The 56,081-nt window shown below is 67.3% G+C and carries 55 protein-coding genes and 3 tRNA genes (2 of these 58 running past the window's edge); 31 read left to right on the plus strand and 27 right to left on the minus strand.

Going from position 1 to position 56,081, the window contains the following annotated elements; all coding sequences use genetic code 11:
- Together rnpA and rpmH are read right to left on the minus strand one after the other, a co-directional pair.
- On the minus strand, positions 1–279 hold the 5' portion of the coding sequence (gene rnpA / locus ACFVWL_RS06875; protein WP_387180215.1) for a ribonuclease P protein component. Its footprint begins 78 nt before the window's first position; the window shows 279 of its 357 coding nt (coding positions 1–279); it begins with the start codon at positions 277–279; its stop codon lies beyond the left edge, outside the window.
- A 6-nt stretch (positions 280–285) separates the two neighbouring features.
- Positions 286–423 (minus strand): 50S ribosomal protein L34, encoded by a 138-nt coding sequence (gene rpmH, locus ACFVWL_RS06880; protein ID WP_013584598.1) that lies wholly within the window; start codon positions 421–423, stop codon positions 286–288.
- 439 nt (positions 424–862) lie between these two features.
- On the opposite strand from rpmH, the gene dnaA reads away from it, so the two are divergent.
- The 7 genes from dnaA to ACFVWL_RS06915 all read left to right on the plus strand — a co-directional run bounded on the left by dnaA (position 863) and on the right by ACFVWL_RS06915 (position 10,897).
- Positions 863–2,131 carry a chromosomal replication initiator protein DnaA gene (gene dnaA, locus ACFVWL_RS06885; RefSeq protein ID WP_372446043.1) on the plus strand — a complete coding sequence of 423 codons (1,269 nt, stop codon included), beginning with the start codon at positions 863–865 and terminating at the stop codon, positions 2,129–2,131.
- A gap of 497 nt (positions 2,132–2,628) precedes the next feature.
- Positions 2,629–3,771, plus strand: a complete 1,143-nt coding sequence (gene dnaN, locus ACFVWL_RS06890) for a DNA polymerase III subunit beta (protein ID WP_105668785.1) — start codon at positions 2,629–2,631, stop codon at positions 3,769–3,771.
- Positions 3,772–4,004: 233 nt separating this feature from the next.
- A complete protein-coding gene (recF, locus tag ACFVWL_RS06895; RefSeq protein ID WP_387180219.1) occupies positions 4,005–5,198 on the plus strand; it encodes a DNA replication/repair protein RecF in 1,194 nt (397 codons plus the stop codon).
- Entirely contained in the window at positions 5,191–5,709 is a 519-nt protein-coding gene (locus ACFVWL_RS06900; protein ID WP_387180222.1) for a DUF721 domain-containing protein, read from the plus strand. Before recF ends, ACFVWL_RS06900 begins: the two co-directional genes overlap by 8 nt.
- Positions 5,710–5,827: 118 nt before the next feature.
- Complete coding sequence (gyrB, locus tag ACFVWL_RS06905; RefSeq protein ID WP_387180225.1) at positions 5,828–7,897, plus strand: DNA topoisomerase (ATP-hydrolyzing) subunit B; 2,070 nt, start codon at positions 5,828–5,830, stop codon at positions 7,895–7,897.
- A 43-nt stretch (positions 7,898–7,940) separates the two neighbouring features.
- A complete protein-coding gene (gene gyrA / locus ACFVWL_RS06910; protein ID WP_387180227.1) occupies positions 7,941–10,496 on the plus strand; it encodes a DNA gyrase subunit A in 2,556 nt (851 codons plus the stop codon).
- Entirely contained in the window at positions 10,493–10,897 is a 405-nt protein-coding gene (locus ACFVWL_RS06915; RefSeq protein ID WP_017829919.1) for a DUF3566 domain-containing protein, read from the plus strand. Before gyrA ends, ACFVWL_RS06915 begins: the two co-directional genes overlap by 4 nt.
- A 70-nt stretch (positions 10,898–10,967) precedes the next feature.
- Here the strand turns inward: ACFVWL_RS06915 and ACFVWL_RS06920 are convergent, their stop codons facing one another.
- Entirely contained in the window at positions 10,968–11,678 is a 711-nt protein-coding gene (locus tag ACFVWL_RS06920; RefSeq protein WP_387180229.1) for a VIT family protein, read from the minus strand.
- Positions 11,679–11,805: 127 nt separating this feature from the next.
- Here ACFVWL_RS06920 and ACFVWL_RS06925 point away from each other — a divergent pair, with 127 nt between their 5' ends.
- From ACFVWL_RS06925 to ACFVWL_RS06945, 5 genes are all read left to right on the plus strand, one after another.
- The gene (locus ACFVWL_RS06925; protein WP_387180232.1) at positions 11,806–13,074 is read left to right on the plus strand and encodes a sensor histidine kinase; all 1,269 of its coding nucleotides are present in this window, start codon (positions 11,806–11,808) and stop codon (positions 13,072–13,074) included.
- Complete coding sequence (locus ACFVWL_RS06930) at positions 13,062–13,751, plus strand: LuxR C-terminal-related transcriptional regulator (protein WP_387180234.1); 690 nt, start codon at positions 13,062–13,064, stop codon at positions 13,749–13,751. The genes ACFVWL_RS06925 and ACFVWL_RS06930 overlap by 13 nt, the downstream gene beginning before the upstream one ends.
- The gene (locus ACFVWL_RS06935) at positions 13,748–14,710 is read left to right on the plus strand and encodes a hypothetical protein (protein WP_387180237.1); all 963 of its coding nucleotides are present in this window, start codon (positions 13,748–13,750) and stop codon (positions 14,708–14,710) included. Before ACFVWL_RS06930 ends, ACFVWL_RS06935 begins: the two co-directional genes overlap by 4 nt.
- Positions 14,711–14,795: 85 nt before the next feature.
- Positions 14,796–14,869: transfer RNA gene (locus tag ACFVWL_RS06940), tRNA-Ile, on the plus strand.
- A gap of 26 nt (positions 14,870–14,895) precedes the next feature.
- Positions 14,896–14,968: transfer RNA gene (locus ACFVWL_RS06945), tRNA-Ala, on the plus strand.
- A 74-nt stretch (positions 14,969–15,042) separates the two neighbouring features.
- On the opposite strand, the gene ACFVWL_RS06950 is transcribed toward ACFVWL_RS06945, so the two are convergent.
- The 4 genes from ACFVWL_RS06950 to ACFVWL_RS06965 form a co-directional block, all read right to left on the minus strand.
- Positions 15,043–15,489, minus strand: coding sequence for a GNAT family N-acetyltransferase (locus ACFVWL_RS06950; RefSeq protein ID WP_387180239.1), 447 nt, complete (start codon positions 15,487–15,489; stop codon positions 15,043–15,045).
- Positions 15,490–15,519: 30 nt separating this feature from the next.
- Entirely contained in the window at positions 15,520–15,894 is a 375-nt protein-coding gene (locus ACFVWL_RS06955) for an HNH endonuclease (RefSeq protein WP_387180241.1), read from the minus strand.
- Between the two features lie 35 nt (positions 15,895–15,929).
- Positions 15,930–17,054 (minus strand): M24 family metallopeptidase, encoded by a 1,125-nt coding sequence (locus ACFVWL_RS06960; protein WP_387180244.1) that lies wholly within the window; start codon positions 17,052–17,054, stop codon positions 15,930–15,932.
- Positions 17,055–17,164: 110 nt separating this feature from the next.
- The gene (locus ACFVWL_RS06965) at positions 17,165–17,611 is read right to left on the minus strand and encodes a hypothetical protein (protein WP_387180246.1); all 447 of its coding nucleotides are present in this window, start codon (positions 17,609–17,611) and stop codon (positions 17,165–17,167) included.
- Positions 17,612–17,730: 119 nt separating this feature from the next.
- Here ACFVWL_RS06965 and ACFVWL_RS06970 point away from each other — a divergent pair, with 119 nt between their 5' ends.
- Both ACFVWL_RS06970 and ACFVWL_RS06975 read left to right on the plus strand, forming a co-directional pair.
- Positions 17,731–19,326: an amidohydrolase gene (locus tag ACFVWL_RS06970; protein ID WP_387180248.1), complete on the plus strand. Its 1,596-nt coding sequence runs from the start codon at positions 17,731–17,733 to the stop codon at positions 19,324–19,326.
- A gap of 44 nt (positions 19,327–19,370) precedes the next feature.
- Positions 19,371–19,793 (plus strand): NUDIX hydrolase, encoded by a 423-nt coding sequence (locus ACFVWL_RS06975; RefSeq protein WP_387180251.1) that lies wholly within the window; start codon positions 19,371–19,373, stop codon positions 19,791–19,793.
- A gap of 28 nt (positions 19,794–19,821) precedes the next feature.
- Here ACFVWL_RS06975 and ACFVWL_RS06980 read toward each other — a convergent pair whose 3' ends face one another.
- Positions 19,822–20,277 (minus strand): aminoacyl-tRNA deacylase, encoded by a 456-nt coding sequence (locus ACFVWL_RS06980; protein WP_387180253.1) that lies wholly within the window; start codon positions 20,275–20,277, stop codon positions 19,822–19,824.
- A gap of 56 nt (positions 20,278–20,333) precedes the next feature.
- The gene (locus tag ACFVWL_RS06985; protein WP_387180256.1) at positions 20,334–20,834 is read right to left on the minus strand and encodes a DNA helicase; all 501 of its coding nucleotides are present in this window, start codon (positions 20,832–20,834) and stop codon (positions 20,334–20,336) included.
- Positions 20,835–20,981: 147 nt separating this feature from the next.
- Here ACFVWL_RS06985 and ACFVWL_RS06990 point away from each other — a divergent pair, with 147 nt between their 5' ends.
- Positions 20,982–21,539, plus strand: coding sequence for a peptidylprolyl isomerase (locus ACFVWL_RS06990; RefSeq protein WP_021201367.1), 558 nt, complete (start codon positions 20,982–20,984; stop codon positions 21,537–21,539).
- Between the two features lie 21 nt (positions 21,540–21,560).
- Positions 21,561–22,454 carry a rhomboid family intramembrane serine protease gene (locus ACFVWL_RS06995; protein ID WP_387180258.1) on the plus strand — a complete coding sequence of 298 codons (894 nt, stop codon included), beginning with the start codon at positions 21,561–21,563 and terminating at the stop codon, positions 22,452–22,454.
- A 284-nt stretch (positions 22,455–22,738) separates the two neighbouring features.
- Here ACFVWL_RS06995 and ACFVWL_RS07000 read toward each other — a convergent pair whose 3' ends face one another.
- Entirely contained in the window at positions 22,739–22,978 is a 240-nt protein-coding gene (locus ACFVWL_RS07000; protein WP_045263578.1) for a cell division protein CrgA, read from the minus strand.
- Positions 22,979–23,081: 103 nt separating this feature from the next.
- Between ACFVWL_RS07000 and ACFVWL_RS07005 the strand changes: the two genes are divergently transcribed.
- The 3 genes from ACFVWL_RS07005 to ACFVWL_RS07015 are packed head-to-tail and all read left to right on the plus strand — an operon-like array spanning position 23,082 to position 24,689.
- A complete protein-coding gene (locus ACFVWL_RS07005) occupies positions 23,082–23,876 on the plus strand; it encodes a class E sortase (protein WP_387180261.1) in 795 nt (264 codons plus the stop codon).
- A 28-nt stretch (positions 23,877–23,904) separates the two neighbouring features.
- A complete protein-coding gene (locus ACFVWL_RS07010; protein ID WP_021201363.1) occupies positions 23,905–24,060 on the plus strand; it encodes a hypothetical protein in 156 nt (51 codons plus the stop codon).
- The gene (locus ACFVWL_RS07015; RefSeq protein WP_387180265.1) at positions 24,057–24,689 is read left to right on the plus strand and encodes an anthranilate synthase component II; all 633 of its coding nucleotides are present in this window, start codon (positions 24,057–24,059) and stop codon (positions 24,687–24,689) included. The genes ACFVWL_RS07010 and ACFVWL_RS07015 overlap by 4 nt, the downstream gene beginning before the upstream one ends.
- A 34-nt stretch (positions 24,690–24,723) precedes the next feature.
- On the opposite strand, the gene pknB is transcribed toward ACFVWL_RS07015, so the two are convergent.
- From pknB to ACFVWL_RS07050, 7 genes are read right to left on the minus strand one after another with little or no spacing between them, the layout of a single operon-like run.
- Positions 24,724–26,412, minus strand: a complete 1,689-nt coding sequence (pknB, locus tag ACFVWL_RS07020; protein WP_387180267.1) for a Stk1 family PASTA domain-containing Ser/Thr kinase — start codon at positions 26,410–26,412, stop codon at positions 24,724–24,726.
- A 46-nt stretch (positions 26,413–26,458) separates the two neighbouring features.
- Positions 26,459–28,195: a protein kinase gene (locus ACFVWL_RS07025; RefSeq protein ID WP_387180269.1), complete on the minus strand. Its 1,737-nt coding sequence runs from the start codon at positions 28,193–28,195 to the stop codon at positions 26,459–26,461.
- Positions 28,192–29,646 (minus strand): peptidoglycan D,D-transpeptidase FtsI family protein, encoded by a 1,455-nt coding sequence (locus tag ACFVWL_RS07030; protein ID WP_387180272.1) that lies wholly within the window; start codon positions 29,644–29,646, stop codon positions 28,192–28,194. The genes ACFVWL_RS07025 and ACFVWL_RS07030 overlap by 4 nt, the downstream gene beginning before the upstream one ends.
- 1 nt (position 29,647) lies before the next feature.
- A complete protein-coding gene (locus tag ACFVWL_RS07035) occupies positions 29,648–31,033 on the minus strand; it encodes an FtsW/RodA/SpoVE family cell cycle protein (protein ID WP_387180275.1) in 1,386 nt (461 codons plus the stop codon).
- Positions 31,030–32,334 carry a PP2C family protein-serine/threonine phosphatase gene (locus tag ACFVWL_RS07040; protein ID WP_387180277.1) on the minus strand — a complete coding sequence of 435 codons (1,305 nt, stop codon included), beginning with the start codon at positions 32,332–32,334 and terminating at the stop codon, positions 31,030–31,032. The genes ACFVWL_RS07035 and ACFVWL_RS07040 overlap by 4 nt, the downstream gene beginning before the upstream one ends.
- A gap of 7 nt (positions 32,335–32,341) precedes the next feature.
- Positions 32,342–32,866 (minus strand): FHA domain-containing protein, encoded by a 525-nt coding sequence (locus ACFVWL_RS07045; protein WP_387180280.1) that lies wholly within the window; start codon positions 32,864–32,866, stop codon positions 32,342–32,344.
- Positions 32,863–33,588 carry an FhaA domain-containing protein gene (locus tag ACFVWL_RS07050; RefSeq protein WP_387180283.1) on the minus strand — a complete coding sequence of 242 codons (726 nt, stop codon included), beginning with the start codon at positions 33,586–33,588 and terminating at the stop codon, positions 32,863–32,865. Before ACFVWL_RS07050 ends, ACFVWL_RS07045 begins: the two co-directional genes overlap by 4 nt.
- 144 nt (positions 33,589–33,732) lie before the next feature.
- On the opposite strand from ACFVWL_RS07050, the gene ACFVWL_RS07055 reads away from it, so the two are divergent.
- A tRNA-Leu gene (locus tag ACFVWL_RS07055) sits at positions 33,733–33,815 on the plus strand.
- Between the two features lie 140 nt (positions 33,816–33,955).
- Positions 33,956–34,600 (plus strand): hypothetical protein, encoded by a 645-nt coding sequence (locus ACFVWL_RS07060; protein WP_387180284.1) that lies wholly within the window; start codon positions 33,956–33,958, stop codon positions 34,598–34,600.
- 21 nt (positions 34,601–34,621) lie between these two features.
- Here ACFVWL_RS07060 and ACFVWL_RS07065 read toward each other — a convergent pair whose 3' ends face one another.
- A complete protein-coding gene (locus ACFVWL_RS07065; RefSeq protein ID WP_387180287.1) occupies positions 34,622–35,470 on the minus strand; it encodes a ribokinase in 849 nt (282 codons plus the stop codon).
- A 112-nt stretch (positions 35,471–35,582) separates the two neighbouring features.
- Here ACFVWL_RS07065 and ACFVWL_RS07070 point away from each other — a divergent pair, with 112 nt between their 5' ends.
- Complete coding sequence (locus ACFVWL_RS07070; protein ID WP_387180290.1) at positions 35,583–36,515, plus strand: nucleoside hydrolase; 933 nt, start codon at positions 35,583–35,585, stop codon at positions 36,513–36,515.
- Positions 36,516–36,518: 3 nt separating this feature from the next.
- Here ACFVWL_RS07070 and ACFVWL_RS07075 read toward each other — a convergent pair whose 3' ends face one another.
- A complete protein-coding gene (locus ACFVWL_RS07075) occupies positions 36,519–37,535 on the minus strand; it encodes a LacI family DNA-binding transcriptional regulator (RefSeq protein ID WP_387180292.1) in 1,017 nt (338 codons plus the stop codon).
- Positions 37,536–37,648: 113 nt separating this feature from the next.
- Between ACFVWL_RS07075 and ACFVWL_RS07080 the strand changes: the two genes are divergently transcribed.
- From ACFVWL_RS07080 to ACFVWL_RS07095, 4 genes are all read left to right on the plus strand, one after another.
- Entirely contained in the window at positions 37,649–39,067 is a 1,419-nt protein-coding gene (locus ACFVWL_RS07080) for an MFS transporter (RefSeq protein WP_387180295.1), read from the plus strand.
- 165 nt (positions 39,068–39,232) lie between these two features.
- The gene (locus tag ACFVWL_RS07085) at positions 39,233–39,481 is read left to right on the plus strand and encodes a hypothetical protein (RefSeq protein WP_387180296.1); all 249 of its coding nucleotides are present in this window, start codon (positions 39,233–39,235) and stop codon (positions 39,479–39,481) included.
- Positions 39,482–39,542: 61 nt separating this feature from the next.
- Positions 39,543–40,247 (plus strand): GntR family transcriptional regulator, encoded by a 705-nt coding sequence (locus tag ACFVWL_RS07090; protein WP_387180299.1) that lies wholly within the window; start codon positions 39,543–39,545, stop codon positions 40,245–40,247.
- Positions 40,240–40,974 (plus strand): GntR family transcriptional regulator, encoded by a 735-nt coding sequence (locus tag ACFVWL_RS07095; RefSeq protein WP_387180300.1) that lies wholly within the window; start codon positions 40,240–40,242, stop codon positions 40,972–40,974. Before ACFVWL_RS07090 ends, ACFVWL_RS07095 begins: the two co-directional genes overlap by 8 nt.
- A 242-nt stretch (positions 40,975–41,216) precedes the next feature.
- Here ACFVWL_RS07095 and ACFVWL_RS07100 read toward each other — a convergent pair whose 3' ends face one another.
- Positions 41,217–42,410 carry an MFS transporter gene (locus ACFVWL_RS07100; protein ID WP_387180303.1) on the minus strand — a complete coding sequence of 398 codons (1,194 nt, stop codon included), beginning with the start codon at positions 42,408–42,410 and terminating at the stop codon, positions 41,217–41,219.
- A 77-nt stretch (positions 42,411–42,487) separates the two neighbouring features.
- Between ACFVWL_RS07100 and ACFVWL_RS07105 the strand changes: the two genes are divergently transcribed.
- The gene (locus tag ACFVWL_RS07105; protein WP_387180305.1) at positions 42,488–42,928 is read left to right on the plus strand and encodes a winged helix-turn-helix transcriptional regulator; all 441 of its coding nucleotides are present in this window, start codon (positions 42,488–42,490) and stop codon (positions 42,926–42,928) included.
- Positions 42,929–42,952: 24 nt separating this feature from the next.
- Here ACFVWL_RS07105 and ACFVWL_RS07110 read toward each other — a convergent pair whose 3' ends face one another.
- Both ACFVWL_RS07110 and ACFVWL_RS07115 read right to left on the minus strand, forming a co-directional pair.
- Positions 42,953–43,921, minus strand: coding sequence for a GNAT family N-acetyltransferase (locus tag ACFVWL_RS07110; protein ID WP_387180308.1), 969 nt, complete (start codon positions 43,919–43,921; stop codon positions 42,953–42,955).
- Positions 43,922–43,977: 56 nt separating this feature from the next.
- Complete coding sequence (locus ACFVWL_RS07115; RefSeq protein WP_387180310.1) at positions 43,978–44,205, minus strand: hypothetical protein; 228 nt, start codon at positions 44,203–44,205, stop codon at positions 43,978–43,980.
- 111 nt (positions 44,206–44,316) lie between these two features.
- On the opposite strand from ACFVWL_RS07115, the gene ACFVWL_RS07120 reads away from it, so the two are divergent.
- Together ACFVWL_RS07120 and secA2 are read left to right on the plus strand one after the other, a co-directional pair.
- On the plus strand, positions 44,317–44,955 hold the full coding sequence (locus tag ACFVWL_RS07120) for a hypothetical protein (protein ID WP_387180313.1): 639 nt from the start codon (positions 44,317–44,319) through the stop codon (positions 44,953–44,955).
- An 11-nt stretch (positions 44,956–44,966) separates the two neighbouring features.
- Complete coding sequence (gene secA2 / locus ACFVWL_RS07125) at positions 44,967–47,246, plus strand: accessory Sec system translocase SecA2 (RefSeq protein ID WP_387180316.1); 2,280 nt, start codon at positions 44,967–44,969, stop codon at positions 47,244–47,246.
- A 26-nt stretch (positions 47,247–47,272) separates the two neighbouring features.
- On the opposite strand, the gene ACFVWL_RS07130 is transcribed toward secA2, so the two are convergent.
- The 5 genes from ACFVWL_RS07130 to ACFVWL_RS07150 form a co-directional block, all read right to left on the minus strand.
- The gene (locus ACFVWL_RS07130) at positions 47,273–47,575 is read right to left on the minus strand and encodes a hypothetical protein (RefSeq protein WP_387180318.1); all 303 of its coding nucleotides are present in this window, start codon (positions 47,573–47,575) and stop codon (positions 47,273–47,275) included.
- Positions 47,572–47,838 (minus strand): hypothetical protein, encoded by a 267-nt coding sequence (locus ACFVWL_RS07135; RefSeq protein ID WP_387180319.1) that lies wholly within the window; start codon positions 47,836–47,838, stop codon positions 47,572–47,574. Before ACFVWL_RS07135 ends, ACFVWL_RS07130 begins: the two co-directional genes overlap by 4 nt.
- A gap of 299 nt (positions 47,839–48,137) precedes the next feature.
- On the minus strand, positions 48,138–48,941 hold the full coding sequence (locus tag ACFVWL_RS07140; RefSeq protein WP_387180321.1) for an SDR family oxidoreductase: 804 nt from the start codon (positions 48,939–48,941) through the stop codon (positions 48,138–48,140).
- The gene (locus tag ACFVWL_RS07145; RefSeq protein WP_387180324.1) at positions 48,938–49,438 is read right to left on the minus strand and encodes a MarR family winged helix-turn-helix transcriptional regulator; all 501 of its coding nucleotides are present in this window, start codon (positions 49,436–49,438) and stop codon (positions 48,938–48,940) included. Before ACFVWL_RS07145 ends, ACFVWL_RS07140 begins: the two co-directional genes overlap by 4 nt.
- 53 nt (positions 49,439–49,491) lie before the next feature.
- A complete protein-coding gene (locus tag ACFVWL_RS07150) occupies positions 49,492–50,085 on the minus strand; it encodes an isochorismatase family protein (RefSeq protein WP_387180327.1) in 594 nt (197 codons plus the stop codon).
- 120 nt (positions 50,086–50,205) lie between these two features.
- On the opposite strand from ACFVWL_RS07150, the gene ACFVWL_RS07155 reads away from it, so the two are divergent.
- Entirely contained in the window at positions 50,206–51,159 is a 954-nt protein-coding gene (locus ACFVWL_RS07155) for a GlxA family transcriptional regulator (RefSeq protein ID WP_387180329.1), read from the plus strand.
- 232 nt (positions 51,160–51,391) lie between these two features.
- Positions 51,392–56,081, plus strand: the 5' portion of a protein-coding gene (locus ACFVWL_RS07160) for an LPXTG cell wall anchor domain-containing protein (protein ID WP_387180332.1). It continues 1,292 nt past the right edge of the window; the window shows 4,690 of its 5,982 coding nt (coding positions 1–4,690); the start codon lies at positions 51,392–51,394; its stop codon lies beyond the right edge, outside the window.

Below are 56,081 nucleotides of genomic sequence, written 5' to 3' on the forward strand. Positions count from 1 at the left end.
TGCGGTGGCAGACGCAGGAAGGGCACGGATGACGACATCCGTGCCCTCGGGAACACGCGGGAGCGCCTCCGCGCACACGGCTTTGAGCCGACGACGCACGGTATTGCGCACCACAGCGGTGCCTACCTGCTTGCTGATGATGAATCCGAACCTTGCGGCTCTGCTCTCGCCCGTCATCAGCATCGAGGTGATGACGCGCGCCCCGCCACAACGGGAACCACGACGAACGACCAGACGATAGTCGCTGCCGCGGGTCAGCCGATACGGGCGGGCGAGCACAGCGGACTACGCAGAGAGCTCGGTGCGGCCCTTCGCGCGGCGGGCAGCGAGGATGCCACGGCCGGCACGCGTACGCATGCGGGCGCGGAAGCCGTGCTTCTTGGCGCGACGACGGTTGTTGGGCTGGAAGGTGCGCTTGCTCATGGAATCACTCCGGGAATGCTGCCACCGGGTTCACTTCGACCGGAGACATGGGGTACTGCCAAAAATGGCATAAGTCAACCAAGTAAGGGTACGTCTTACCGGCGCACAGAGCAAATCTGCGCGCTCACGTGGTTGTCTCCCCGTACGAACCGCACAGCCATTATCCACAACCCTGGCACGCACGGCAGGTGCAACACGCGCGCGTGTTTTCAAGGGCAGGTTGCCGTTCACAGCCGGGATGACTACCGTGGCATCCTAAGTTATCCACAGGGGACACGGCACGTCGACCCCGCCTCGATCACTCGTCCGGAGCGTCATGTCATCACCTGCCCAGCCCGATGTTCCCATCTGGACCACGGTGCAGGAGCTTCTGGTCGACGACGATCGAGTCACTCCTCAGCTGCAGGGCTTCCTGAGTCTGGCTGTCCCCGCCGGCGTCATGTCGGCGACCCTCTACCTCGAGGTGCCGAACGACCTCACCGCAGCACAGATCAACAAGAGGCTGCGCCTGCCGATCATGGAGGCGCTCTCCCACATCGGCGAAGAGGTCACGTCCTACCGCGTCGTGGTGAATCACGAACTGGCGGAGCAGCAGACGGCACCGATCGCCGTCGGCGACTTCGGCAGGCACGAGCAGGTCCGTGTCGAATCCCCCATGGAGCAGCCGACCCAGCTTCGCCACGAATCACGCCTGAACCCGAAGTACACCTTCGACAACTTCGTCATCGGGCAGTCGAACCGCTTCGCACACGCCGCAGCGGTCGCCGTCGCCGAAGCCCCGGCCAAGGCGTACAACCCCTTGTTCATCTACGGCGACTCCGGACTCGGGAAGACGCACCTCCTCCACGCGATCGGCGACTACGCGCAGTCCCTCTATGCAGGGGTGAAGGTCCGCTACGTCTCGAGTGAGGAGTTCACGAACGACTTCATCAACTCGATCGCGAACAACCGCGGCGCCGCGTTCCAGGCGCGGTACCGCGACGTCGACATCCTCCTGATCGATGACATCCAGTTCCTGCAGGGACGGGCCGAGACGCAGGAAGCCTTCTTCCACACCTTCAACACACTGCACGACCACAACAAGCAGGTCGTGATCACCAGCGACGTCGCACCGAAGCACCTCACCGGCTTCGAGGATCGGATGAGGAGCCGCTTCGAGTGGGGCCTGATCACCGATGTGCAGGCGCCCGACCTCGAGACGCGTATCGCGATCCTCCGTAAGAAGGCGCAGAGCGAGGCACTCCACATTCCCGACGAGGTGCTCGAGTACATCGCGACCGTGGTGTCGTCGAACATCCGCGAGCTGGAAGGCGCCCTCATCCGGGTGTCGGCGTTCGCCAGCCTGAACCGCTCCGCTCTCGACATCTCCTTGGCGCAGACCGTGCTCCGCGACATCATCGACACGGCCGAGGACAACATCATCTCGCCGACCGACATCATCACGGCCACCGCGCAGTACTTCAAACTCACGGTCGATGACCTCTACGGCTCCAGTCGTTCGCAGCAGATCGCCACGGCCCGCCAGATCGCCATGTACCTGTGTCGTGAGCGGACCAGCCTCTCACTTCCGAAGATCGGGCAGCTGTTCGGCAACCGCGACCACACGACGGTCATGTACGCGTACAAGAAGATCAGCGAGCTCATGAAGGAGCGTCGCTCCATCTACAACCAGGTCACCGAGATCACGACGCAGCTCGGCCGACGCTGACACGCCGCGTCTCCGAGAAAAGGGGAGGCCGGTACCTGATCGGGTGCCGGCCTCCCCTTTTTTGTCACCCGGACAGGGATTCTGATCGTCGGATAGATGCCTCTATGCACATGTGGATAACTTGTGGATGATCGTGGATTCGGTAGGGACGAATGTGGGCGGATCGACCAAACCTGTGGATAACTCTGGGAGGGCGCTCCTCGACCCACATGCCCGTAACCCGCGGATTCCTCAGGGTTTCCACAACTGACAACTGTGTAGTTCCCTACTCGCTCTTGCTATCCACCGACTTATCCACAGTATCCACAGCTGTTAACACCGTTAAGGAGTTAAGTCATTCAAGGCGCGATCCGATCACCAGACGGTGGGAAGAACCGATCGACCGAATGACAGGAACTCCGGCGTAGGGATACGCCGGAGTGTGGGGCTAGCATGGGAAGCCCTGCACCGGCAGGGCCGACGACAACGCGTCACAGTTCGACGACAAGGGAGCACCCGTGAGGTTTCAGGTCAACCGCGATGTCTTCAGCGAGGCTGTCTCGTTCGTCGTCAAGCTTCTGCCGCAGCGCAATCCACAGCCGATCCTGGCCGGAGTCCTGATCGAAGCCGACGGTTCCGGCCTGACGCTCTCGGCCTTCGACTATGAAGCCTCCGCGCGGACCACCATCGAGGCCACGGTCGACACACCCGGCACGATCCTGGTCCACGGCCGGCTTCTTTCCGACATCGCCAGCCGCCTCCCGAATGCGCCGATCGAGATCGCGGTCGAGGAAGACGGCGGCATCGCCGTCACGTGCGGCTCCGCCCGATTCACGCTCGCCGCCATGCCCGTCGAGGAATACCCGTCGATCCCCGAGGTCACCGGCTCGTCGGGCGTGGTCCCCGCCGACGACTTCGGCACCGCGATCGCACAGGTCGGATTCGCCGCGTCCCGCGATGATGTGACCCCTGTCCTCACCGGTGTGCAGCTCGAGGTCTCCGGCCACAACCTGAGCCTGGTCGCCACCGACCGCTACCGCGTCTCGCTCCGCGACGTTCCCTGGGATGGCGAAGCCGTCGAAGCCACCGCGCTGGTCCCCGCCCGCACCCTGCTCGAAGTCGGTAAGACCTTCGGGCACGCAGGCACGATCCAGGTGGCCTTCTCCGGAGCGGGTGACCGCGAGATCATCGCCTTCACCGCCGGCAACAAGACCGTCACTTCTCTCCTGATCAAGGGCAATTTCCCTCCTGTTCGCCGCCTGTTCCCCGAGCAGACGGACCACTACGCGGTGGTCAACACCGCCGACCTCGTCGAAGCAGTGCGTCGCGTATCCCTCGTTCTGGATCGTGCCGCTCCCCTGCGTTTCACGTTCTCGAACGACAGCGTCACGATGGACGCTTCCGGTGGAGACCACGCACGCGCATCCGAGTCGGTCGATGCCATCCTGTCCGGCGGCGACGAGGTCACGCTCGGTCTGAACCCGCAGTACCTGATCGAAGCTCTCGGCGCCGTCAAGAGCGAGTTCGTCCGCGTGACGTTCACCTCGAGCGACAACGCCAACAAGCTCAGCCCGGTTCTCATCACGAGCCAGACCTCGGTGGACCAGGCCGGCCTCGACTCGTTCAAGTACCTGCTCCAGCCGAACCTCCTCCTGCGCTGATCGGAAAGAGCGCACGCAGTCGTCGAGCGCAGCGAGACGCTGCGGCACCTGCGCGTAGCGGTCCCGGAGCTCAGCCGGGCCACATGCTGCGCAACTCTCGCTGGTGGCGATGCTCCCGGAGCGAGCATCGGGAGGGGCCCGCGAAGCGGGAGGGTCCCCGCTCTGCGAGCGAAGGGTGTGTCGCCACCAGGGACCCACAAGATGCTGTCCGACCCCGAAGGTAGGCTGACACCGTGATTGTGGAGCACCTGAGTCTGGTCGATTTCCGCAATTACGCGACCGCTGAACTCACCCTCCACCGCGGCCCGAACGTCCTTGTCGGGCGGAACGGGCAGGGTAAGACGAATCTGGCCGAGGCCGTCGTCTTCCTCGCCACGCTCGGATCGCACCGGGTGTCCTCGGATGCGCCGATGGTTCGTGACGGGCAGGAGTTCGCGGTGATCCGCGCGCGACTCTCGCATGGCGAACGTCGAGTGCTCGCCGAGGTCCAGGTCAACAGGCAGGGATCGAACAAGGCCCGCATCAACGGCTCACCGTCGAAGCCGAACGAGCTCCCCCGCTACGTGCACGTCGTCCTGTTCGCACCGGAAGACTTGCAGATCGTTCGGGGTGATCCCTCGGCTCGACGCCGCTTCACCGATCAGCTCCTCATCCAGCGCACACCGCGGCTGGCGTCTGTACTCGCCGACTACGATCGTGTTCTCAAGCAGCGCAATGCCCTGCTCAAGTCGGCGCGCGCTCGTGGCATCCGCGGCGAAGGTCTGAGCACGCTGGATGTGTGGGACGACAAGCTCGTCTCCCTCGGCTCGGAGATCATCACGGCTCGTCAGCGTCTGGCGGCAGATCTGCAGCAGCCGGTCGCCGATGCCTATGAGGCGATCGCCGGCGCCGATCATCGCCCGCAGCTGGAGTGGGCGCTCTCGGTCGGAGGCGGCGATCCCGAAGAGGGCGAAGACGGAGCAGAGGATGTCGAGGCGGGTCCCTCTGCCGACAGGTTCAGTGATCCGGCGCGTATCGCCGACCTGTTCCGTTCCTCTCTCGCGGCGAAGCGATCGAAGGAACTCGATCGCGGGCTGACCCTCACCGGTCCGCACCGTGACGACCTCGTGCTGCGGGTTCGCGACCTTCCGGTGAAGGGGTACGCCTCTCACGGAGAATCGTGGTCGGTGGCGCTGTCCCTCCGGTTGGCCTCGGCCGAACTGCTGCGCAGCGAATCTCCCGCGGGCGACCCCGTGCTGATCCTCGACGACGTGTTCGCCGAGCTCGACGCCGATCGCCGTCAGCGCCTCGCCGCTCTGACAGCGGGGTACGAGCAGGTGGTGGTCACCGCGGCGGTGGAGGAGGATATTCCCGAGGTGCTGCACGCCCACGTGGTGCGGATCAGTGCCGGAACCATCAGCGACGAGCGGGAGGCGGCGGATGACTGACGCGGCATCGACCCCCGCGGCCGCCACTGCGGCGGCCGAGGTTCCGGAGACCGTGGGCACCTACCTGCGGCTTCGGGGTCTGCAGCCGAGCTCCAAGAGTTGGAAGCGCAAGCGTCGCATCACCACCGACGACGACAACGCGCCGTTCACTCCGGGCCGGGATCCCGGTGCCCTCGGAGCCGTGCTCGACAAGCTGAGCCGCGACTCGGGCTGGCAGATCACCCTGGCACGGGAAGACCTCGTTCGCCAGTGGGCCGACCTCGCCGGCGCCGATACGGCCAAGCACTCCGAGCCGGTGTCTCTGGAGCGCGGGCTGCTCACCGTCAAGTGCGACTCGACGGCGTGGGCGAAGAACCTGCAGTTCATGCGGGCGACGATTCTCACCGAGATCGGCCGACGGTATCCGGATGCGGGTGTCGAGAACCTCCGCTTCATCGGACCGGACGTTCCCTCGTGGAAATGGGGTCCCAGAGCCGTTCCAGGACGGGGCCCGCGCGATACCTACGGGTAGGGCACCACGCGAGGGGGTCGAAAGGCTCAGAGGCCCACACACGGCCGTTGAGCGGCATTTCCCGATGAAACTCCGCTAGAATGGGAGTTCGTGATATCGATGTGGAGAATGCCCTCTGATGACGCCTGAATCCCCTGCTGACGAGACGGAATCGAACACCGGGGGAACCCCCGCAACCGAGGGCACCATTGCACCCAAGGCGAAGCAGCCCGGTGAGTACGGTGCGGATTCGATCCAGATCCTCGAAGGCCTCGAGGCTGTGCGCAAGCGCCCCGGTATGTACATCGGGTCCACCGGTCCTCGAGGTCTCCACCACCTGGTCTACGAGATCGTCGACAACTCGGTCGATGAGGCACTGGCCGGCTACGCCGACACGATCTTCGTCACGATGCTCGCCGATGGCGGCGTGCGCGTCGTCGACAACGGTCGAGGCATCCCGGTCGACCCGCACTCGTCCGACCCGAACAAGTCGACGGTCGAGGTCGTGCTCACGATCCTGCACGCCGGCGGAAAGTTCGGTGGCGGCGCCTACGCCGTCTCCGGTGGTCTGCACGGTGTCGGATCCTCGGTCGTGAACGCGCTGTCGACGCGCTTCGATGTCGAGGTGAAGCAGAAGGGGTTCGTCTGGCGGCACAGTTTCGCCGACGGCGGCATCCCGCAGCAGAAGCTCGAGAAGGGCGAGGCGACCGAAGACACCGGAACCAGCATCACGTTCTGGCCGGACGCGTCGATCTTCACCGAGACCATCGAGTTCGAGTACGACACGCTCCGCACGCGTTTCCAGCAGATGGCGTTCCTCAACAAGGGACTCCGTATCGAGCTGCGCGACGAGCGGGAGTCCTCCGCCTATGAGGTCGAGGAAGACGGGGCGACCGTCACCAAGCAGCCGGGTGACGTGTTCTTCTACGAGCGCGGACTCGTCGACTACGTCGAGTACCTCAACAAGGTGCGTCACGCCGAGGTCGTCAACGACGAGATCATCGCTTTCGAGTCGGAAGACACCGAGCGCAAGATCTCGCTCGAGGTCGCGATGCAGTGGACCACGTCGTACACCGAGAACGTGTTCACCTACGCCAACACGATCAACACCCACGAGGGTGGAACGCACGAAGAGGGGTTCCGCGCGGCGCTGACCACGCTGGTCAACAAGTACGCCCGTGCGAACAACCTCCTCAAGGAGAAGGATGACAACCTCTCCGGCGACGACGTGCGCGAGGGCCTGACGGCTGTCATCTCGATCAAGCTCGGAGAACCGCAGTTCGAAGGCCAGACCAAGACCAAGCTCGGCAACACCGAGGCGAAGGCGTTCGTGCAGAAGGTCGTCGGCGATCAGCTCGGCGACTGGTTCGAGCGCAATCCGAACCAGGCGAAGAACGTCATCCGCAAGGCGATCGATGCCGCGACCGCTCGTCTGGCCGCCCGCAAGGCCCGTGAGACCGCTCGTCGCAAGAGCGTCTTCGAGTCGGCGGCCATGCCCGACAAGCTCAAAGACTGCACCAGCAAGGACCCGTCGATCAGCGAGATCTTCCTGGTGGAGGGTGACTCGGCCGGTGGCTCCGCGGTGCAGGGTCGCGACCCGCACACGCAGGCGATCCTCGCGCTGCGCGGCAAGATCCTCAACGTCGAGCGCGCGCGTCTCGACAAGGCCCTGGGCAACAAGGAAGTCCAGGCGATGATCCAGGCCTTCGGCACGGGCATCGGCGAAGAATTCGACATCGAGAAGGCGCGATATCACAAGATCGTGTTGATGGCCGATGCCGACGTCGACGGCCAGCACATCACCACGCTGCTGTTGACGCTCCTCTTCCGCTACATGCGCGGGCTCATCGAGGCCGGCTTCGTCTACCTCGCGATGCCGCCGCTGTACCGGCTGAAGTGGTCGAACTCGGCTCACGAGTACGTGTTCAGCGACGCCGAGCGCGATGCCCTGCTCAAGCACGGCATCGAGAACGGCAAGCGCATCCCGAAGGACGCCGGTATCCAGCGCTACAAGGGTCTCGGTGAGATGAACCCCAAGGAGCTGTGGGAGACGACGATGGATCACACCACGCGTACTCTGCAGCAGATCACCATCGAGGACGCCGCCGCGGCCGACGAGATCTTCAGCGTCCTGATGGGCGAGGACGTCGAGTCCCGACGCAGCTTCATCCAGCGCAACGCCAAGGACGTCCGCTTCCTCGACATCTGACGCCCGCGGGCTCAGACCAGATGTGTGACAGAGAGATTGATTCATGACTGACGAAGAACGCACCGAGCCGGAACACGATCACGGCAAGATCGATCAGGTCGACCTGCAGTCGGAGATGCAGCGCAGCTACCTCGACTACGCGATGGCCGTCATCGTGGGGCGTGCCCTCCCCGATGTGCGCGATGGCCTCAAGCCCGTGCACCGCCGTGTCATCTACGGCATGTACGACGGCGGCTTCCGCCCCGACAAGTCGTTCTCCAAGTGCGCCCGTGTGGTGGGCGAGGTCATGGGCCAGTACCACCCGCACGGCGACTCGGCGATCTACGACGCCCTCGTGCGACTGGTGCAGCCGTGGTCGCTGCGGTATCCGTTGGCTCTCGGCCAGGGCAACTTCGGCTCTCCGGGCAACATGGGTGCCGCGGCCCCGCGATACACCGAGACGAAGATGGCCCCACTCGCGCTCGAGATGGTGCGCGACATCGAAGAAGACACCGTCGACTTCACGGACAACTACGACGGCCAGACGCAGGAGCCGACGGTCCTCCCGGCCCGTTTCCCGAACCTTCTCGTCAACGGTTCGGTCGGCATCGCGGTCGGCATGGCCACGAACATCCCGCCGCACAACCTGCGCGAGGTGTCCGACGCCGCTCTCTGGGCTCTCGACAACCCCGGCATCTCCCGCGAGGAGCTGCTCGAGGGTCTGATCCAGCGCGTTCCCGGCCCGGATTTCCCGACCGGCGCGCAGATCCTCGGCACCAAGGGCATCCACGAGGCGTACCGCACCGGCCGCGGCTCGATCACGATGCGCGCGGTCGTCAACGTCGAGGAGATCCAGGGTCGCACCTGCCTCGTCATCACCGAACTGCCGTACCAGGTGAACCCCGACAACGTGGCGGTGAAGATCGGCGACCTCGCCCGTGACGGCAAGATCACCGGAATCGCCGACATCCGCGACGAGTCATCGGACCGCACGGGCCAGCGTCTCGTCGTCGTGCTCAAGCGCGACGCGGTCGCGAAGGTCGTGCTGAACAACCTGTACAAGCACACCCAGCTGCAGGAGAACTTCGGCGCGAACATGCTCGCGATCGTCGACGGCGTGCCGCGCACCCTCGCGATCGACGGGTTCATCACGCACTGGATCTCGCACCAGATCGACGTCATCGTCCGGCGCACGGAATTCCGTCTGCGTGAAGCCGAGAAGCGCATGCACATCCTGCGCGGATACCTGAAGGCGCTCGACGCCCTCGACGAGGTCATCGCGCTCATCCGTCGGTCCCAGACCACGGCGGACGCGAACGAGGGACTCCAGAAGCTCCTCGATATCGACGACATCCAGGCCGACGCGATCCTGCAGATGCAGCTGCGCCGCCTCGCCGCACTCGAGCGTCAGCGCATCATCGACCAGGCCAACGAACTCGAAGCCCAGATCACCGACTACAAGTCGATCCTGGCCGACGAGGGTCGTCAGCGCACGATCATCCGCGAAGAGCTGACCGGCATCGTCGACCGCTTCGGAGACGAGCGTCGCACGCACATCCTGCACGGCTTCGACGGCGACGTCTCGATGGAAGACCTCATCGCCGAAGAGGAGATGGTCGTCACCGTCACGCGTGAGGGCTACATCAAGCGCACACGCAGCGACAACTACCGCTCCCAGCACCGCGGAGGCAAGGGCGTCAAGGGAGCGCAGCTGCGCGCGAACGACATCGTCGAGCACTTCTTCGTGACGACGACACACCACTGGCTGCTGTTCTTCACCGACAAGGGTCGCGTCTACCGCGCGAAGACCTACGAGGTGCCCGAGGCCGGTCGCGACGCGAAGGGCATGCACGTCGCGAACCTGCTCGCCCTGCAGCCGGACGAGAGCATCGCCCAGGTGCTCGACATCCGCGACTACCAGGTCGCCGACTACCTGGTGCTGGCGACGCGTGAGGGCTTGGTCAAGAAGACGCGACTCGAGGCATACGACACCAACCGTCAGGGCGGCGTCATCGCGATCCGGCTGAACGAGGAAGACGAGCTCGTCAGCGCGCTGCTCGTGAACGCCGAGGACGACATCCTCCTCATCAGCCGTCGCGGCATGTCGGTGCGCTTCGAGGCGACCGATGAGGCCCTGCGTCCGATGGGCCGTGCCACGGCCGGTGTTCGAGGCATGAAGTTCAAGATCGACGAGGACTGCCTGCTCTCGGCTTCCGTCGCGGCGCCCGGCAAATTCGTCTTCGTCGTCACCGACGGCGGGTACGCGAAGCGCACCGCGGTGGAGGAATACCGCGTGCAGGGACGCGGCGGAACAGGCATCAAGGTCGCCAAGCTCAACGACGATCGGGGCACTCTCGCGGGTGGTCTGATCGTCTCCGAGGACGACGAGGTCTTGGTGGTTCTCTCCAGCGGCAAGGTGGTACGCTCTGCCGTGGCCGAGGTCCCCGCCAAGGGTCGCGACACCATGGGAGTGGTGTTCGCCCGCACGACGGAGGCCGACCGCATCCTCGCGATCGCTCGTAACGGTGAGCGCGGCCTCACCGAAGACGAGGCGGATGCGGAGGATGCCGAGACCCAGGCCCCCGAGACGACACAGACCCCTGAGGATACAGACGCATGAGCACAGTGGCCGACAAGCTGGCGAAGAAGTCGACCCGCAAGACCAGCGGCAAGCAGGTACGCCTCCGACTGGTCTACGTGGACTTCTGGTCGGCCGTGAAGCTCTCGTTCCTCGGAGCGGTGGCGCTGGCGGTCGTCACCATGGTCTCGTTCTTCCTCATCTTCCTGGTGTTCCAGGCGACGGGGATCATGACCACGGCGGAGAGCTTCCTGCTCGGCATCACGGACAACACCTTCGTGCTCTCCGAGGTCGTCGGTCTTCCGCAGGTGATGGCGTTCGCGGCCGTGGTCGCGATCCTGAACCTCATCGTCTTCACGGTGCTCGGCGCCGTGGTCGCCGGAATCTACAACCTCGCGGTGAAGGTGACGGGCGGACTGCTCGTCGGCTTCATGTCGAACTGATCCTCGGAACGGATTCACGGAGGGCGGATGCTGCGGCATCCGCCCTCCGTCGTTCCTCGACGCGTGGTCGCTAGACGACGCCCGTGGTGCCGAGCAGTGTGCCGATGAGCCAGGTCGCAGCCAGAGCGAGTCCACCCCCGATGACCAGGCGGATGGATGCGCGCACCGGTGCCGAACCTCCGATCCTCGCCGACAGTGTCCCCGTCACAGCCAGCGCGAGAAGGACGGCGACGAAGGTCACGGGAACGCGCCATTCCGGCGGGGGGAGCAGGATGGCGAGCAACGGCAGCAGTGCGCCGAGGGTGAACGCGATCGCCGACGACATCGCCGCGTGCCAGGGATTCACGAGGTCGTTCTGATCGATGCCGAGCTCGACCTCCAGGTGCGCGGCGAGGGCGTCGTGCGCGGTGAGCTCTTCTGCGACCTGACGGGCGGTCTCGTCGGAGAGCCCGCGGTCGCGGTACAGCTGAGTGAGCTCGTCGAGCTCCACTGCCGGCATCGTGCGGAGCTCTTCGCTCTCCTTCGCGATCAGAGCACGCTCACTGTCGCGCTGGCTGCTCACCGAGACGTACTCGCCGAGCGCCATGGAGATCGCCCCGCCGACGAGGCCCGCGATTCCTGCGGTGAGGAGTGCGGCGTTGTCCGTCGTCGCGCCCGCGACCCCGACCACGAGAGAGGCGACCGAGACGATGCCGTCATTCGCTCCGAGCACTCCCGCTCGCAGCCAGTTCAGTCGCTGACCGAGGCCGGTGCCGTGCGGTTCACCTTCGTGGGCTCTCATGTCCCCAGTGAAGCAGAAGGGCACCCGCGACGCGGGAAGTGCGGGGCAGGCATATTACGGAAAACCCGAATCGGAGTGTCCGGTTGACTCGGTGTCGCCCTCTCCCGGCCCGCCGTACCTTGGAACCATGACCACTCAGACTGCGACCCCGGCTCCCGCAACGGCGGTGAAACCGCCGTTGCGCATCTTCCTCACGATCCTGCATCTGGCAGGCGTCGGTGCCCTCGGCGGCGCCATCCTCGGAATACTCGGCGGACTCCTCGGCACCGGCCTCGGACTCATCCTGGCCGCGGGCATCGGCGTCGTCCTGCTCGTGGGCCTGGTCTACGCGCTGTACGGGCTGGGGTGGTTCGAGGTGGCCCGCGTCGGCGCGCTCTACCGCACGCCGATCGCACCGCTGCGCGCACAACCACGCGACCGTCCCGGCTTCGTGGGCTGGTTGCGTTCGCTCGGGCGTCAGGCGATCGACGGGCGCATGTGGCGGGCGATCGCCAACTTCGCGATCGCCGCCGTTCTCGGCGCCATCGTGCTCCGTCTCTTCTGGGGCCTCGTGTGGTCGATCATCATCGCCTTCGCCCCGCTCACCGCTGCAGACGCCGTGATCGGACCCTTCGGCGGCACGGGCATCCCCGTCTCATGGGCGCCGCTCGTCGGCATCCTGGGCATCGGCGCTTGCGTCGTCGGGACGATCGGTCTGGCTCTGCTGCACCGGACCATCGCGCTCGCGATCGTGATCCGTCCGAAGGAGACCGAGCTCACCGAGCGCGTGCGCACCTCGACGGCGCAGCGGGAAGGTGCCGTGCGGGCCGCAGACGTGGAGCGCACACGCATCGAGCGGGACCTGCACGACGGGGTTCAGCCGCGACTCGTCTCGGTGGGCATGACCCTCGGACTCGCGCAGCAGAAGATCGACAACGATCCGGAGGCCGCGAAGGAGCTCATCAACGAGGCGCACACCTCGACGAAGGCGGCCATCACCGAACTGCGTCAGCTCGCACGCGGCATCCACGCCTCTGTGCTCGACGACCGCGGTCTCGACGCCGCTCTGTCGGCACTGGCCGGACGCTCGCACATCCCCGTGCACCTCGATGTGCGCATGGACGGCCGATGCAGTCGCGAGGCCGAGGCCGCCGTGTACTTCTCCATCGCCGAGTCTCTGACCAACGCGGCGAAGCACTCGAGGGCTAGTGAAGCTCGAGTGATCGTACGGCTCCGCGAGGGCAACACGCTCTGGGCGCGGGTCGAGGACAACGGCATCGGAGGAGCGCAGGTGCAGCCGGGCGGCGGTCTCGACGGGATCGCGAACCGCATCCTCGCCGCCGGGGGAACCTTCCGCCTCGACAGTCCGCAGGGCGGACCGACCAGCCTGGAGGTGAACGTACCGTGCGCATCCTGATCTGCGAGGACTCGGTCCTCCTGCGCGAGGGTCTGGTCCGTCTGCTCGAAGACGCGGGCCACGACGTGGTCGCCGCGCTCCCCGACATCGAAGGTCTCGATCAGGCCGTCGCCACCACGGCTCCCGACCTCTGCATCCTGGATGTCCGCCTCCCGCCGACGTTCACCGACGAAGGCATCCGTGCGGCGCTCGGTCTGCGCTCGACGCATCCGTCGCTCGCGATCCTCGTGCTCTCGCAGTACGTCGAGGAGCGATACGCGTCGGATCTGATCGCCGCGCAAGGTGGTCCTCTCGGCTACCTGCTCAAAGACCGTGTCGCCGATGTCTCGGAGTTCCTCGCCTCCGTGCAGCGGATCTCCGAGGGCGCTACCGTGCTCGACCCCGAGGTCGTCGCGCAGCTGCTGACGCGGCGCAACCGTGACGACCGGATGCTCCGGCTCACCGAGCGCGAGCGCACCGTGCTCGCCCTGATCGCCGAGGGCAAGTCGAACCAGGCGATCGCCGGCCTCCTGTTCCTCTCGGAGGCCAGTGTCGAGAAGCACATCACCTCCATCTTCCAGAAGCTGGGCTTCGAGCAGGACGAGTCGGGAAACCGCCGCGTGCTCGCCGCCCTCGCCCACATCGAGAACACCGGTGGCCCGACGCCGCCGACCGGCCAGACAGGAGTGGCACGATGACCACCGACAACAACGGCGTTCCGGGAGAGCACACCCCGCTCTCACCGCCGCCTGCTTCCCCTCCCGCTTCTTCGCCGCTGCAGCAGCCGATCGCTCAGGCGGTGCCCGTCGCGCAGGCCTCGACGAACCCTCCGTCCCCTGCTCCTCCCGGTGATCGCTCGTCCGGCGCGACGGCGGTGCTGATCGTGACTGCCGTGGTCGGCGGGATCGCGCTGCTCGGAACCGGTGGCGCGGCTGCAGCGGCTGCTGCGGGGAACATCATGTCGTCGAGCCGCCCCGACTCCGTGCAGACGATGGGTGTGGAGGGGGTCGAAGGACTCGACATCGACGCCGACGCGAGCAGCATGCGGGTCGAGTTCGGCGACGTCGACGAGGCCGAGCTCGCCATCACGAACGGCCGAGGCACCGCGTGGACGTTCGAGCGCGACGGTGATGAGCTGGTCGTGCGCAGTCCGCAGGGTGTGTTCGGGTGGTGGTTCGGCAACTGGTTCGGTGACGAGGAGATCGCCGTGCTCACCCTTCCGGAGAAGCTGCGTGGCGCCGAGCTCGATGCGGACATGACGCTCGATGCCGGCAGTCTCGATGTGGTCGGAGACTTCGGCGCCCTCGACATCACCGTCAATGCGGGTGCGCTCGATCTCGAAGGGGCGGCGAGAGAACTCGATGTGCAGATGAGTGCCGGCCGCGCCGACGTCCTGCTCGACGGTATCGCCACCGCCGACCTCGGTGTATCCGCAGGGAAGCTGACGGTCGAGCTGACCGGCACCCCTCCGACGCAGACCGCGATCAGCGTGAGTGCCGGATCGCTCGATCTGACCGTTCCCGATGTCGCGTACGCGATCACTCAGGACACCAGTGCAGGCACCCTGAACACCGTTGTCGACGAGGATTCGAATGCACGGAGGACAATCGACGTATCGCTCTCGGCAGGATCCGCGACCATCCGACCGAGCCGCTGAACACGGTCGAGGGGGAGGACACTCCCGAGTGCTCCCCCTCGATTCGGATTTTCCGTGTTTCTCCGGTAAAGTCTTGGAGGTTGACGGGGCTATAGCTCAGGCGGTTAGAGCGCTTCACTGATAATGAAGAGGTCCCAGGTTCAAGTCCTGGTAGCCCCACTCCTTAACTCAAGAAAATCCCTCACGGGGCCTTAGCTCAGTTGGTAGAGCGCCTGCTTTGCAAGCAGGATGTCAGGAGTTCGAATCTCCTAGGCTCCACAGGATCGAGAAGCCCCCGGCACCTGCCGGGGGCTTCTTCTTTTCTCGGCGGCGGACCGCCCACGAATCGGTGCTCAGGCGAGATCGATCTCGTAGTGGATCATGCCCGATCGGGAGGCGACGCGATCGTAGAGTCCGCGCGCGGTGGCGTTCGACTCCGCCGTGAGCCAATAGAGCTTCGACGACCCGTGCTGTTCCGCCCATGCGCGCACGTGGGCGATCAACGCGCGGCCGACTCCGCCGCCACGCACGTTCGGGGCGACGAACAGGTCTTCCAGGTAGCAGTAGTCGGTGATCGTCCACGTTCCCGGGTGTGTCAGCCAGTGGACGATGCCCACTGCGGCACCGCTCTTGTCGCGCGCGATCGCTCCACGGATGCCGGAACCGGGGTCGACGAGCCTTCTGAAGGTCGCCGCAGTGGTGGCGTCGTCGAGATCGGTCTCGTAGAAGGACAGGTATCCCCTCCACAGGGCGTCCCACTCGGCGCGGTCATCGGCAGTGATCGGTGCGATCGTCGTCATGACTCGAGGGTAGCGACCGGGGGCCGGACATCACTCGACGGGACGAAGGGTCCGCAGGATCGTGGCGTGCCGGACGAGGAAGGTGCGCTCGTCGAGCTTCTTGCGACGCAGCCAGCCCGTCACCTCGTCGTTGTGCTTGCTCGCATTGCAGGAGGCGCACGCCGGGACGACGTTCTCGAGCGTGTAGCGGCCACCACGCGACACGGGTTGGATGCAATCGCGCTGCAGAGCGGCACCGTCGCCGCCGCAGTATGCGCAGCCACCCCAGGCATCCATGAGGTCGTACCACTGCTCGTCGGTGAGGTCGTTGTCGACGCGGGCGAGCCGGTTCTGTCGGCGCTTGGCGTAGCGCGCACGGGTCGCCGGCGACGCGTTGGCGGAGGAGACCTTGCGGCGGCGGCGCATGGGCCGATGGTATCGCGGGGAATCCTCGGCGGCTGTCAGTCCTGGCCGACCGAGGCCAGCTCATGCGGTGCGACGTTCACCCGCTCGCCACCGTCGGCCGTCACGACCACGATGTCTTCGATGCGGGCACCCCATTCGCCGGCGAAGTAGATCCCGGGCTCGATGCTGAACGCCATGCCCTCGCGCAGCACCAGGTCGTTGCCCGGAGCGATGTAGGGCTCCTCGTGCACCGAGACGCCGATGCCATGACCCGTCCGGTGCAGGAAGGCCTCCCCGAGCCCTGCATCAGCGAGCACGGTTCGCGCCGCGGCATCCACCTCGGCCGCGGTTGCGCCCGGTCGCACGGCATCGACCGCCGCCTGCTGCGCTCGCACCAGCACGGCGATGCGCTCGGCCGCTGCGGGGTCGGGGGTGCCGATGACGTAGGTCCTGGTGCTGTCCGAGTTGTAACCGCTCGGCACCGCGCCGCCGATGTCGACCACGACCACATCGCCCTCTTCGATCACGCGGTCCGAGACCTCGTGGTGGGGGTCGGCGCCGTTGGGGCCCGAACCGACGATCACGAACTCGACCGTGCGGTGGCCTTCGGTGACGATGGCCTCGGCGATGTCGGCAGCCACCTCACGCTCGGTACGCCCGGCCCGAAGCCACTCGTGCACACGGTGGTGCACGGCGTCGATCGCGTCTCCGGCGCGACGCAGTTCGGCGATCTCCTCGGCGTCCTTGATCATGCGTCCTTCCCGCAGCACCGGTGTCGCGAGCTCCAGGCGCACGCCCAGTCGCTCGCCGATCGGGATGACATGCAAGGCGGGGAGGGCATCGGAGACGCCGACGCGCGACACGGTGCCGACGGCGGTGGTGACCAGCGCGTACGGGTCTTCCCCGTCCACCCAGTCGGCGACCGCGAGCCCGAGTCCGCCGACGGCGGTGGTGCGCACCTTCGCGAGTTCCATCCGCGGCACCACGACGGTAGCGGTGATATCGGGACCGATCACCAGGGCGGTGAGGCGCTCGATGGTGTCGCCCTCGACGCCCACCAGGTACTGCAGGTCGGGACCCGGGCCGACGATGATGGCGTCGAGCCCGGCCTCGGCGGCGAGAGATGCGGCGCGATCGAGACGGGCGGCGTACACGGAGGCGGGGAAGGGCAGTGTGCTCACGCGCTCAACGCTACTGCGCGCGCGCCCAGGGGGCATCCGTGTTCTGCGGATGCCCCGGCGACGGCGGTGCGGTCCGGTCGATACGGCCCCACCGTCCTTCTGCGCAGCGCTCAGCTGATCGCGACGCGGATGCGCGCGGCGAGGAACTCCAGGTCGGCCTTCGTGAGGTCGGTCACCGCGTACGCGGTCGGCCAGACCGTGCCATCGTCGAGGTTCGAGATGGGCTCGAAGCCGAACGTGCCGTAGCGCACCTTGAACTTGCTCGCCGGCTGGAAGAAGCAGAGCACCTTTCCGTCGCGACCCCACGCCGGCATCCCGTAGTAGGTGCGCGGCACGAGCTCCGGGGCGACCTCGGAGACCAGGGCGTGCAGCTTGTTCGACAGGGCCTGGTCCTCGGGGGTGAGCTTCTCGATGGCCTCCTTGATGTCGGCCTCCCCCGCGGCCCGAAGCTCCTCCGGCGACTTCTTCGCACGGGAGCGCCGTGTGCGCGCTTCCTTCGCTGCGGCCTGCATGGCCTCGCGTTCCTCGGCGCTGAAGTTCTTCTCTTTCTCGGCCATGATCGGTCCTCTCGACGTGCTTCCGGTGTGGAGATCACACTACGGATGCCGGACGCCGATGTGCTTCTCGATTCGTGATCGATCTGCGTAGCGGCGCTCCCGGCTGACAGACTGACGCCATGACGACTGTCTTCACCGGCCGTATCCGTCCGCTCGTGCCGAGTATCGACATCGAAGTCGAAGCCATGGTTGTGGACGACGGCGTGATCGTGGACATCGGGTCAGCGGACGACGTCCGCAGCAGCCACCCCGATGCCGACGTGGTCTCGCTCGACGGGTGGGTGATGCCCGGACTGATCGAGCCGCACGGACACCCCGGCTTCGCGGCGATCCTGCTGTCCGATCTGGTCGTCGACCTTCGTCCTGTGGTCGTCCCCCGGGCTGAGGGAGTACTCGCCGTCCTGCGCACGGCGATCGCGGACGCTGGAGGGGAAGCCGTCTTCGCGAACGGATGGGACTCGCTGCTGCAACGCGGACTTCCCGATCCCGACATCCATTTCCTCGATGGACTCGCCGGCGCCGTTCCTCTGGTCGTGCTCCACAACTCCGGGCACTCCGTCTACTTCAACACCGCGGCCGCGCGTGCCGCAGGCATCGACCGCAGCACACCCGATCCGACCGGGGCTTCGTTCGGTCGGGATGCGGAGGGGGAACTGACCGGTGTCGCACTCGAGGCGGCCGCCGTCGAGATGGTCGTCGCCCCGATGCTCGCGAAGGCGCAGCAGCATCTCCCCCGAATCCTTCCTGCACACCTGCGCGATCTGGCTTCTCGCGGCATCACCACCGTGTCCGACCTGTCGTGGAATCCCGGACTCAACCCGCTCATCGAGGCCCTTCGCGCCCAGGGTTCGATGCCCGTGCGGCTGCGGTGGTACGAGATGTCACGTCCGGGCGGTAGACCGGCGGCGCGAGGCGACCAGGATCCGTTGTTCCGCCAGACGGGTGTGAAGACGTGGTCGGACGGTTCGCCCTGGGTAGGAAACATCGCGACGTCGTTCCCCTATCTCGACACACCGGCGACCCGTGGGCTTGGGCTCGAGCCGAACCACATCGGGCACGCGAACTACACGCCGGACGAGCTGTCGGCCATCGCCGAGCCCTATGCCGCTGCGGGCTGGCAGTTGGCCTGCCATGCGCACGGCGACTCCGCGATCGACGCGACCCTCGACGTCTACGCGCAGATCATCGCGCGACACGGTCTCACCGATCACCGGTTCCGGGTGGAGCACTGCGGTGCGATGACGCCGGCGCAGTTCGAACGCGCGGCGTCGCTGGGGGTCACCGTGAGCCTGTTCGTCGACCACATCACATACTGGGGTGAGGTTCTCGTCGATGACCTCTTCGGCCCGGAGCACGGCGGCGCCTGGGCGGATGCCGGGGCCGCGTTCGCGGCCGGACACCGCGCGACGTTCCACAACGACGGGTGGGTCACTCCGAACGAACCCTTCCGCAACATGGCCGTGGCCGAGACGCGCATCACTCGCAACGGATACCGGATGCCGGGCGGCGCGGCGGTCGGGAGGGAGCAGGCGCTCCTGGCGCACACGGCCAACGCGGCCTGGCAGCTCTTCAGTGATCACGAGGTGGGTGCCCTCGCACCCGGACTCCTCGCCGACTTCATCGTCATGGACCGCGACCCCGTCACGGTCTCGTCCGAGGAGCTCGCGGAGACGCTCGTGAAGGCCACTTACGTGGGTGGTATCCGAGTGCTCTGACGCGCGGTCATCGACTGCCATCGCCGACGGATAGTGTGTGATCCATGGACCTGCGGGTAGCGGCGTACGCGGTCGTCACCGATGACGACGGGCGGCTGCTGTTGGCGCGCTGGACCGAAGGTCGCCGCGTGGCCTGGACGATGCCGGGAGGCGGACTCGAGGCGGGCGAGTCACCGGAGGATGCCGTGCGGCGTGAGCTTCGCGAAGAGACCGGCTACACCGTCAAGGTGGGTGAGCTCCTCGGCATCCACTCCCGCGTCATCCCTGCGGGCCGTCGCGTGCAGAAGGCTGCTGAGCCTCTGCACACGCTGCGCATCCTCTATCGCGCCGAGGTCACGGGCGGCAAGCTGCGCTTCGAGACCGGCGGTTCGACGGACATGGCCGAGTGGTTCCCGCTGAAGTCGGTCGCGGAGCTGCAGCGCGTGAAACTGGTCGATATCGCGCTGAGGATGGCCGGTATCCTCTGAAGCGGACGACCCGGCTCGCTCCCGCGGATCAGTGTTCTTCGGGAACCGAGATGTCGGCGACCGTGGCGCCGTAGGCCGCGATCAGATCGTCGGCTTCGACGAACAGGCTGTATCCGTGAGCCCCCGCACCCATGGCGATGCGCTGACCGACGATCGACTCGTCGGCGTAGATCGGCCAATCGGTGCTGCTGCCGATCGGCACGATGGTGCCTCGTTCGTACCCGGTCGCCGCGAGCGCGAGCGCGGGCTCCGGCAGTCGCAGCTTGTTGACGCCGACCAGAGCGCGCAGCTTCGGCCAGGAGATCGAGCGGCCGCCGGGCACGAGCGCGAACAGGAAGGTGTCGTCCGACCGCTTCACGACGAGGGTCTTCACGATGCCTGAGGCGGGGATGCCGAGCAGCTCGGCCGCCTCGAAGAGGCTGCCGGCGGCCGGGCGCTCGCGAATCTCGATGTCGAGCCCGCGAGCAGCGGCAGCCTCCCGCACCCGCACATGCTGATCGCCCCCGCCACCAGAGGCGACGGAGGCGGGATCAGACGGGTTCACGCGTCGGGTGCGGCGAGCGGGTCGTCCGCGACCCAGAGCTCATCGTCGGCACGCAGCGCCTGCCAGGCGGCGTAGAGAACGCCGACGGCCGCAGCGGCACCGAGGATGATCGCGATGACCGAACCGAGGCCCGGGCCCGACTTCTGCGGCTTGGTGGCTTTGCGTACCTGCACGGCGACGCCGTGACGCTTGGCGTTCGCGACGTCCCAGGCGGTGAGAGCCGAACCGACCACTCCGCCCACGATCGGCACGAACTTGTCGTCGACGACGTGCTTGCCGAGCTTCACGCCACGGTCGACGACCGGGGCGACACGACGGTTGTACGTGTCCTGGATGACCGGCACGACCTGCTCACGATTGAGGTTGCCGAGCTGACGGCCGGCCTCACGGGCGACATCGGCGGCGTGACCGACGAGCACCTGCTGGTTCTCCCAGAGCTGGTTCGCGTCGTTCTGAAGACGACGCAGTTCCTTCTTCCGCTTGCGGCTGAGGCTCACGATGCTCTCCTGTCCATTGGAGTACGGGTTCCCCATCTTGCCACGAGAGGCTGGAAGCCGGGCGGGAATCGCCCGACCCTTGCTTCTTCGTCCGAACAGGGGTAGTCACCACGGCCAACTCACCGGAAGCTCTGCGAGAATGAGGGCATGGCTCACGCTTCTCATGTCGCAACCCTGCACACCAACCACGGTGACATCGTCATCAACCTCTTCGGTGATCACGCCCCGAAGACGGTCAAGAACTTCGTCGGCCTCGCCGACGGCACTCAGGAGTGGACCGATCCCGCCACCGGCAAGCCCGGCGAGGGACCCCTCTACAAGGACGTCATCTTCCACCGCATCATCCCGAACTTCATGATCCAGGGCGGCGATCCGCTCGGACAGGGCGTCGGCGGCCCCGGCTACAACTTCGACGACGAGATCAACATGGAGCTCAACTTCAACGAGCCCTACATCCTCGCCATGGCCAACGCCGGCCTCCGTCGCAACGCCATCACCGGCAAGCCCGAAGGCACCAACGGCTCGCAGTTCTTCATCACCACCGACCCGACGCCGTGGCTGCAGGGCAAGCACACGATCTTCGGCGAGGTCGCCGATGACGCTTCCAAGGCCGTCGTCGACGCGATCGGCGCTGTGCAGACCGGTGCGGGCGACCGTCCCGTCGAGCCGGTCGTGCTGCAGTCGATCGACATCGTCGCGGCCTGACGACAGCTGCGGCCGATCCGGATGACCACGCCTGAGTTCACGAGCAATCGCGACAACTTCTGCTACCGGCATCCGGATCGGCAGAGCTTCGTGCTCTGCCAGCGGTGCATGCGCACCATCTGCCCCGAGTGCCAGACCCAGGCGCCCGTCGGCGTCATCTGCCCCGAGTGCATGAACGCCGATCGCAAGAACCGCACGCCTGCACAGAAGAAGGCGGCGCGTCGGTGGGGCGGCGGAAGCGGCGCGACCATGGCGCTGGGGCGCGGCGGAAAGCCGGTCGTCACCTACGCGCTGCTCGCGGTCACGTCCTTCATCGGCTTGGTGCAGTTGATCCCCGGGTTCAACGGCCCGATCACGCAGGCGCTGGGCTTCTACGCGCCGTACCTGTACCCGAACCTCTTCGGAATCCCTTTCGAGCCCTGGCGCTTGCTGACCGCGCTCTTCGTCCACGGGGGGTTCGTCCACCTCGCGCTGAACATGCTCGCGCTGTGGATGCTGGGGCAGAGCCTCGAGCCCATGCTCGGCCGAGTCCGCTACCTCGCGCTATACCTGATCAGTGGCCTCGGCGGGTCGGTGATGGTCGCCATCCTCGCGCCCGGCACGTGGACCGTCGGAGCATCCGGCGCGATCTTCGGGCTCCTGGCATCGCTGCTGATCATCGGGCGGCACATCGGCGCGAACGTGACCGGGATCCTCGTCATCCTCGGTATCAACTTCGCCTTCGGCTTCTTCGCCGGGGGAATCTCCTGGCAGGCGCACCTGGGCGGTGCCATCGTCGGCGCCCTCGTCGCCCTCATCCTGGTCAAGACGAAGCGCCGAGACCAGCGAACCTGGCAGATCGTGCTGCTCTCCGCATTGGTCGTCCTGTTGATCGTTGTGGTGGCGTTCGTGCCGCCGCTCATTCTTTTGTCCTGATCCCGAGTTGTTAACAGGGTTGTTAACCCCTGTGAATAACACCGGTGTAATTCTCCCCAGGCTGTGGACAGGGCTGTGGATAACTTTCGCTCTTGCTGACCTGTGGGACGGGCGTGCGTGGATTTCCTTCGCTCGCAGAGCGGGTTCCCTCCCGCTTCGCGGGCCCCTCCCGATGCTCGGCTCCGGAAATCCACGCACGCCCTCACGTGAGTCCTCTTCGCTCCTGACATGAGAAAGGCCCTCTCGCATCGCGAGAGGGCCTTTCTGGAAGAAGCGGTGAGGCGTCAGCGCCAGCGGGTGGTCATCAGGAAGCCGATCAGCGCGATGCCGAGCCCGATCGCCAGGTTCCAGTTGGAGAGACCCGGGATCGGGTACTGCATACCGGAGATGTAGAAGACCAGGATCCAGACGAGACCCAGGAGCATGAAGCCGATCATCACCGGCTTGAACCACACGGCGTTGGGAGCGGCGTCGCCTTCGGCGCGCTCGACGGCGGGTTCTTCAGTCTTGCGGTCACGTGCCATTCCGTCATTGTACCCATGAGACCTGTCCTCCGACGAGGCCGCGCTGCCCGCGGAGACGGGGAAGCCACGGCATCCGCTCAGCGTTCCCGGATATGATCACCGCATGACTGCATCCGTCGCGCCTGGGGGGCGACGTCCGCGGCGACAGCGACCACGCTCTCGCGCGACGTTCGCGAGCGTCCTCGGTGAACTTCTCCTCACCGCCGGTGTGGTCGTCCTCCTCTTCGTCGCCTGGCAGATGTGGATCGGCGACATCATCATCAGTGCCCAGAAGAACGACGAGGGTGCGGCCGTCTCGCAGGCGCTCGCGCAGGCCGATCCTCCCGAGCTTCCGCCGGTCGTCGAGGATGACGACGGCGCCACCACGTACGTCCCTCCTGTGCCTGCAGCCCCGGCCGATGCACAGTGGTTCGGACAGATGCACATCCCGCGTTTCGGGGCCGACTACAACTTCGGGATCTTCGGGGGCACGAGCCGTGCGCGCACCCTCGACCAGCAGGGCATCGGCGTCTACACGAACTCGAAGATGCCGGGAGAAGTCGGCAACTTCTCACTGGCCGGACACCGCACCACCTGGGGAAAGCCCTTCAACCAGCTCGACAAGCTTCAGCTCGACGACGCCATCGTCGTCGAGACGCCGGACGGCTGGTACACATACCGGTTCCGGACCCTCGAGTATGTGAAGCCCACCCAGACCGATGTGCTCGCCGACGTGCCGCAGATGCCGGAGCAGCAGACGGGGGAGCAGTACATCACCCTCACCGCCTGCTCCCCCCTCTACTCCCTGGCCGAGCGCATCGTGGCCTACGGGGTGTTCGAGAGCTTCCAGCCCCGCGCCGAGGGGCCGCCGACCGCACTCACCGATCCGCCGCCCCCACCGGCCGCACCCTCGGTGTGATCGTGGACGTCCGCAAGGGAGAAGACTGATGTACGCCGCACTCTGGCGCCTGCTGCCCGGTCCGTGGTGGTTGCGCGTGCTCATCCTCGTGGTCGTCATCGCGGCCGTGCTCTACGGACTGTTCTGGTACGTCTTCCCCTGGGTGAGCCCGATCATCGCCCCGGGCGAGGTCGACGTCGAATGACGCGAGTGCTCGTGGTCGACAACCACGACAGCTTCGTGCACACACTGGTCGGATACCTGAGCGAGCTCGGTGCCGACACCGTGATGATCGAGTCCGATGCCACCGACGCCGCACGACTCGAGCGAATGCTCCCCGAGTACGACGCGTTGATGCTCTCTCCCGGCCCGGGTGCCCCCGCTGACGCCGGTGCCTCGCTCGACGCGGTGCGCACCGCCACGCGGCTGCGGATCCCGACGCTCGGCGTCTGTCTCGGGCATCAGACGATCGGCGAGGCGTTCGGAGCACCGGTCACCGCGGCGCCCGAGCTCATGCATGGGATGGCCTCGGCGGTCACGCACGACGGATCCTCCCTGTTCGCCGGCATCCCCTCGCCGTTCGAGGCTGGTCGATATCACTCCCTCGCGCTCGCGGCGTCCGACCTGCCCGCCGAAGTCGTCGTGACGGCGTGGACGGCGAACGGCACGGTGATGGCGCTGGCTCACCGGGAGCTGCCCCTCTGGGGCGTGCAGTTCCACCCGGAGAGCGTGCTCACCGAGGGAGGCTACCGGATCCTGGCGAACTGGCTCGAGCTGTGCGGCGACGAGAACGCCGTGGCGCGCGCGGAACACCTGCACCCGCTGACCCGGTGAACGTCCTCCGGGTCGACTCTCCGACTCGGGAACGCTAGCCGGTGCAGAAGAAGATCTGGACCGACGAGCCGACCGGAACGTCACCGGGCGCCACCGACATGGAGCGAACCGTAGCGGGCTCCGTCGTCGGGCAGTCGGCCGTCTCAGTGGGCACGGCGACCAGACCGAGATCGGTGAGGTTGGTCGTGGCGGCATCGACGGTCCAGCCGACGAGGTCGGTCAAGGTGACTTTTCCGCTGGCCACGACCAGGTTGATGACGGTTCCGGGATCCAGCTCGGTGTCGGCCTTCTCGCTCGCGGAGATGACGGTATTCGCGGCCAGTGCCTTGTCGTTGCGTTGGATGACGGTTCCGAGCTCGAGGCCTGCCGCCGACAACGCGTTCTTGGCGTCATTGAGCGCCATGCCCTCGATCTTCGGCATGACCACCGTCTCCTCACCCTTGGAGACGTACAGCGTGACCGTTGAGCCCTCTTCTACCGACACGCCTGCCTCGGGGTCGGTGCGGATGACGTTGCCTTCCGTGACCTCGGAACTCGTCTCGATGACGATCTTCGACGAGAGGTCGAGCTTGGCGAGATCGTCCTGTGCGCGCTCTGAAGAGACGTTGACGAGGTTCGGGATCGTCCGCGACGTGCTCGACACATCGGTGGGCCGCATGCTGATCGTGACGACCCAGAACAGCACCGAGGCCAACAGCACCGCGAGCAAGGCCACACCCGCCCAGATCCACGCCACCGGCGGACCGGACTGGGTTCGGGTCATGGTGGTGTCGGTGCTCAGCTGACGCAGCGATCGCGCAGTCTCCTGTGCCTGCCGCGGGCTCGCGCCGTACAGCTCGCTCGTCAGAGCGCCGAGCTCTTTCCGGGTCGGGGCGCTGCCGGTCATGGCGGAATCCAGTGCCGCGCGGAAGTGCGCGGCATCCGGATACCGCTGGTACGGATCTTTCGCGAGGGCGCGGAGCACGATCGGGTCGAGAGTCTTGGGGGCTTCCTCGTTCACCTCGGTCGGCGGAACAGGAGTCTCGCTGACGTGCTGGTACGCGACCGCCACCGGTGACTCGCCCCGGAACGGCTGACGCCCCGTGAGCAGCTCGTACAACACGACACCGGTGGAGTAGAGGTCGGCCCGTGCATCGACGGGCTCCCCCTTCGCCTGTTCCGGTGAGAAGTAGGCGGCCGTGCCGATGATCTGGGTGGTCTCCGCCACGGTCGACGACGAGTCGGAGACGGCTCGGGCGATGCCGAAGTCCATCACCTTGACCTGGCCCTTGTCGGTGACCATGACGTTGCCGGGCTTGATATCGCGGTGCACGACACCGGCGCGGTGGGAGTAGTCGAGCGCCTCGAGGATGCCGTCGACGTAGCGCACCGCGTCGACCGCAGGCACGGGCCCGGCGGAGATGATGTCCTTGAGGAGGGTGCCCTTGACGAGCTCCATCACGATGTAGGGCGGTTCGTCGGAGCCGACTTCGCTCGTCGAAGGGTCACCGGCGTCGAACACGCGGACGATCGACGGATGCGACATGCGCGAGGCCGCCTGCGCCTCGAGCCGGAACCGGTTGCGGAACGTGGTGTCGCGCGCCAGGTCGGCGTCGAGGATCTTGATCGCGACCTCACGGCCGAGCGTCAGGTCGTACCCGCGGTACACCTTCGCCATTCCGCCATGCCCGATGAGCTCGTCGACGCGGTACCGGCCCGCGATGACTCGTGGCTCTGTGGACACGGATGACCCCCCTGGAAAACTACGCGTGCTGAAACTGAATTACAGGTTACCCGGCAGTGCCGTTGTTCCCGTCGCCGGGGTCTGTGGCCGCCGTGATCGTGACCGACAGAGGCGGCGACGCGGCAGAGGTGCGCTGGTCGCCACCGGAGCACATGCCCTGGTAGGTGACGATGAGCTGCTGGCCCTCGGCATCGGCGACCTTCACCTGCGCGTTGCGCTGCGTCGGCTGGAAGTTCGGGCCGCCCGACACGAAGGTGCCGTTCTGGACCGAGACGACGTACCCCGACAGCGTCGTGCCACTGGGGCATGTGAACCCGGTGCCCCAGGAGATGGTCACCGTCGAGCCGGCGACCGGGTTTCCTGTGATGGTCGGAGCATCGGTCGGCGTCGGCACGCCGGCGCGAGCGGCATGGATCGTGAGGGTGATCGCCTGCGTGGTCTCGACGTTGCCGGTGGGTGCCACGCGATAGACCGTTCCGACGGCTTCGTCGGTGGGAGCCGGATCGCCTTCGACGCAGGTGATCTCGCTGTTGAAACCTGCGCCCTTGAGGGTGGACGTGGCGGTACCGCAGTCCATGCCTTCCAGCCCCAGCGCGGTCACGTCGACTCGAGTCACCTCGGGCGTCGGCGTGGTGGGCGGTGGGGTCGTCTGCGTCTGGGTCGGCTTGCTGCTCGGGGATCCCGTGGGATCGGCGTCGCCGCCCTGGTTCGCCAGCATCGCCCACACCGTGCCGCCGAGCACGATCACCAGCAGCGCGATCAGCGCGATCAGCGGCCAGGTCCAGGGACTGCGCTTCTTCTTCTTCTCCTCTTCCGCGGCTTCCTCGGTGGGGAGCTGGGCGGTCGTGGGAAGGATACGCGTGGTGCCGTCGTCGCCCGACGCGTTCAGGAGCCGGGTCGCGTCGTCGCCACCGGCAACACCACCGGTCGCGATCGCGGGGACGGCGATCGCCGCCGAGTTCAGGTCGCCGCGGCGAAGGGCCTGGGCCGCACGTGCCACCGTCGCGGACGACGAGGGGCGATCGCTGGGCTTCTTGGCGATCATCGCCATGACCAGGTTCTGCACCGGGATCGGGACGGTCGGAGGCAGGGGCGGCGGCTGCTCGTTGATCTGCGCCATCGCGATGGCCACCTGCGACTCGCCCGTGAACGGGCGCTTGCCGGCCAGGCACTCGTACGCGACGATGCCGAGCGAGTAGGTGTCGGTCGCCGGCGATGCCGGGTGTCCGGAGGCCTGCTCGGGCGACAGATACTGCACGGTGCCCATGACCTGGCCGGTCGCGGTGAGCGGCACCTGGTCGGCGATGCGCGCGATGCCGAAGTCGGTGATCTTCACGCGGCCGTCCGGCGTGATCAGCAGGTTTCCCGGCTTGATGTCACGGTGGACGAGACCCGCGGCGTGAGCCGCCTGCAGAGCGGAAGCCGTCTGGGCGACGATGTCGAGCGTCTTGTCGGCACTCAGCGCACCGTCGCGCTCGAGCACGGTCGAGAGCGCCTCGCCGGGCACCAGCTCCATGACGAGGTAGGCGCTGCCGTTCTCCTCGCCGTAGTCGAACACGCTGGCGATGCCCTCATGGTTGACGAGAGCGGCGTGCCGAGCCTCGGCACGGAAACGCTCGAGGAACCCGGGGTCCCCCATGTACTCGTCCTTGAGGATCTTGATGGCGACGGTACGTCCGATGACGTGATCCGTCGCTTCCCACACCTCGCCCATGCCACCGATCGCGATACGCGACTGCAGCTCGTAACGACCACCGAACGACACACCCTGCGTCGGCCTCATCTGCCCAGCACCGCCTCTATGACCTTCTTCGCAATCGGAGCGGCGATGGTGTCGCCGCTACCTGATTGTCCCTGTCCGCCGCCGTCTTCGACGACGACCGCTACTGCGACCGCGGGGTCGTTCGCCGGCGCGAAGCCGGTGAACCACAACGTGTGCGGCCTGTTTCCGTTCTCTGCGGTGCCCGTCTTACCGGCCACGTCGATCCCGTCTATTCTTGCACCCTGGGCTGCGCCCGTTGCGACGCTCGCGACCATCGCCGCGGTGACGTCGTTCGCTACGTCGGCCTCCATCGCACGTCCGAATTCGCTGTCCTGGAACGCCTTGATGACAGAGAGGTCGTTCCCGATGACGGCGTCGACCATGCGCGGGTTCATCACGATGCCGTCGTTGGCGAGTCCTGCGGAGACCATGGCCATCTGCAGCGGGGTCGCGGTGACCTTCCCCTGGCCGAATCCGGTCAGGGCGGTCTGTGCGTCGTCGAGGGCGCGCGGGTAGCTCGAGGGCGTCGACGTCAGCGGCGTGTCGAAGGACTGGTTGAACCCCAGCTTGTCGGCCATCTCGCGGATGGTGTCGTCACCGAGCTCGACGGCGAGTTCGGCCATCGGGATGTTGCAGCTGAGGCGGATCGCCTCGGCGATCGTGACCGTCTCGCCGGGGCCGCAGGTGCCGCCCCACGCATTGGAGACACGGTTCGTCGAGCCGGGCAGGGTGTAGGCGATCGGGTTCGGCAGCGTCGAGTCCGGGGTCCAGTTGCCGCTGGCGTAGGCAGCAGCCGCGACGACGACCTTGAACGTCGAACCGGGAGGGTTCAGGTCGCCGGCGATCGCGCGGTTGGAGAGGGGCTTGTTCGCGTCGGCGACGAGCTGGTCGTACGTCGCATTCGCGGCATCCGCGTCGTGGGTGGCCATCAGGTTGGTGTCGAACCCGGGAGTCGAGACCATCGCGAGGATGCGACCGGTCTTCGGGTCCATCGCCACGACCGCACCCTTGAGGTCGCCGAGCGCTTCATAGGCGGCCTGCTGCGCGGCCGTGTTCAGCGAGAGCTCGACGCTGTAACCGCGCTGCGGCTGGCCCGACAGGATGCGTTCGACCTCGCCGAGGAACGCGTTCGACCCCGTGCCGGAGAGTTCGGCGTTCATGGCCTTCTCGATGCCGGTGCTCGAGCCCAGAGCCGGGTTGAAGTAGCCGGTCACCGGCTCCCACATCGGCGCATCCGAGTAGACGCGCTGGAACTGGTACCGGTCGTCACTGGGCACGGAGCTGGCGATCGCGACCCCGTCGACGATGATCGATCCGCGCTGGATCTCGTAGCTGTCGAGCCTGGTGCGCTTGTTGTTGCTGTTCTGGGCCAGCGCATCGGCCTCGACGACCTGGATCCAGCTGGTCGCCGCGAACAGCGCGATGAACATGAACAGCATGATGATGCTGAGACGACGGAGTTCCTTGGTCATGTCAGCCGATCACCACCCGGGGCTGACGACGGACGCCGTCGGAGATGCGCAGCAGCAGTGCCACGATGAGCCAGTTGGCCACGAGGGAGGAGCCACCCGCGGCGAGGAACGGGGTGGTCAGACCGGTCAGCGGGATGAGGCGGGTGACACCGCCGACCATGATGAACACCTGCAGTGCGATCGTGAACGAGAGTCCGGTGGCGAGCAGCTTGCCGAAGTCGTCCTGACCCGCGAGGCCGATGCGCATGCCGCGGCTGACGAACACCATGTAGAGGCAGAGGATAGCGAACAGCCCGATCAAGCCGAGTTCCTCGCCGAGGCTGGTGATGATGTAGTCGCTGTGTGCGAGCGGAGTGACCTCGGGGCGGCCCTGACCCCAACCGGTGCCCATGAGACCGCCGCGTGCGAGGCCGAAGAGCCCCTGCATGGGCTGGTAGCCGGCACCGTCGGGGTCGACCTGGCTCGCGTCGAAGAGGAAGAGCCAGTTGATGAAGCGACCCTGCACGTAGCTGAGGATCTGCGTCGCGAGCGCGACACCGGCGACCACGAGGGCCAGGCCGATCAACACCCAGCTGGTCTTGCCGGTCGCGACGTAGAGCATCGCGACGAACATCCCGAAGATCAGGGTTCCGGTGCCGAGGTCGCGCTGGAACACGATGATTCCCAGCGAGATGAGCCAGACGACGAGCACGGGCCCGAGCTCGCGCATGCGCGGCCACGTGATGCCCAGGACCCGCTTGCCGACCGACGTCAGGCTCTCGCGGGTGCGCACGAGGTATCCGGCGAAGAAGATGGCCAGGCAGATCTTCGCGAGCTCACCCGGCTGGAAGGCGAACGCACCGCCGAGCGACACCCAGACCGCCGCGTTCGCGTCGGGGATGCGCAGACCCGGGACGAACGGCAGAAGCAGGAGCAGGATTCCGGCGAGGCCGAAGATGTAGGTGTACCGGAACAGGATGCGGTAGTTGCGCAGCAGGATGACGACCGCGATCGCACCCGCGAGCGAGATCGCGGTCCACGCCAGCTGCTTGGTCGAATAGGCGTTCCAGCCGGTGTTCTTGAAGGCAATGTCGATGCGATAGATCATCGCGATGCCGAGCCCGGTGAGCAGGGTCGCGATCGGCACCACGAACGGATCGGCGTCGGACGCGACGAAGCGCAGCACGATGTGCAGGGCGAAGGCGAGGGCGGCGAGGCCTCCGCCGATCGCGAGGATCATCGGGTCGATCACACCGAGTGCGCCCAGCTGTACGAGCGTGAGGGCGGCGCCGCTGATCGCACACGCGAAGAGCAGCAGCCAGAACTCGCGGTTGCGCTGGTTCTGCGGCATACGGATGCGCTTGAGGGCCTTGATGACGCTGGTGTCGGCCGAGACGTCGGTGCTCATCCCTCACCCCCGGCCGGGGTGTCGACAGGAGTCGGCATGGGGGTGGGCAGCGGCGTCTGCTCGATCACGTTCGCGTCGGCACCCGCACGGAGTCGGTCGACGATCGCCATCGCGTCGGACAGCGAGCGCGCGGTGATGGTGCGCTCCACCGATGCCCGCTGATACGGAGGCAGGTTCGCGAGGAGGATGTCGGTGTCTTCGATCGGGGTCGACAGCGTGACCGGACCGATGTTCTGCTGCACCCCCTGGAAGATCACCACGCTGTCCTCGTCGGCGCCGATGAAGTAGCGCGTCTGGGTCCAGCTGTATGCGGCGAAGGCGGCGACGCCGAGCATCACGACCACTACGAGAGCACCCGCGATCCAACCGAGGCGGCGGCGCTTGGCGCGGCGGCGATCCTCTTCGATGAGCTCCTCGAGATACTCGGGGGCGGGTTCGAAGTGGCTCGGCTCGTTCGCGGCCTGGCGCACCGGGTGCAGCCAGTTGCCGCGTGGAGGGCGCACGGGCGGCACGTATATGCCGTCGGGGTTCGAGGCCGAGCCGACGATGGTGGGCGTGCCCGAGTGGATCGGGTGCTGTCCGCCGACGTCGACCAGGACGATCGTGACGTTGTCGGGCGCTCCGCCGTCGAGCGCCTGCTTGAGGAGGTTGTCGGCCGTGCGTCCCGGAGCGAGGCCGAGCTGCATGGCCTTGAGGATGTGGGGCTCGTCGACCACGCCGGAGAGGCCGTCGGAGCAGAGCAGCCACCGGTCGCCGGGCTGCGTGTGCATGACGAACATGTCGAGCTCGGGGTCGGAGTCCATGTCGCTGAGCACGCGCATGAGCACGGAGCGGCGGGGGTGGTAGCGGGCCTCCTCCGGGGTGATGCGGCCCGAGTCGACCAGGCGCTGCACGAAGGTGTGGTCGGCGGTGATCTGCGTCAGGGCGTCGTCGCGGTAGAGGTAGATGCGCGAGTCGCCGATGTGGCCGATGACCGCGTACTCGTCGACCATGATGATCGCGCTGACCGTGGTGCCGAGACCGGCGAGCTCCGGGCGGTCCTTCGCGGCGCGGATGAGATCGCCCGCCGCCGTGGTCGCCGCGGCCTGCAGTGAGGCCTGCGCGTCTTCCGTCGACGCATAGGGCTGGTCGAGCGGCTCCAGGCGCTGGATCGCGATGCTCGAGGCGACGTCACCGCCGGCGTGACCGCCCATGCCGTCGGCGACGACGAAGAGGTTCGCCCCGGAATAGCCGGAATCCTGGTTGTTGGAGCGGACCTTCCCGGTGTGGGAGATCGCGACGCTCGAGCCTTCGAAGACCATGCCGGCGTCAGGCTCGCAGCTCGAAGGTCGTGGCGCCCACCTTGATGGGGGTGCCGAGCGAGAGGGCGACAGGCGAGCCGGTCACGCGCTGGCCTGCGACGAAGGTGCCGTTGGTGGAGTCGAGGTCCTGGATCGCCCAGCTGTCACCGCGCAGCATCAGACGCGCGTGGTGGCTGGACGTGTAGTCGTCGCGGATCACGAGGGCGGACTCGCTGGAGCGGCCGATCGTGAGCGAGTCGGCGCTGAGCGGAAGCTCCAGGCCCGCCTTGGGCCCCGAGGTGATGACGAGGCGCTTGGCGGTGGCAACTGTGGCCGGACCGGTGGACGGGCGGGCGGATGCGGGCTTCGCGACAGGTGCGGCAGGGGCGGCGGTCGGTGCCGCGGCGGGCGCTCCAGCCGTCGCCTCGGCGGGGAGCTTGCGCACCCGCACGCCGAAGAGGTCGGCGCGCAGCGAATACACGACCCCGAACACGAAGAACCACATCAGGAGGAGGAACCCGATGCGGAGAAGAAGGAGGATCAGTTCACTCAACCGAGGGCTCCGAACGCTCGGGTGGCGTCGTCGTCCCGGGGGGCCGGACGCGAGGGCGCGGCCACGGGAACGATGCGGAAGACCAGGTCGGTGCGTCCGATCGTGATCGTGGTGTCGGTGGGGAGCGCTGCTTCGCGCAGCTTCTGCCCGTTGACCTTCGTCCCGTTGGTCGAGCCCAGGTCGCGCATCATGGCGCGCTCGCCGTCCCACAGGATCTCGACGTGCTTGCGGCTCGAACCGGCATCGGCGATCGTGATGTCGGCATCCGAACCGCGTCCGATCACCGTGCGGGCGCGGGAGATCGAGTGGCGACGCCCGTCGACGTCGACCACGGCCTGCCAGCTGACGCGACCCTCGACCGTGCCGGAACCCACGCGCACCGTGCCGGTGGCGACCTTCTCGTCGGCTTCGAGGTTGATCGAGAGCGGGCCGGCGAAGCTGTACCCCTGCGACTTTGCGTGCTTGGTGAGAAGAGCATGCAGCTCGTCGGTGAGGGCGCCGCCGAGTCCGCGCATCCGCTCCGCATCGTCGGCACTCAGACGCACGACGAAGCTGTTGGGCGCGATGATGCGGTCGCGGCTCACGACCGCCGCCTTCGTATCGGCTTCGCGCCGCAGCGCCGAAGCGATCTCCACAGGCTGGATGCCGCTGCGGAAGGTCTTGGCGAACGCGCTGTTTACTGCGCGCTCGAGACCCTTCTCAAAGCTGTCAAGTAGTCCCACTGGGCTCCTCTGGCATGCCGACTGGTAGACACATCGTAGCCAGGTGTCCTGGGGGAACGCCGCCGATGACCCTCCAGGCATGTGCAACGAGGCCGAAAACGCATGATATCTTTGGGAAGTTGAGTTCTTCGGAACGAGACACTCGCGCGAGTGGCGGAATGGTAGACGCGCTGGCTTCAGGTGCCAGTGTCCGTAAGGACGTGGGGGTTCAAGTCCCCCCTCGCGCACAGTATGTGCGTATCGGAAGTTCATCCGATGTGAGTGTGAGAAAGACCCGGTTCCGTTGAGGAAGCCGGGTCTTCTTCGTTTCGATCCGGTTCTTCGGTGCGGTGCCCACCGCCGGTGAGTCGACCGCTAGTGTCTGGTCATGAAACGCAGCGAATTCCGTACCTCTCTGATGGGGTGGCGAGCCGCGCTGATCACGCTGGCCGCCGCGGTCATCAGTTTCGCGGCGGTGCTGATCCCGCTGGTGAACACGGTGGTGGATCGAGATGGAACCATCGCGGTGCGTGATCAGAGGATCGACGAGCTGGAGCAGGAGCTGGACTCCGCGAACGCGAAACTCGAGGTTCGGCAAGAGGTCATCAGTGAGCTGCGCGAGGAGAATCAGGAACTCCGTGCGGCACTGCCCTACACCGTCGCCGCGGAAGACGTTCATGACATCCGAGCGACGGCCACTCTCACCCTCGCCAAGCGGGGTGACACTCTCGACCTCAACTCGACGTTGCCGAACTTCGATGCAGGAGACTTCGTCTACTCCGACGCGCTGTCCTACGACGGAGAGACTCTGGATGTGAGCTATGGCGTCTCTTCCGTGGTCCTGGCCTCGGGCAACGCGGACTACGCGACGTGCGCCGCGGCGACGGGGTGGGCGAAGAAGTCGTCTCTCGATCCTCACGTGCTCGAAGCTCCGACGACCTGCGTGCGGCTCCAGTCGGAGCGGTACGCGGCAGTCCAGGTTCTTCGCTACGACGCGAACTCCGTGGACCTGACCATCACCGTCTGGGAGTAGAGCCGTCGGAGCTGCAGCACCTCACGGCGCCGGAAGGTAGTGGCTCAGGTGCTCGAACGGCGGCTGCGACGAGAGGTGCGACACGGCCGCGGATCCGACTGCACAGGCGGCTGCAAGCGCGTCGGCCGGTGCATGTCCGGAGCGAAGCGCGAGCACGAGAGCCGCGCAGAACGCATCCCCCGCGCCGACGGTGTTCACGGCCTCCGCGCGGACGCCGTCGGCTCGTGCGACCTCCTCCCCCTGGCGATACAGGGCCGCACCGGCTGCTCCGTAGGTGACGGCAACGAGTTCGGCACTGGCGAGCTCGGGCATGAGCTCGCGTTCGGTCTCGTTCACGATGAACAGGTCCACTCGGCGCAGCAGTCCTTCGGGCAGCGGCTGGGCGGGTGCGGCGTTCACCGCGATGAAGCCGGTCGCGGTGGCGGCGACCTGTTCGACGACGGTGAGCGCGATCTCCAACTGCATGAGCACGGCCTCGTCCTCTCGGAAGGTCACGCCGTCGAGAGCCAGGAGGTCGTTCGCGCCGGGGCAGACCGCGATCTGGTTCTCGGCGTCGGAGTCCACCACGATCAGCGCCGTCCCGGTGGGGGCATCCACGGTCCGTAGGCCGGTCGTGTCGACGCCGGCCCGCATCATCTCCTCGCGGGTCCAAGACCCGTCGGCGTCGTCACCGACAGCGCCGATCATGCGCACCCGTCCCCCGAGTTTCGCGGCGGCGACGGCCTGATTCACGCCCTTCCCGCCCAGATCGCGGGAGAGTCTTCCTCCCGCCACGGTCTCACCCGCAGTGGGGAGGCGATCGACGAACGCGGTGACGTCGACGTTCGCACTGCCGACGACGACGAGAGACGGAAGAGCGGGAGTGACCATGGCGGCAGCTTTCGGATCGAGGGGCGGGAGAGGAACGGGCGCTTCGCAGTCGACTTGACGTTCCCGTGAGAAAGTGTAAACGTTTACGCACGAACATCTGCAAAGGAGCACCATGACCACTCCCGTCCTTCTCGACTGCGATCCGGGCCACGACGACGTCTTCGCGATCTGGCTCGCGGCCGGAAACGACGCCATCGACCTGCGCGGTGTGACGACCGTCGGCGGCAACGGCTACCTCGAGCACACGACCCGCAACGCGCGGATCGCCCTCACCGTCGCCGGGGTCGAGAACGTGCCGGTCGCCGCGGGTGCCGACAAGCCTCTCACCCGCGAGCTGACCCCCGGGGCGTGGATCCATGGAGAGAACGCCCTGGGCGGCCCCGCGCTCCCCGAGCCCACTGTGCCGCTGGACCCTCGCCATGCCGTCGAGTTCCTGGCCGACACCCTCGCCGCCTCGTCGGAGCCGATCACACTGATCCCCACCGGCCCCCTCACCAACATCGCCCTCCTGCTGCAGCAGCACCCGGAAGTCGCGCCCCAGATCAAGGAGATCATCTGGATGGGCGGCTCGACCGGCCGCGGCAACGTCGGCGCCTACCCGGAGTTCAACGCCTGGGCGGATCCCGAGGCGGCCGCGGTGGTGTTCGCCTCCGGACTGCCGCTGACGATGGTCGGGCTCAACATCTCGCATCAGGCGCTGATCACCGAAGACGTGATCCAGCGGATCGGTGCGGTCGGCAACGAGACATCGGCCTTCGGCGTCGAACTGCTGCGCTTCTTCTGCAGCACCTACGAGAAGGCGGAGGGGATGCCGGAAGGCCCTCTGCACGACCCCATCACCGTGGCCATCGCGATCGACAGGGCCGTGGCCTCCGTTCAGCGCTGCCACGTCGACATCGAGACGACGGGCGAGTTCACGGCGGGCGCGACCTGCGTCGACCTGCACGACATGCTGGGCAAGGAGCCGAACACCGACGTCGCGATCACCCTCGACGTGCCGAAGTTCTGGAACCTGGTGACGGATGCTGTCGCCGCACTGGCCTGACGCTCAGCGCGGTGCGACGGGCGCGGTCGACTCGGCCACGCGCAGACTCGGCGTGAGACGGCTCAGCACGTACGAAGCGTCGGGATCTTCCATCCGCCGCACGAGCGCCTCGGTCGCCTCGCGGGCGAGTTCGTCGAACGGCTGCACGACGGTCGTCAAGCGCGGCTCGCACACATCCGCGAGCATCGTCCCGTCGAAGCCGGTCACCTGCACGTCGGAAGGAACGCTCTTGCCTGCGCGCTTCAACGCCGCGATGGCCCCGGCTGCGACGAGGTCGTCGCCGGCGATGATCGCATCGGGAAGAGCGCCGCGCCCCAGCAGCTCCTCTGCGGCCCTCTCGCCGAACGTGAGCAGGTACTCGCCGAAGATGTTCTCCTCGTGGGACAACGAGCGCGTGCGCACGGTCGCCTCGAACGCGGCGCGTCGCTCACGGCCCACGGAGGTGACGTCGTTGCCCGAGACGAGCACGACGCGTCTCGCGCCGCGGGAGGTCACATGGTCGACGGCCAGGTCGATGCCGGCGTCGTTGTCCACGCCCACGAAGTCCGCAGGAAGATCGATCACGCGCCGGTCGAGCTGCACGAGGGGAACTCGTCGGGCGGTGTCCACGACGGCGTCGAACGAGAGCTCGGCGTCCGAGGGGACCACGAAGATGCCCTCGACGCGACGCTCGACCAGCATGCGAAGACGGTCGCGTTCGCGGTCGACCTCGCCGTGGGAGTCCGCGATGACGAGATCGAAGCCGCGGCGTTGCAGGTGGTCCTCGAGGCGGTGGATGAGCTCACCGTAGAAGGGGTTGCTGATGACCGGAACCACGACGCCGATGGTCGCCCCGGTGCCGGCGCGCAGGCCACGACCGATGAGGTTGACCCGATAGCCGAGCCGCTCGGCCACCTCGGCGACATGCTCCGCGGTACGCCCGGACACGCGGTCCTTGCCGTTGAGGGCTCGCGAGACGGTCGCTATGGAGACACCGGCGGCGGCTGCCACCTCGTGCAGCGTGACGGACGCCTTCTTCACCACGACTTCACACCCTGACCGGTGCCGCCGGTCGACACCATCAGTCCAAGATAGGGCGTGCGTAAAGGATTACGCACGCGAACAGCCAACGATTCGACACGAAGAAGTGAGCAATGACCAACCAAGTAGATGCGGTTCGCACCCGAACGAGCGTGGTGTCGCTGATGATCGCCCTCCTCGCCGCATGCCTCGCCTTCCAGCTCAACGCCAGCATGCTGAGCCCCGCGCTGGTGACGATGGAGCGCGAACTCGACGCGACGTCGACCGAGATCGCCGCGACACAGACCGTCTTCTTCACTGCGGCCGCGCTGTTCACCCTGTTCCTTCCCCGCCTGGGTGATCTGATCGGGCGCCGACGCGTCCTCGTCGGAATGCTCGTGGTGATGGCCGTGGGGTGCGTCGTCGCGGCGCTGGCCACCAACGTCCCCATGCTCTTCATCGGCCGCCTCATCCAGGGAGTATCGGGACCGGTCGTTCCGCTCTGCCTGATCATGCTGCGGGCGGCGGTGAAGGACCCGAAGGTGTACGGAACCCTGCTCGGCGTCGTCACCGCGGTCAACGGAGGGATCGCCGGCGGCGACGCGCTGCTCGGCGGATACCTGGCGACGAACCACGGCTTCGCCTCGATCTTCTGGACGATGGCCGGCGTGGCGATCGTCGCCGCCCTCACCGTGCGATTCCTCGCCCCGGAGACGATGGCAGACGACCGCCCGCGCATGGACTGGTGGGGATCGCTGCTGCTGGTCATCTCGGTGGGATCGATGCTCGTCGCGCTCAACGAACTGGGCCGGCTCGGTGAGGCCGACATGGTGCTCGTGGTCGTTCTCGCGGTCGTCGCGGTCGTGACGTTCACCTCCTTCTGGAAGCTCGAGGGGAAGATCGCCGATCCGCTCGTCTCGACGGCCCAGCTCACGCAGCGAGCCACCTGGGCATTGAGCGCCACCTCGCTGCTCACCCTGTCGGGGATCTTCGCGATCATGAACGGTGTGGTTCCCGCGCTCGCGCAGGACACGGCGATGAACCTCTCGATGAGCGCCGAGGAGGTGTCGCTGTGGATCCTGATGCCCTACGCCCTCGCCGGCCTCCTGATGGGACCCCTCAGCGGCCGGCTCGCTGCCACCGTCGGATACCGCACCATGCTGCGGATCGGACTCGGAGGAACGGTCGTTGCGCTGGCGCTCATGGTCGCCAACGTCGAGACCTCCTCACGACTCGTCCTGCTCCTCCTCTCCGTCGCGGTCGGCATCACCTACGCCGGGATCGGCAACATCATGCTCAACGGCCTGGGTGTCGTGCTGTCGCCGAAGGACCGCCCCGGCTCGCTCCCCGGCCTGAACACCGGTGCCATCAACCTGGGGGCAGGACTGAGCTTCGTCGTCATCTACGCGGCGCAGACCTCGTTCGCCTCCGAGGCGGGGGGCGCGACGACCGGTTACGTCGCCGCCCTGATCACCGGTGCGGCGGTGCTCGTCGGCGCCCTCGTCTTCTCGATGTTCATCCCGAAGCCCGTCAGCGCCGAACTGACCCGGTAGTCCACGTACCGGATCGACCCCCGCCCGCACCGGGCGGGGGTCCATCGTCTTCGAGCGCACGCGAAACATCCGCCTGGGGTACTACCCCGTCCCTACCTCCGGCCGATGCGCCGAGCACCCCGTCCCGCGACGATGGGATCTCCCCCTCCCAGAGAAGGCCATTCCGTGACTTCGCACACCTCCAACACCGACCCGAGCCCCGACCCCAGCCCTCGGTTCGCGCTCGCCCTCGCCGCAGTCGGGCTCAGCACCTCTGCGCTCGCGCTCGCCGCCTGTGCTTCACCTGCCCTGTCGGTGACATCACCCTCGGGGACTGCTCCTTCGGCCGATGCCGAAGAGGTCGAGAAGCTCGAGGAGACCCTCGAAGCCGCGGTCTCGGAACACGATTCGGGAGGGGTGTCGACTCCTGGATGAGGGTGCGGTGTCGACGGAAGGGGCAGAGACAAAAGAGAGGGCGCTGGCTAGTCTGGCCGGTATGACGGACGAGCCGAAGCCCTCGACGAAGGCTCGTCCTCGCACGCTGATCCGCGACCAGGTGTACGCCCGACTGGCTCAGGAGATCGTGACCGGACGTCTGGCTCCGCTCGAAGAGATCCGCGATCAGGACCTCCAGGCGGAATACGGGGTCTCACGGACGCCGATCCGGGAGGCGCTCATCCGGCTCGCCGATGTGGGCCTGGTCGAGATGAGCTCGAACCGCTTCACGAGGGTTGCACCGATCGATCTGCGGGCGCAGGCGGATCGTGCGGAGGCGGCCGGTGCGCTGATCGCCTATGCGGCCGCGAAGGTGGTGCCCACCCTGACCGACGCCCAGCTCGACTCCCTCGATGCCCGCGTACAGGCGATCCTGGACTCCGACCTCACACGCGGAGGGATGCCGGACGGGCTGCGGCTCTGGTTCGCCCTCTGGGTCGAGATGATCGAACTCGCCGACAATGCGATCGTGACCGAGATCCTGGACCGGAACCTCGTTCTGCACCTGAGTCGGTCGGTGCAGGATCGTCCGCTCCCCGACTGGCTCGGAGAGCAGCAGCGCGCGCTCATCGGGCCGTTTCGACACGCGCTTCGTGCCCGCGACGGGGCCGCCGCACGCGATGCCGTCTTCGAGCTCTTCCGCATCACGACCGTCGAGAGACTGCGGGCGGCGCTGACCGGAGAGTGGCGGCTCCCCGGTGAGTGAGGCAGAGTCGGTGCGGGGTGCACGTGGTGCCTCCTCGTTCCTGTCGATCGAGATCCTCGGCCTCGTCGATCGGAAGGAACTGGACGCGCCGACACCCGTGCCCACACGGCTGGAGTCGGTCGTGGAAGCACTGATCCACAAGATGGAGACCGGCGAACTGCCTCCGGGAGCAGCACTGAAGGTCTCGACGTTGTCGAAGGAGCTCGACGTCGCCACGAACACCGTGCGCGAGGCGATCTCGATCCTGACGGCGCAGCATCTGGTCGAGGCCCGCGCGCACAAGTCGTCGGTGGTGGCGACGCCGACGGAAGCGTGGCTCGCGGCCGTCGTCGCGGAATGCTCGGGCCTGTCTACCCTGGCCGCGACCCTGGGCATCGCGCGCGCGACCCCGAGCGAGCGTCGCGAGTTCCGGGCGGCAGCGGAGGGGGCGATCACCGCATGGCGCGTACCGTTCGTCGACCACCGGGTCGCGTCGGGGGTCACCTGGAACCTCTTCCAGATGCTCGCCTCGTACGCGCGGAATCAGTATCTCGAGGCGATGCACGCCGCCAAGCGCCCCGCCCTCGTGCTCGGGTTCACGCATCTCGGGCGCGAGCGCAATGCCGCAATGGTGAGCAATGCCATCGCGGAGCTTCTCGAGGCGGTCGACGACGAAGCGGCTCACGAGGGGGCGGAGATCGTCGGCGACCTCTATTTGTACGTTCTCGACGACCTCGTACCGGACTGACCGCGCACTGATATTTCACCGCGGCAGCCGCGCTGCCGATACCGTGAGATCGTCGCCTTCTGATGGCGGCAGCACAGCACTCCCGACGGTCCCCGCCGTCACGGCGATCGTCCCCAAGATCGCACATCGACGAGTGCTGCGCTCCGTTCGTTGGCCGCCGTTCCCCACGGCGGCCGGCGGACGCCCATTCCGCGCCGGCGATGGACGGGGTTCGAGGGACGAGCGCTGCGCACGAGACACGATCAGCGCGAAGCGCGAACAGGCTCGCACCCCCCTCTCCGAGCGCGGCGCACGGCGGGGATGCCGAGAGCCCACGCGACGAAACCTGCGGCGGCGAAGGCCGCGCCGAGCATCGCGGATCCGGTCCACCCCGATGTGCTGAAGACCAGGGTGGTCGTCGCCGCGCCGACGGCAGAGCCCAGCGAGTAGAAGATCATGTATCCGCCGATGGTCGTCGCGACGCGGTCGGGGTGCAGTGCGGTCAGGATGTGCTGGTTGCTGACGTGGGCCGCCTGCACGGCGAAATCGAGCACGACGACGCCGACGACGACCAGGGCCAATGACCAGGAGAGCTGTGCGATCAGCCCCCAGGATGCGACCAGCGCGAGGAGGGCGAGACCGGTGACCCGGTTCGCCTTGCCGCCATCTGCCCAGTGGCCCGCGCGCACGGCGCCCAGCGCCCCGGTCAGCCCGGCGAGCCCGAAGAGTCCGATCTGGGTCTCGGTGAGATGCCAGGGTGCGGACGCCAGCGGAAGCGCCATCCCGCTCCAGAGCGTTCCGAACGAGGCGAAGAGGAAGAACGCGATCACACCGCGACTGACGAAAGCGGGGTCGGTGAGCAGATGACCGAGACCTCTGACGAGCTCCGTGTAGCGGCGGGTGGGCGGGCGCACATCACTCGGAAGAGCGAGGAGGGCGACTGTGCCCAGCATCACGGCCAGAACCGCCAGGACGACGTAGACGCTGCGCCATCCCCAGATGTCGGTCAGCACCCCGGCCATCAGACGCGAGCCGAGGATGCCGACCACGACTCCGGACGTCACGAATCCCAGGGTGCGTCCGCGCTCCGCGGGAGTCGACACTGCTGCCGCATAGGCGACGGTGGTCTGCACCACCACCGCGAACAGTCCGGAGAAGGCCAGCCCGGAATAGGCCAGCCACGCCGTCGGAGTGACGGCGACGGCGACCATACCGATCCCGACCAGCCCGAGGTGGAGCGCGATCAGTCGCCGTCGGTCGAAGCGGTCACCCAGAGGGACGAGCGCGATGAGGCCGATGAGGTAGCCCAGTTGTCCGGCGGCGACGAGCCAGCCCAGTGCGTCGGTGGGCACCCCGAGATCGCTCCCGATCTCGGCGAGCATGGGTTGCGCCGCATATACGGTCGCGACGGCGACCGCGCAGATGACGGCCAGGAGTGTCTTCGTCTTGAGGTCCACAGTGTCCTTTAGTTGCATATTGCTACCGAATGAACGGTAGGGGATAATGGTTTCAAATCGCAACTCTTGGAGATGTCATGAGGGAATCCGCCAGGCCGCAGTGGACCGACCCGAACTGCCCGGTCGCACGCGCGACAGACTTGTTCGGCGACCGATGGAGCATGCTGATCATCCGGGACGCTATGGACGGCGCCCGCACGTTCACCGACTTCCAGCAGCGCACAGGCATCGCGCGCAACGTGCTCACCGATCGCCTCCGCAGACTCATCGGGTACGGTCTCATGGCTCAGGTCGATGCTCCGGCCGGTAAGCGCAAGCACTACGAGTTGACCGCTGCCGGGGAGGACCTGTTCCCGGTCGTCCTCGCTCTGCGGCACTGGGGTGAGGAGCATGCGTTCGGCGATGGAGAGGGGCATTCGACACTGGTCGACGCCACGGGAGCGTCCGTGACTGCGCCCGAACCGCTCGGCACGGACGGGACCCCGCTGACGAGCCGGAACACCCGCGTCGTCAGGTGAGTGCGGCCGGCGTCTGACCGGGATTCAGCCGAGCGGACCCTCGAGGATCGTGAGCACGTCCACCTCGTCGAATCCGACCGATCTGTTGAGCGCGAGCATCGGCGCGTTCGTGAGGGCCGTGTAGGTCTGCAGGAACAGCGAGCCGCTGCTCTCCGGAACGCTGGTGAGCCGGCGGAGGTTGGCGATCTTCAGCGCACGACCGATGCCGTGACCGCGGACGCGCTCCTCGACGAAGGTGTCGTCCTGGAGGACGATCGTCGGATCGGGCCGCGAGAGCAGGATCTCGGTGTAGCCGACCGGCTCCCCGTCGACGCGCGCGACGCTCCGCACCAGGGCATACCCCTGCTCGGACATGCGCTCCTCGTTCCGGCGGACGGCAGTGATATCCGCGGGCGTGGCTGTGCGTGTCAGGTCTCCCATCGGCACGTCGTCCGACATGTGAGCGCGAAGCCGAGCCCAGCCGTCGAGCAGCTCCTCCGGACACGCGCCCACCCATGAGATGACCTCGACCCCCGAGGGCGCGCCGGGAAGGCCGTCGAGCGTGCCCGGCGGCAGCGGGAGGTCGACCACCTGCCGGCTCTCACGGACGCCGACACGCATCCCCTCCGAACGTGCGAATGAGACCCCGGCATCGGAATACGTCTCGGTGCGCATCACGGTGGCGGTGCTGCGGAGGGCGTTCCGCACGGCCTGGAGCAGCGCACGTGCGACACCACGGCGACGGAAGGCATCGGCGACGGCGACCTCGACGTCAGCCGGCTCGCCGGGGTGTACATGCGCCTCCGCCGCGCCGACCTCGACGCCGTCGACCTCAGCGAGCAGCAGCACCGAGCTGCGGGTGGGATGCGGGTTCTGGAACTGCAGGCGCGTCGCCTCGTCGCTGCGGGACCACACCTTCTGGCGGCCGACGGCATACCCGTCGCGGAGGATGCCGTTCCACCGCAGCAGGAGATCGATGTTCTGCGGATCGACATCCGTGATCTGGATTCTCACGAGCGATAGCCCCTTCGATGTGCGGTCAGGGGCGGGTCGGGGCGGCGACGAGCGACTTACACGCCTTCGTCATCGGCGGCCGCGGCTTTCGCTGCCTGCGCCTTCGCCTTCGCCGCGCGGACGTCGACGATGTACCGCGCGGTCCACGCTGCTGCGGCGACGAAGACGAGCACGACAGTGAGGTACGAGTACCACGAGGGCTCGACACCCTTGACCACCAGGAACACACCGATGCTCAGGAATGCGAAGGCGCCGAGCAGTGTCCATCGACTGTCGTTCTCCATGCTTCGAGATGCTACACGCCCGGATCGGTGCGAGCGTGGGGGCGGTGCTGATCCGCGGGTTCTGAGAGGGTGGAACACAGGACCTGCCCCTGGACGATGAAGCGGTGAACGATGAGCGGACCTGATTCCCCCGTGATCGCGGTCGAGGACGCGTCGTCGCGGTGGTCGCGATGGTGGCTGACGTCGGGAGTGCTGTTCATCACCTCCGCTCTGCTGGCCGTGTTCCGCAGTCTTCCCGGTTCGCTCGACGCGGAGGCTCTCGTCGTGATCTCGACGTCTGCCACCGTGGCCTTCAGCCTTGCGCTCGCCTCGGCGGGCATCGCGGCTGCGCGCCGTGACGACACCCTGCGACTGCCGAAGACCGTGATCATCTCCCTCTTCCTCCTCGCCGTTTGGCTCCCCGTGGGTCCGCCGTTGCTCACCGCCGCTATCGGTGTCACCTCAGCGGCACCGCTCTATGTGAACGCGCTCGTCGAGCTGGGGTTGAGTGGTGTGATCGTCGCCGGTGTCCTCCGCAGTCCGCTGGCGGAACCCTGGAGGTACGTCCCGGCGATCGCGCTCGCCGCGGTGGTGCTGGGATCGTTGACGGAAGTAGCCATCATGTCGGGCAGCGTGTCCGACCAGAACACGATGATCCTCGCCTCCAACGTGCTGATCTTGACGCGCATCCTCGCCGCCGGGGCACTGGGAGCAGTGGCGTTCCGAGCCGCGCGTTCCCGGGCCGGGTCGGTGGTCGTGTTCGGGGGATGAGAGGAGGCCGCATGCAGACACCGAAGTGGTTGCGCAGCGCCGTCGGTTTGCCGGGAACGGTCTCGTTCTCCGCGATGGAGTCCGCGGTGTCGAACGCGCTCTCGCTTCAGCCGGAACTGGACGCGCTCTCGTCCCAGGAGCTCGTCGATCGCGCGCAGACGTTCGTCGGAACAGCGTCCGGTGCCCTCGCTCTTGCCGTCCTCGCCGGACGGCGGACCCTCGGAGTCGATCCATTCCGGGAGCAGGTGCGCGCGGCCGCTGCCATGCTCGCCGGCTTCGCGGTGGAGATGGACACGGGAGAGGGGAAGACGCTCGCCGGTGCGCTCGCGGCTGCCGGCCATGCGCTGGCCGGACGCTCGGTCCACGTCATCTCCGTCAACGACTATCTCGCCCGACGGGATGCGGCGTGGATGCGCCCGCTCTATGCCGCACTCGGCATATCCGTCTCGGCGGTGATGGAATCCAGCACTCCCGAGGAGCGCCGCGGAGCCTACCGTGCGGATGTCACGTACGTGAGCGTCAGCGAAGTCGGCTATGACGTGCTCCGCGACCGGTTCTGCGTGCGCGAGGCAGAACGTGTCTCCCCACGGATGGACGTGGCGATCGTCGACGAGGCCGACGCCGTGATGATCGATGAGGCGATAGTTCCCCTGGTTCTCGCCGGGAACGCCCAGACGGTCGAGGGCGACCCTGCGGAGGCAGCGGCGTTGGTCCGCGCCATGACCGAGGGGGCGGACTACGTCATCGATGCGGAGGCGGCGACCGTCTCCTTCACGGATGACGCCCTCGACGCCCTCGAAGGGAAACTCGGCGGGGTGAACCTCTACGCCGCGGATCACATCCCCGTCCTGACGGGGCTCAACCTCGCACTGCATGCGCGGGTGTTGATGCACCGGGACGTCGACTACGTGATCGACGACGGAGGGCTGCGACTCGTGAACACGAGTCGAGGGCGCATCGCCGACGGGCAGCGCTGGCCGGATGGGCTGCACGCCGCTGTCGAGGCGAAGGAGGGACTCGAGACCAGCGGCTCCGGAATCATCCTGGACACGCTGACGGTGCAGGATCTGCTTCTGCAGTACGACTCCCTGACCGGGATGAGCGGAACCATGCTGGCCGTGGCCGACGAGCTGATCGAGTTCTACGAGGTGAAGTGCGGCCGTGTCGAGCGCCGCGTGCCGCAGGCTCGGGTGGATGAGCCCGACGTCGTGCTCGACACCGAGGAAGAGGTGTCTGCCGCCGTGGGAGCGGAGGTGGAGCGCCGCCATGCGATCGGGCAGCCGGTGCTCGTCGGCACGCAGAGCATCGCGGAGTCGGAGGCCATCGCGGGAATGCTCGCGGCGCGCGGCCTGCAGGTGCGGGTGCTGAACGCCAAGAACGACGAGACCGAAGCACAGACGGTCGCTCGCGCGGGGGAGCGGAACGCCATCACCATCTCCACGCAGATGTCGGGGCGTGGCACCGACATCGTCCTCGGGGGTGCGGATGCCGCCGAGCATGACGCTGTCGCCGCGGTGGGAGGACTCGCCGTGATCCAGGTCGGGCTCTACCCCTCACGCCGACTGGACGCGCAATTACGGGGGCGCGCCGGCAGGCAGGGCGACCCCGGGGTGTCGGTGCGCATCTGCAGCCTCCACGACGAGCTGATCGTGACCACGGCCACGCGCACGATCCGCGCGCAGATCGCTTCTCCCGGATCGCTCTCCGAGAAGAGGCGGCGGCAGATCCTGGCCACGGCGCAGGACATCTCCGAGGCCGTGCGCGCCGATGCGCACCGTGCGACGTGGGGATACAACCGCGCGATCACACGACAGCGCGATACCGTCCTGGCCGAGCGGCAGCACCTCCTGGCTTCCGACACCCACCTGTGGGAGCAGATGGGGAGCGTGGCCACGGAGCTCGATGTGCCCGACGCCGCTGTGACCGACGCCGTGCGTGAGATCGCCGTCCTCAGCCTCGACGATGCGTGGTGCGAGCACCTGCAGATGCTGCAGTCGGTGCGTGACGGCATCCACCTCCGTGCGCTCGGCGGCCAGAACCCACTCGAGGAGTTCCACCGCCTGGCACTCGCCGAGTTCGACGGGTTCTTCGCGCATGCCTACGCAGAAGCCGGTCGACTCCTCTCCCGCACAGGCCTCGTGGATGTCGACGCCGCGCTCGTGGCGGCACGACAGCGCAGGCCCTCAGCGACATGGACCTACATGGTGAGCGACAACCCGCTCGGTGACGCCGTTTCGCGAGCTGCGGAGTCTCTGCGCGCGATGTGGTCGGATCGGCGCAGACGACACTGACGTCCGACGCCTCGGAGGGCGGCCCGTCAGGCGACGCTCACGTACCCGTGAGAGGAGTCGTCCTCGACGAGGGCGTAGGCGAGCACGCCGTCCGCTTGCGGTCGGGTGCGTCGCCACACTCGCTCGTGACCGCCGGTGGCGTAATCGAGCACGATCCATTCCGGGGCGCGCGGATCACGACGTCCGACCACATACGAGGTGCTGCCGAGGCCGACGGAGCCGAGCTGGGCGACGAACTGATCGTCGTCCAGGGAGGCAGGCGGTGTGCGGCAGAGCTCGGCCGAGCGGATGTGCATGGTCTGCTCGGCCTGCGCGGCTCGCCGCCTCATGCGAAGTCCCCGGCGCGTGCGCCCAGCTCGCTGGTGTCGCGGAGGCCGTGCGCGTCGAGGTACGCGCGGATCGTGTCGTGCACGATGCGGATCTGTGCCTCGTTGCCCATGGCGGCCTGCATGGCGCCCATCGTGGGTGCCGGCTTGCCGTTCACCCGGTCGAGCGCCTCCCAGACGATGTCCTCGCGGGAGCCGCGGCCCATCGAATGCGGCATCGAACTGAACACCGGGTTCGGCTTCCAGCCGGTTCGGGTCTCCTCCATCAGTGATTCCTCTCGTCTCGCCGGGCGCTGTCGAATGCGGGTGCATTCGTTCCTGTGCGTGGGCGCGCCGAATACCCCTGGGGCGGTTGCCCCCGATGGACGGCGCGCTGTCCTGCGGCCAGGAGCCTTCCCGAGGAGCTGTCGGATGTCGACGGAGGGAAGGACGATCTGGCCGTCCGGTTCTCTCCGACAGTACCACGTTATTTTTAGTCATTCAAAATAAGCGGGACATCCGGATGCGGTGGGAGCAACGAGAAGGCCCGGTCCGCAGGGGACCGGGCCTTCTTCTGTGGTGTGGGTCAGTCGCGCGGCGCGTCGTTCCACGACCAGATGTCGTCGCCGCGCAGCACGGCGTCGGCTCCGCCGTCGCAGTAGATGGTCTGTCCCGCCATGTGCGTGTTGGCCGGGCTCGTCAGCCACACCAGCAGCTCCGCGATCGAGGATGCCGGCTGGTGGTAGTTCAGGGGCATCGGCACTGCGGCGTCGACCTGTGCCAGGCCCTCCGGGCTCGCCAGCAATCCGGCGGTCATCGCCGTGGTGACCGTGCCGGGGGCGACGGCGTTGAGGGGGATCCCCGCGCCGGCCCAGGCGTCGGACACCGATGCGCGGCGCACCCACCGCGAGAGGGCGCGCTTGCTGGAGGAGTAGTTGAGGAAGCCGCCCTCAGCCGTGGCGGCGAGCTGGTCGCCGATCTCGAGGGCGAGGGGCTCGTCGCCGCTCAGCGCCGCGTCGACGAGCTCTGCAGAGACGGGCTGCAGCGATGCCATCGACGACACCACGGCCGCGCGCGGCTGGTCTGCCAGGCTCAGCTTCGGCATCAGTGCGGTCAGGAACTCGGTGACGCCGAAGTAGTTGATCGCCATGGTCTTGGCGATCGGCGCCGCGATCCCGGCGCACGCGATGATGGCGTCGATGCCTCCGTCGGCTGTGGCGAGCACGGCCTCCGCGGCGGCGACGCGCCCTTCAGGAGTCGAGAGGTCGCCCGTCACCTCGACGCCTGCGAGGTCGACACCGATCACGGCGTGTCCCTGCGCGCGAAGCAGCTCGGCGGTCGCGGCGCCGATGCCGGATGCGGCGCCGGTGACGACATAGGTGCGGGTCATGTTTCCTCCTGGGGTGATGGGACGGTAACGGATGGCGGCCGGGATATGGTCGCTTGCGTCGCCCCGGGCAGGGCGGCGACGAAACGGCTCAGGTGAGCCTGGAACTGGGTGATCTCCTGCGTCGACCAGCCCGCGAGGGCACCGCCGACCATCTGCTGTCCGGCGGCGACGAGGCGTGAATACGCTTCGCTGCCGGCATCGGTCAGTCGCACGTCGACCGTGCGTCCGGATCGCACTCTGTCGAAGAAGCCCTGTGCGGACATGCGCGAGACCAGCTTCGACGTCGTCGGACGCGACATCGCCGCTCGGTCGGACAGGCGGCTGAATCCGAGGGAACCGCCGCTCATGCCGACCAGGTACAGGGCTCGCACCTCGGCGGAGTCGAGGGACCCGTCGACACTTTCGGCGACCTGCACCTGCAGCTCGCTCTGCGTCCACTCCGCGACCACGCGAACCAGCGCGTCACGGATGTCGTCGAGCTCGTCGTGGACCGCCATGAAACCAGGATATCAGCTCAGTTGCGTGAGGCAACTGACGATTCCACGCGTCGTCAGAGGAGATCGGCGGCGGTCGGCACCACGGTGGCATAGAGATCGGCGATGCCGGCGAGAGCCGCGCGGTGCAGTTGGGCGGCCGGCACGTCGCCGACGACCGAGGGGAGGCTGCGCGTCGCGGTGGCGGCAGCGACCACGGTCGGACGATTCCCCCGGAGGAAGGCGCCCTCGGTCGTGTAGGTCACGCACATGTGGGTCATGAATCCGGCGATGACCACCTCTTCGTGTCCGGCCGCGTCGACGAGGTCGCCGAGTTCGGTGCCGACGAAGGAGTTCGGCGCCGTCTTCACGACGACCGACTCGCCGTCGAGGGGCGCGACCCGTTCGTGGATCGCGCCGATGTCCTCGCGGATGTCGTACGCCGAGCTGACGCCTCCGTCGTGCTGCACGTGGATCACGGTCGCACCCGCGTCGCGTGCTCGCGCGAGGAGATCGGCGGCGGCGTCGAGCGCCGGGGCCCATCCGTCGAGCTCCATCTCGCCGCGGGTGTAGGTGTTCTGGAAGTCGACGAGCACGACGGTCGAGGTCGCGAGCGTGGCGGGGCTGTCGGCGATTCCGCTCAGTGCGCGGAGTGTGGGTGACGTCGTCATTGCGGGTGTCCTCTCTCAGGGGTCGTCTGTAGTCTGGGTGACCCGAACATCTCTGAACAGACGGATTCGGGTCAGCCCTCGCCATGATCGGCTCGCACCGGCCCCGAGGAGGGAACACGCATGGGCGCACCGCGCGTGACCGTGATCGCCGTAGACGGCATCAGTCCTTTCCACCTGTCCGTCCCGTCCCTCGTGTGGGGAGGCGAGACGCCTGTCGGCGAGATCGACCCGTGGCCCATCCGCGTGGCGGCGCTACATGCGGGCACACTTCGCACCTCCGCCGACTTCGACATCGACGTGCGCCACGGGCTCGAGGCCGTCCGCGGGGCCGACGTCGTCGTGGTGCCGTGGTGGGGCGAGCCCGACCGCGCGGCGCCGGACGAGCTGTCGCTCGCGTTGAGGGATGCCCGCGACGACGGGGCGGAGCTGGTCGGCTTGTGCCTCGGCGCGTTCCCCCTCGCCGACAGCGGCGTGCTGGATGGCCGGACGGCGACCACGCACTGGAAGTGGGCGGATGTGTTCCGGGAGCGGTTCCCTCGCATCGCGCTGGAACCCGACGAGCTGTACATCGACGAGGGGTCGATCATCACGGGAGCCGGCGCCACTGCCGGGATCGACGCGTGTCTGCATCTCCTCGCCCGGAGAGAGGGACAGCTCGTCGCGAACCGGGTCGCGCGGAGGATCGTCGCGCCTCCGCATCGTGCGGGTGGGCAGGCGCAGTTCATCGAGCGCCCGGTTCCTGACGCCGGCGGCGACCCGATCGCCGAGGCGATGCGGTGGAGCGCGGCGAACCTCGACGCCGACCTGACGATCGATGTCCTCGCCGCCCGTGCGCATCTCAGCCGCAGCTCATTCACGCGGGCGTTCCGCGCCCGCACGGGGTCGACGGTCGCGAAGTGGGTGCTCGCGCAGCGCCTCGCGGCGGCGCGTGAACTGCTCGAGGGCACCGCGCTCCCGGTCGACACGGTGGCGGCGGCGACGGGATTCGGCGGCGCCGCACTCTTCCGGCAGCACTTCGGTCGCGCGTTCGGTGCCACCCCGAGCCAGTATCGATCGGCGTTCCGAACCGCCTGAGCGAATGCACGCGTGCCCGCGGGGTGGACATCGCTATCGGCGAGACCTCGGCCTCACCCCGGACGGGTGAGGTCGGCATCGCCATCCCTAGAGCGGCTCCGCTTCCCGCTCGTATACTCCACAGCACATGAACACGTGGTCTCCGGCCCGGCCTCACCCCTGATCCATCGAGATGGCGTCGGCGGCCTGCACTCCTTCGTTGCCTCTGCGGCTTCCCCACGAAACGAGCACCATGTCGACGACGTCACAGCCCACCGAGAACCGGTGGCGGAAGCTCTTCCTCTCCCTCGTCGCGGTCTTCGCCCTGGTCGGTGCCGGCCTCGTCGTGCCCCTTGCCGCACAGGCGGCGGAATCGTCGCTCCGCATCGATAAGCGCGTCGACGGGCTGGACACGCAGGACACCCTCGGGCCCGGCGACGAGTTCACGTACACCGTCGATCTGGTCTGCGACGACGTCGACTGCCTCAACGTCGTGCTCACCGATACGCTGCCGGCCGAGTTCACGGGATTCGAGTTCGTGGGCTCGTCGTACACTCCCTCCGACCTGCCGCTCACCGTCACCTCGGAGGGATGCGTGGAGGAGGGCGGCGTACCGGTCGAGGTCACGGACGACTGCACGTTCCAGGTCGTCTTCCAGCAGCCGGTGGACGGCGGGATAGGCCTCGAGGCGGGTGGAACGCTGAAGTTGAGCCTCGTGCTCCGGGTCCCCCTCGATCTGCCGGCGGATTGGCAGTACAACGGCGACACCGTCACGAACACGGCAGCTGCGGACTGGGACAACGGTCCTGGCGATCTGCCGGCGACGATCACGGACACGGCCGACGCGGTCGTCACGGTCGACACCGTGATCGGGGTCGAGGCCAGCAAGGGCTGGACGCCGGCTTCGCAGCAGTTCGATCCGGGAGAGACCTCGGAGATCACGATCGGCGCGCAGAACCAATCGAACATCGGTGCCGACACGCTCGTGATCCAGGAGCCGACGACGGCGGCCGACGGCGCGACGACTCTGGCCGCAGACAACCCGTTCCGCATCGTCGACTTCGAGGGATTCGGGGCCACCACCTTGCCGCCGGCGGCGACGGCGGTGCAGGTCGACGCCTATGTGTACGACGAGGGGACAGGCACGTGGAGCTGGCAGTCGGGAACGCCGGGTGCGGCCCCGGCGCTTCCCGCAGGCGTCGATCCGGCGGATGTCGGCGGCATCCGCCTGACGTACTCCGGTGGCACGATCGCGTCCGATTCCGCTGCCTCCACGGCGTTCTCCGTGGGCCAGCGGGCGACGGATCGCAACGACGGGAGCACGCTCGCCACCGGCGACGCCGTGACCAACAGCATCACCTCCACCGTGAACGCCCCCGGCGGCGCGACGGCGAACGACGACGCCACCGCGCCGTATGAGATCGGACCCCTGACGGTCGACGTGCTCGCGGGAAAGACGATCACCCCCGCCGAACTCGCAGCCGGTGGTGAGGCGCTCGCAGAGCTCACCGCGACCAACACCTCGAACGGCCCGGTGGAGAGCCTCACGATCTCCGACCTCGGCTTCTTCGACGCGGACATGGTCTTCGGAGGCTTCCCCTCCGGTATCGACTACCCTGCGGGAGCGACAGCGGCGACGATCACCTGGTACATCGACGGGGTCGCGCAGGCACCGGTCCCCTTCGCCGATTCCGCGTCTCCGACCCCGCCGCCGGGGACCGTCACCGGTTTCGTGATCGAGTTCACCGGAGACATACCGGCGAACACCGCGGCGACGATCGACGTCGCGATCGAACCCGCACTCTCGCTGGTCAGCACTGAGGTGCCGACGCATCAGCGCACGAACACGATCGACGTGACGGCCACGAACGATGTGGGAACGGCCGATGACTCCGCCGCCGACGACATCGCCGTCTACTTCCCGCAGATCGGCGTCGCCCTCGACAAGCAGATCACCCCCGGCGGGGCGGTGGAACCGGGCAACAGCGTCGTCGCGAGCCTGACCGCCACGACCGAGACGGGCGTCGCGCAGGTCGACCCGACCCAGATCGTCGTCGAGGACACCTGGCGTGATGATCAGGTCGACGACTTCTGGAACGCGTTCGACATCGTGGCGATCGCCCCGACCCAGGTCCCGCCGAACACCACGGCGACCGCCGAATACCAGCGCGCCGACGGCACCTGGGTCACACTTGCCACGGTCAGCACCGGCGCGACCGCAGAGACGTTCCAGATGAGCCGCGCCGAATTCGCCGCCGCGCTGACGCCACCCGACGTGCCATCCGATGTCACGGGCATCCGCTTCACCTTCGACAACCCTGACGGCTTCTCGCAGGGGTTCAGCGTCGAACCGAACCTCGTCTTCGAGGCGCGGACCGACCTTCGTGACGGCTCTGGGCCCACGGATCCACGTGACGATCCTGCCGACGAGCAGTCGGCGCAGCAACCCACCGTCTACGAGAACGAAGCCACGGCGCAGAGTCATGGCGAGGTCGACGGCCTCCCGGACGGCATCGACAGCGACGTCGTCACCGATCAGGACACGATCGGCGTGCAGACACCCGCGACAGGTGAAGGGGCGGGCGTCGACGCCAACAAGCGGTGGGTCGAGAACGGCGACAAGACCACTGATGTCGACTTCCTCGATGCGCAGTCCGGCGACATCGTCTCCACGCGCAATGAGTGGCGGACCGGGACCACCGGCATCAACACCCTCGTCCTCACTGACCCTGCCACCGCGCCCGACACCGATCCGGCAGGTGCGGCGACGACCGTCTTCCAGGCGTTCGATCTGCGGAGCATCGACGCCATCACGCTCGCCGACGATCCGCTGCTGGCGTGGGACGACATCACCGAGGTCTGGTTGTTCGTCGACGGTGCCTGGGCGCCCATCTCTCCGCCCGGCGGCTCCTGGATGGGCGCGGACGGCTTCATCGGCTACACGCTCACTCCGCAGCAGACCGCCGGTACGACCGGTGTGCGCCTCGTCTATGCGCCCGACGATGCCACGCGTGCCGCCAGCACCGACCCGACGAGGCCCGAACCCGGCTCCGGTCTCGCCACCTCGGCGGTGGGTCAGTACCGGCCGACCTTCCTCACCTGGGAGCTGCGCAACGTCGTGCGCGACGAGACGGCGACGACCGACCGCTGGGTGAGCGCCGATCAGACCTTCAACGATCCCGACGCCGGGATCGTGTGGAACTCGCTCCGCGGAGACTGGACCTCGGCGGCGGGCAACGGCAGCGACACCGAGCAGGACAACATCACCCTGATCGATCAGCCGCCGCTCGTCTCGGTGGACAAGATCGTCACGCCCTCGACCGTGACGATCCCGGAGTCGGCCGACGTGGACCCGGTGAACTATCCGACGGTGACGTTCGACATCGCCGCGAGGAACGACAGCACCGCGCGCGCCTCGTACGTGCGGGTGACCGACCCGATCCCGTGCGCTGACGGCGCGGCCGACCAGTGCGTGAGCGCGGCCGATGCCTGGGCCGATGACCCCTTCGACGGCGCCGACTACGACGCGGCGACCAACCCCTACGAGCGGCTCGACGTGCAGTCACTCGTCTTCACCTATCCTGCCGACCAGGTCGACCCCGCAGCCTCCACGGTGACGCTGTGGGACCGTGCGGCCGACGGCGCCCTGAGCACGCGCACAATGTCGATCACGGCAGCGGCCGCGCTCGCGTCGAGCGACCTGACGACCGTCGTCGGCGTGAGCGTGGTATTCCACGGCATCGCTCCGGAGACCGAGGGCGGCACCATCCGCGCCGGCGAAGACCTCGGCGTGCAGATCGAGACCCGCGTGCGGCAGTATGAGCGCTCGGATGCCGGCCAGCTCGTTGAGCCGGGTACCGTCGCCAACGACGTGATCGCGCAGTCGTACGACCCGGTCCTCACGCCGTCCGGCACCGCGTCGACGCCGAACGATACGGCCACCGACACGGTCGTGCTGGTCAGTGCGCTCCTCGACGTGACTCTCGCGAAGACCATCGATCCGGATGCGATCCTCGAGACCGAGTTGGAGAATCCCGTCACCGTGACCCTGGATGCGACGGACGGAGCCTCGACCGCGGCCACGCAGCAGGTCACGATCACCGATGCGGATGCCGACTTCTGGAACGCGGTGCAGCTGGCGCCCGATCCGGCGTTGAGCGTCGTGCTCCCGGCAGGTGCCGATCAAGTGCGCATCGATGTGCTCGTGGGGACGAACTGGGTCGAGGGCGCGTACGCGCCGACCGCCGCCCTCCCCGCGGGAGTCGATCCGTCCGCCGTCGTCGGACTTCGGGCGGTGTTCCGCAACGCTGCGGGTGACGTGTTCTCCCGCAGCGCACCTCCGGACGACTGGACCGCCCGGCTCGCTTTCGACGTGGTGGTGCTCACGACGCAGCGCGACGGCGCCCCGCTGGCACTGCCGACCACCCTTCCGAACGCCGCGACCGCGGTGAACGAACGACTCGACGGGTTGTACGCGCCGGCCGACGACGAGGGCGATGCCGAACTGGCGATCGACCCCGGCACGCATCAGCTCGACGTCGTGAAGTCGCAGCCGGGGACGAGCCATGTCGTCTCCATCGGCGCCAGCCTTCCGTGGACGCTGCAATTCACGAATACGGGCACCGGATTCGTCACGATCGATCAGCTCGTCGATCAGCTCCCGGAGTATCTCGACTGGGACTTCTCGCCGCCCACCTATCAGACCTCCGCGGGCGGAACGCTGTCCACCGACGTGTCGGCGCTGATCGACAGCACCGGCAAGAACGTGACGTTCACGTGGCCGGAGGGCGGTGACCGGATGTCTCCCGGCGAGGTCTTCACCATCACCGTGAACCTCGTGCTCGCGCCGGGACTCGCTCTCGACCAGTTCACGACCAACACGTTCGTCGTCACCACGGATGAAGAGCTCGACGCCTGCACGAACGCGTCTGGCAATGGAGAGG

The organism is Microbacterium sp. NPDC058269 (assembly GCF_042881445.1).
Taxonomy (GTDB): Bacteria; Actinomycetota; Actinomycetes; order Actinomycetales; family Microbacteriaceae; genus Microbacterium.

What these genes read in the sequence shown, in the direction of transcription:
- rpmH (WP_013584598.1), bottom strand. Translation starts at nt 423, where the DNA reads ATGAGCAAGCGCACCTTCCAGCCCAACAACCGTCGTCGCGCCAAGAAG.
- dnaA (WP_372446043.1), top strand. Translation starts at nt 863, where the DNA reads ATGTCGGCGACCCTCTACCTCGAGGTGCCGAACGACCTCACCGCAGCA.
- ACFVWL_RS06900 (WP_387180222.1), top strand. Translation starts at nt 5,191, where the DNA reads ATGACTGACGCGGCATCGACCCCCGCGGCCGCCACTGCGGCGGCCGAG.
- gyrB (WP_387180225.1), top strand. Translation starts at nt 5,828, where the DNA reads ATGACGCCTGAATCCCCTGCTGACGAGACGGAATCGAACACCGGGGGA.
- gyrA (WP_387180227.1), top strand. Translation starts at nt 7,941, where the DNA reads ATGACTGACGAAGAACGCACCGAGCCGGAACACGATCACGGCAAGATC.
- ACFVWL_RS06915 (WP_017829919.1), top strand. Translation starts at nt 10,493, where the DNA reads ATGAGCACAGTGGCCGACAAGCTGGCGAAGAAGTCGACCCGCAAGACC.
- ACFVWL_RS06920 (WP_387180229.1), bottom strand. Translation starts at nt 11,678, where the DNA reads ATGAGAGCCCACGAAGGTGAACCGCACGGCACCGGCCTCGGTCAGCGA.
- ACFVWL_RS06925 (WP_387180232.1), top strand. Translation starts at nt 11,806, where the DNA reads ATGACCACTCAGACTGCGACCCCGGCTCCCGCAACGGCGGTGAAACCG.
- ACFVWL_RS06935 (WP_387180237.1), top strand. Translation starts at nt 13,748, where the DNA reads ATGACCACCGACAACAACGGCGTTCCGGGAGAGCACACCCCGCTCTCA.
- ACFVWL_RS06950 (WP_387180239.1), bottom strand. Translation starts at nt 15,489, where the DNA reads ATGACGACGATCGCACCGATCACTGCCGATGACCGCGCCGAGTGGGAC.
- ACFVWL_RS06955 (WP_387180241.1), bottom strand. Translation starts at nt 15,894, where the DNA reads ATGCGCCGCCGCCGCAAGGTCTCCTCCGCCAACGCGTCGCCGGCGACC.
- ACFVWL_RS06965 (WP_387180246.1), bottom strand. Translation starts at nt 17,611, where the DNA reads ATGGCCGAGAAAGAGAAGAACTTCAGCGCCGAGGAACGCGAGGCCATG.
- ACFVWL_RS06970 (WP_387180248.1), top strand. Translation starts at nt 17,731, where the DNA reads ATGACGACTGTCTTCACCGGCCGTATCCGTCCGCTCGTGCCGAGTATC.
- ACFVWL_RS06975 (WP_387180251.1), top strand. Translation starts at nt 19,371, where the DNA reads ATGGACCTGCGGGTAGCGGCGTACGCGGTCGTCACCGATGACGACGGG.
- ACFVWL_RS06990 (WP_021201367.1), top strand. Translation starts at nt 20,982, where the DNA reads ATGGCTCACGCTTCTCATGTCGCAACCCTGCACACCAACCACGGTGAC.
- ACFVWL_RS06995 (WP_387180258.1), top strand. Translation starts at nt 21,561, where the DNA reads ATGACCACGCCTGAGTTCACGAGCAATCGCGACAACTTCTGCTACCGG.
- ACFVWL_RS07000 (WP_045263578.1), bottom strand. Translation starts at nt 22,978, where the DNA reads ATGGCACGTGACCGCAAGACTGAAGAACCCGCCGTCGAGCGCGCCGAA.
- ACFVWL_RS07005 (WP_387180261.1), top strand. Translation starts at nt 23,082, where the DNA reads ATGACTGCATCCGTCGCGCCTGGGGGGCGACGTCCGCGGCGACAGCGA.
- ACFVWL_RS07010 (WP_021201363.1), top strand. Translation starts at nt 23,905, where the DNA reads ATGTACGCCGCACTCTGGCGCCTGCTGCCCGGTCCGTGGTGGTTGCGC.
- ACFVWL_RS07015 (WP_387180265.1), top strand. Translation starts at nt 24,057, where the DNA reads ATGACGCGAGTGCTCGTGGTCGACAACCACGACAGCTTCGTGCACACA.
- ACFVWL_RS07025 (WP_387180269.1), bottom strand. Translation starts at nt 28,195, where the DNA reads ATGAGGCCGACGCAGGGTGTGTCGTTCGGTGGTCGTTACGAGCTGCAG.
- ACFVWL_RS07030 (WP_387180272.1), bottom strand. Translation starts at nt 29,646, where the DNA reads ATGACCAAGGAACTCCGTCGTCTCAGCATCATCATGCTGTTCATGTTC.
- ACFVWL_RS07035 (WP_387180275.1), bottom strand. Translation starts at nt 31,033, where the DNA reads ATGAGCACCGACGTCTCGGCCGACACCAGCGTCATCAAGGCCCTCAAG.
- ACFVWL_RS07040 (WP_387180277.1), bottom strand. Translation starts at nt 32,334, where the DNA reads ATGGTCTTCGAAGGCTCGAGCGTCGCGATCTCCCACACCGGGAAGGTC.
- ACFVWL_RS07060 (WP_387180284.1), top strand. Translation starts at nt 33,956, where the DNA reads ATGAAACGCAGCGAATTCCGTACCTCTCTGATGGGGTGGCGAGCCGCG.
- ACFVWL_RS07065 (WP_387180287.1), bottom strand. Translation starts at nt 35,470, where the DNA reads ATGGTCACTCCCGCTCTTCCGTCTCTCGTCGTCGTCGGCAGTGCGAAC.
- ACFVWL_RS07070 (WP_387180290.1), top strand. Translation starts at nt 35,583, where the DNA reads ATGACCACTCCCGTCCTTCTCGACTGCGATCCGGGCCACGACGACGTC.
- ACFVWL_RS07080 (WP_387180295.1), top strand. Translation starts at nt 37,649, where the DNA reads ATGACCAACCAAGTAGATGCGGTTCGCACCCGAACGAGCGTGGTGTCG.
- ACFVWL_RS07090 (WP_387180299.1), top strand. Translation starts at nt 39,543, where the DNA reads ATGACGGACGAGCCGAAGCCCTCGACGAAGGCTCGTCCTCGCACGCTG.
- ACFVWL_RS07105 (WP_387180305.1), top strand. Translation starts at nt 42,488, where the DNA reads ATGAGGGAATCCGCCAGGCCGCAGTGGACCGACCCGAACTGCCCGGTC.
- ACFVWL_RS07115 (WP_387180310.1), bottom strand. Translation starts at nt 44,205, where the DNA reads ATGGAGAACGACAGTCGATGGACACTGCTCGGCGCCTTCGCATTCCTG.
- ACFVWL_RS07120 (WP_387180313.1), top strand. Translation starts at nt 44,317, where the DNA reads ATGAGCGGACCTGATTCCCCCGTGATCGCGGTCGAGGACGCGTCGTCG.
- secA2 (WP_387180316.1), top strand. Translation starts at nt 44,967, where the DNA reads ATGCAGACACCGAAGTGGTTGCGCAGCGCCGTCGGTTTGCCGGGAACG.
- ACFVWL_RS07130 (WP_387180318.1), bottom strand. Translation starts at nt 47,575, where the DNA reads ATGAGGCGGCGAGCCGCGCAGGCCGAGCAGACCATGCACATCCGCTCG.
- ACFVWL_RS07135 (WP_387180319.1), bottom strand. Translation starts at nt 47,838, where the DNA reads ATGGAGGAGACCCGAACCGGCTGGAAGCCGAACCCGGTGTTCAGTTCG.
- ACFVWL_RS07140 (WP_387180321.1), bottom strand. Translation starts at nt 48,941, where the DNA reads ATGACCCGCACCTATGTCGTCACCGGCGCCGCATCCGGCATCGGCGCC.
- ACFVWL_RS07145 (WP_387180324.1), bottom strand. Translation starts at nt 49,438, where the DNA reads ATGGCGGTCCACGACGAGCTCGACGACATCCGTGACGCGCTGGTTCGC.
- ACFVWL_RS07150 (WP_387180327.1), bottom strand. Translation starts at nt 50,085, where the DNA reads ATGACGACGTCACCCACACTCCGCGCACTGAGCGGAATCGCCGACAGC.
- ACFVWL_RS07155 (WP_387180329.1), top strand. Translation starts at nt 50,206, where the DNA reads ATGGGCGCACCGCGCGTGACCGTGATCGCCGTAGACGGCATCAGTCCT.